Here is a 56,864-nt window from a genome sequence, read left to right as displayed (position 1 = left end):
CCTGCTGGTCCAGTTGACCAAGAAGGTCGCCGCCGCCCTTGATGAGGATTTTGATATCGAAGTGATTGAGGCGCATCACCATCACAAAGTCGACGCCCCCTCCGGCACCGCGCTGATGTTGGGAGAGGCCGCCGCCGAAGGGCGCGGCGTGGTGCTCTCAGATGTCAGCGACAGCGGGCGCGATGGCATCACCGGCGCGCGCAAGCGCGGTGATATCGGTTTCAGCGCCATTCGCGGTGGTGATATCGTCGGGGAACATGACGTGCTGTTTGCCGGCCAGGGAGAGCGTATCGTCCTGCGCCATCTGGCGACGGACCGTGCGATCTTTGCCCGCGGGGCCATTAAGGCCGCACTTTGGGGTCAGGATAAGCAACCCGGTCAATACGACATGCTGGATGTGCTGGGCCTCTGATCCTCAGAGCAGGGATGCGGCGCCGCTGAACGTCTCGAACCCTTCGGTGGTTTCCACCACCGAAGCTTCGAAATGGGCGATCAATGGCATCACTTGAGGCTCCAGTTCTTTCAGCCAGACAGGCCCGTCGTAGAAGTCATCCTTGATGCGTTCGCGGTCCGATAGCGTTGCAAAGGCGCGCATCCAGTGGACGACATCCGGATCCTCTAGATCGCGCATCGGACCAAAAACCAGCATGCCCGCGTCGCGCAATGCTGGTCTGTTCACCCGTTCAAAGACCTCAATAAAGGCTTCGCGTTTGCCGGGGTGCAGCCTGTAGCGGCGGATCTCGATGATCATGCAGGCCTCCTGCGGTGACACCGTCAGAAATCGATGGTGATGCCTTTTTTCTCCCAATCACCGTAACGCGCGGGATCTGGACCATCGCGACCGCCGAGCTCAACCGGGCGATTGGCCGCCTCGGCCTCAGCGGCCTTGCGCCGTTCCGCGGCTTCCGCCAGCGCCCGCTGTGCGGCGGGCGGCAGATCTGTTGCCGGATCGATTTTGGTTTTGTCAGCGTCACTCATGCCGGGTTCCCTTGTTGTCGTTCTATGATATACGCCCGCGTCCGGCGGCGACAACCCATCGCGCCGCTGCCCTATATCAGGAGACCCGCATGTCCAACGCAAGCCAAGCCCGCCGCCGCGCTATTCACCTGCTGGATCAGGTGCTCGGGGAGGGCAAGCTGCTGTCTGAATGTTATGCAGCTGGCGCCTTGGACAAGCTCCCGGTGGAGGAGCGGGCGCGCAGTCAGCGACTGGCAACAGATACGCTGCGCAATTTGGAACGCGCGGACCGGATCCTGCAGAAACATCTTAAGAAATCGACGCCGCTGACAGTTCACAATGCCCTGCGTATTGGCACCGTCGAACTGTGTCAGGGCGGGGCGGCACATGGGGTGGTAAACGAGATGGTGGACATTATCGCGCGTCACCGCCGCCACGGTAAACTGAAGGGGCTGGTCAACGCGGTTCTGCGCAAGGTGGCGGATCAGGGGCCTGCTGAATGGGCCAAGCTGCGGGTCCCGCGCCTGCCGAAATGGCTGCGCAGCCCGCTGTCTCAGGCCTGGGGCGCACCTGCGATGCTGTCGATTGAGGCGGCTCATCTGGCGGGCGCGCCGCTTGATCTGACGGCAAAACCTGGTGCGGATCTGTCGGCGTTGGAGGCAACCCGCCTGCCAACCGGGTCTTACCGTCTCCACGGATCGGTTCAGGTTTCTGGCCTGCCGGGATTTGAGGCCGGTGACTGGTGGGTACAGGATGCCGCCGCCGCGCTGCCTGCGCAGCTGCTGGCGGCACAGCCGGGCGAATCGGTGCTGGATCTCTGCGCGGCGCCGGGGGGCAAGACGATGCAGATCGCAGCCACTGGCGCGAATGTGACGGCCGTGGATCAATCCGCTGGTCGGATGGCGCGCCTGTCGGAGAACCTTGACCGGACCGGCCTCAGCGCCACGGTGGTTGTCGGTGATGCGCTGGAACAGACCGGCCAATATGATGCGGTCCTGCTGGATGCGCCGTGTTCCGCAACGGGCACGATTCGCCGGCACCCGGACCTGCCCCATGCCAAGGATGGCAGTGGCTTTGGCGCGCTGATTGAATTGCAGGCACAGATGCTTGCCCATGCCTGGAGCCTGGTGAAACCGGGTGGACGGTTGATTTACTGCACCTGTTCGCTCTTGCCGGATGAGGGCGAATGCCAGGTTGAAGATGCGCTTGAGATGTTTCCCGATATGTCGGTCGGCGATCGGATCCACGCGGTCGCGGGCATCGACCCCGACTGGATCACAGAAGAAGGCGGGCTGCGTCTGCGACCTGATTACTGGGCTGATCAGGGCGGTATGGACGGTTTCTACATGGCGGAATTGCGCAAGGGCGCGGCCTGACCTCAGGTCTCGGCGGTCCTTCGCCGCCCGGCCATCGAGTCGCCTGCCGCATTATCGGTGACTTGGCCTGTAAGCCTCGCTATGCTCAGCGCAAAACGCCCCGGAAAAAATCTCTGGCGTGAGGCAAGAGAGCATGTCCCGATACGATAGAATGGCGCGGCGCGGCACCCGCCTGTTGAACCGCTTTTACGCACGGCGCGCGCGACGGCAGCCCGGCGCCACGGCCTTTGTGTCGCAGCCTGAGCCGCGCACCATCGGCAGCTTTGCCCGCGGTCGGCAACTGGTGGCGGGCAATCTTCTGTTTGCGGGTTACCTCGTCGAATCGCCGACCACCGGGCTCTGGGATGTGGTGGCGCCCGATCTCGCCTTTGATGCAGAACGGCACGGGTTTGCCTGGCTTGATGATCTGGCCGCTGTTGGTGATTTTCGGGCCCGGGAAAAGGCACAGCTCTGGGTCTGGGGATGGATCGACACCCATGGCAACGGCAGCGGGCCGGGCTGGTCGCCGGATCTGACCGGTCGTCGGGTGATCCGCTGGATCAACCACGCGCTGTTCCTGCTGGCGGCCCGCACGGCGGAGCAATCGGAGGCCTTCTTCGGAGCCCTGTCCCGCCAGACCTGGTTCCTCTCCCGCCGCTGGCAAGGGGCCTCCCCCGGATTGCCCCGGTTTGAGGCACTCACCGGTTTGATCTACGCGGGCCTTGCTCTCAAGGGGCATGAGGATCAGGTCGACCCCGCTCTGAAGGCCCTGGCCGAGGAATGCTCCAGCCAGATTGATGATCAGGGTGGCCTGCCGACCCGCAACCCTGAGGAGCTGCTGGAGGTCTTTACCCTGCTGACCTGGGCTGCGGCTGCGCTACAGGATGCCGGACGCGGCGTTCCACCCGCGCAACTGGCCGCGATTGAGCGGATCGCACCGACCCTGCGCACATTGCGTCATGCGGATGGCGGCCTCGCGCGGTTCCACGGCGGTGGTCGCGGGCTGGAGGGGCGGCTGGATCATGCGCTTGCGGCAAGCCATGTCACCACGCGCCACGCCGATGGTTTGGCGATGGGCTATGCCCGCCTGTCCGGGCGGCGCACCTCGGTGATCATTGATGCGTCTGTTCCGCCGACAGGGCGCGCCTCTTGGAATGGTCATGCCTCCACCCTGGCGTTTGAGCTGACATCCGGTCGTCGCCCGCTGATCGTCAACTGCGGCTCGGGCGAAACCTTTGGTGTTGAGTGGCGCCGAGCGGGGCGGGCAACACCGTCCCATTCCACGCTCTGTATCGAAGGGCATTCCAGCGCCCGCCTGGCCCCGCCGGAACGCGGCAGCGGCCATGAGATCATGACTGAGGCGCCCGACAACGTGCCGCTGGATGTGTCTGATCTGGAAGACGGCTATCGCTTCCAAGGCGGGCACAATGGCTATGAGCGCCATTTCGGCCTGACCCATGCGCGCACGCTGGAACTGGCGGTGGATGGCCGTGGTCTGGCTGGTGAGGACATGTTGCTGGCGCTGGATACCCGCAACAAACGCCGTTTCGACAAGGCGATGGACGCCCATTCGCTGGGCGGTATTGGCTTTGAGATCCGGCTGCATCTGCACCCGGATGTGGACGCAGCCCTTGACTTGGGGGGCGCAGCAGTATCCATGGCGCTCAAGAGCGGGGAGATCTGGGTGTTCCGTCATGATGGAACCTGCGAGTTGAAGCTGGAACCCAGCGTATACCTGGAAAAAACCCGCTTGAAGCCGCGTGCGGCAAAACAGATCGTTCTCTCCGGGCGGGCAATGAACTATGCCACGCGCATCCGGTGGACGCTCAGTAAGGCGCAGGAGACTGCCGTTGCCGTGCGAGACCTGAACCGGGATGATCCCGCGTTAACCGACTGAGCCTGAAAAGGACCTGCCCTGCCATGACTGACCTTCACCCCGTACGCCGTGCGTTGCTTTCCGTATCCGACAAGACCGGGCTGATCGACCTGGGCAAGGCCTTGGCGGCACGCGGCGTTGAGCTGCTCTCAACTGGCGGCACGGCCAAGGCGCTGCGCGACGCAGGGCTGACCGTCAAGGACGTCTCCGAAATCACCGGCTTTCCGGAAATGATGGATGGTCGGGTCAAAACGCTGCATCCGATGGTGCATGGCGGGCTGCTGGCATTGCGCGACAACGACACGCATGTGGCCGCGATGGAAGAGCATGGGATCGGCGCCATCGACCTTCTGGTAGTGAACCTCTACCCGTTTGAGGACACCGTGGCCAAGGGCGGCGACTACAACACCTGCATTGAAAACATTGATATTGGCGGCCCGGCAATGATCCGTGCGGCGTCCAAGAACCACCTGTTCGTGAACGTTGTGGTCGATGTCGAGGATTACGAACCGCTGCTGGCAGAGCTGGATCGCAATGATGGCCAGACCTCTTATGGATTCCGTCAATGGTTGGCGCAGAACGCCTACGCCCGGACGGCCGCCTATGACGCGGCAGTATCAAACTGGATGGCGGGCGCACTGAATCTTGAGGCGCCGCGCCGCCGTGCCGTGGCAGGACAGCTGGCGCAGACCCTGCGCTATGGTGAGAACCCGCATCAGCAGGCGGCCTTCTACCTTGATGGCTCCGCCCGCGCAGGCGTCGCCACCGCGCAGCAGGTGCAGGGCAAGGAACTGTCCTACAACAACATCAACGACACCGATGCGGCTTTTGAACTGGTCAGCGAGTTTGCACCCGCTGATGGCCCGGCCGTGGCGATCATCAAACACGCCAACCCCTGCGGCGTGGCCCGTGGCACAACGCTGAAAGATGCGTACCAAAAGGCCTTTGACTGCGACCGCACCTCTGCCTTTGGCGGGATCGTGGCTCTGAACCAGCCGCTGGACGGCGAAACCGCGCAAGAGATCGTGCAGATCTTCACCGAAGTGGTCATCGCCCCCGGTGCCTCGGATGAGGCCAAGGCTATTTTTGCGGCCAAGAAAAACCTGCGTCTGTTGCTGACGGATGGTCTGCCCAACCCGCAGGACACGGGTCTGACCACCCGTCAGGTGTCTGGCGGAATGCTGGTGCAGGACAAGGACGTCGGTCACCGGGCCATGGACGACCTGAAGGTGGTCACCGAGAAGGCCCCGACCGATGAGCAGATGCAGGATCTGCTGTTTGCCTGGAAGGTTGCAAAACACGTGAAATCCAACGCCATCGTCTATGTAAAATCTGGCCAGACCGTTGGTGTCGGCGCCGGCCAGATGAGCCGCCTGGACAGTGCCACCATTGCAGGCGTGAAAGCGCAGCGGATGGCTGATGCGCTGGAATTGCCGGTGAGCTTGGCAAAAGGGTCTGCGGTTGCATCCGATGCATTCTTCCCCTTTGCGGACGGTCTTCTGGAAGCTGCGGCAAACGGTGCCACCTGCGTGATCCAGCCCGGTGGTTCCATGCGCGATGATGAGGTCATCAAGGCCGCCAATGACGCAGGCCTGGCAATGGTCTTCACCGGCATGCGTCACTTCCGACACTAAACGCGGCTAACGCAGATCGGGCCGGGTTTGGCCCGATCTCGCCTCAAATTCCGGGCAAAGGGGGCCGTACAATGCGAGCCAAAGTGATGATCTGGGCCGCGATACTGGCGCTGCTTGCCGATCAGATCAGCAAATATCTGGTGGTGCGGGTCATGGATGTGGCCAATCGCGGCGGCATTGATGTGCTGCCACCGCTGCTGCGGTTTCGCTATGGCGAGAATACCGGCATCAATTTTGGTCTGTTCGGCGGTGGGACCGATACTACGCGATGGGTTCTTATTGCTCTGTCACTTGTGATCTGCGTGGTGCTGGTGGTCTGGATCGCGCGGCTGCCTGCCAATGCGCGCATGATGCAGCTATCAGCCGGTTTGGTGATCGGCGGCGCGCTTGGCAATGTGGTGGACAGACTGCTTTACGGGTATGTGCTGGACTTTCTCAATATGTCCTGCTGCGGTATCAACAATCCCTTTGTCTTCAACGTGGCGGACATCTTCATCTTTGCGGGTGCGGCCGGCTTGATCCTATTTGATGGGCGGCAGAAAAACCCTGCGTGACCTCGCTGGGGAAATGCGATAAAAGCGGCTCAAACAGGCAGGAGTAACGGGTCATGCGGATCCCTTTTGGTGTGATTGTTCTGATGGGCGCGCTGGCCGTATCTGCTTGCGGGCAAAAAGGGTTGCGCGATCTGCGCCCGGCCGGAACCGGCCCGGATGAATTCATGGTCCTGCCCGCCAAGCCACTGGCCGAGCCGACCAGCTATCAGACGCTGCCGCAGCCCACACCCGGCGCGGCCAATCTCACCGACCGCAACCCCAAGGGTGAAGCCGTCGCCGTGCTTGGCGGCAACCCGGCTGCGCTGGTGCCCGGTGAGGGCATTCCCGCCAGCGACGGCGCATTGGTCACCGCCGTGAGCCGCTATGGCGTCGACCCCGACGTCCGCGCGGATCTCGCGGTGCGCGATGCGAAGAAACGCAAGCGTGAAAACCGCACCGCGCGGTTCAAACTGTTCCCGGTCGATCGCTATCAAGAGGCGTACAAGCGCGAGGCCATCGCGCCGGATCAGGTCAGCGAAGTTTTCCGCCGTGCGGGTTTTGAGACACCGTCAGCCCCACCGGCAGAGTAACGCCGAACAGGCCGTACCAGCGGCGCCGGGCGATCACAAAAACGCCATTTCCCTTGCACATGCCCCTCTAGAGCGTAGTTTGACGTTAGCGATGTTGGCTCGGTTTTCGGGCTGATTGCCATTGATATGTTGCTGGATCGGACTTGTTTCTGTTGCACCGCAGGCCACACGGACCGGGTCGCGCTGCATCGCCCGTCAGGGCAGGCTGCGGGATCTGACCGGCTGCATGAGTCTATTTTGACGCGACCGGTGCTTGTGGTGCCGGTGGCGCACCGCAAAAAGGAGATCACCGAATGATCCCCCCTATGAAGCCTGTGATCCGGCGGATCACCCGGGCCACCGCCTTTGTCGCGGCCCTTGCTGCTCTGGACAGCGCTGGTTTGACGGCGTCAGGCCTGGTTCAGGGCGCACAGGCGCAAGACACTGCCGCTCAATCCGAAGCGAGTGATATGGTCACCAGCTTTGTCCTTGATAACGGGATGCAGGTCGTGGTGATCGAAGACCACCGCGCGCCTGTCGTGCAGCATATGGTCTGGTACCGTGCAGGCTCCGCCGATGAACCTGTCGGCCAGTCCGGTGTTGCACATTTTCTGGAACATTTGCTGTTCAAGGCCACTGATAAGTTGGAGGCAGGGGAACTTTCGGCCACCGTTGCTGCAAACGGCGGCCGGGACAACGCCTTCACCAGCTATGACTACACGGCGTATTTCCAGCGTGTCGCGGCGGACCGCCTGGGGCTGATGATGCAGATGGAAAGCGACCGGATGGTCAACATCCGCCTCACCGAGCAGGATATCGAGACCGAGCGGGAGGTCATTCTGGAAGAGCGTAACCAGCGCACGGACAGCGAGCCGCGGGCGCTGTTTCGTGAGCAGTTGAACGCCGCGCAATATCTCAACCATCGGTATGGCCAGCCCATTATTGGCTGGCGTCATGAGATGGAAGAGCTGGACATGGCGGATGCGCTCTCGTTCTACGGAACCTATTACGCGCCGAACAATGCGATTTTGGTTGTCTCCGGTGACGTTGATCCGGAGGAGGTGCGTCGCCTTGCCGAGGAGACCTATGGGCAGATCCCGGCCAACCCGGATCTGCCGGAACGGGTTCGCAGCAAGGAGCCGCCGCAGACCGCCGCCCGTCGCATTGTCTTCAAAGACCCGCGCGTGGCGCAGCCGTTTGTTCAGCGCTCCTATCTGGCGCCGGAACGTGACAAAGGTGCGCAAGAACGCGCAGCGGCGCTCTATCTTCTGGCTGAACTCTTGGGCGGTGGCAGCACCTCTTACCTGACCAACGCGCTGCAGTTTGATCAGCAGGTGGCGGTCTACACCGGTGTGTTTTACTCCGACGTGTCTCTGGATGACACGACCTTTGATTTTCTGGTCGTGCCCGGGGCTGATGTGAGCCTTGAGGAGGCCGAGGCCGCGCTGGATGCCACCTTTACCCGGTTTCTGGAAGACGGCGTTGATGAGGCGCAGCTGGAGCGAATCAAACTGCAACTGCGGGCCGCAGAAATCTACGCCCGCGACAACGTCGACGGAATTGCCAACCGCTATGGACGGGCGCTTGCGTCGGGTCTGACAGTTGAGGATGTGCAGGCTTGGCCGCGTATCCTGCAATCCATCACCGCAGATGAAATCATCGCCGTCGCCCGCGAGGTGTTGCGGCCGGAGGTATCGGTCACCGGCTGGATGATGCGAGACGAAGAGGTAAGCCAATGAAGGCGCTAAAGCTTGTCACGGCCGCATTGGCCGCCTGTTTCTTCGCCCTGCCGGTCTGGGCAGAGGTGAAGATCAAAGAGGTGACCTCTCCCGGCGGCATAACCGCATGGCTGGTCGAAGATCACAGCATTCCCTTCACTGCGCTGGAGCTGCGCTTTCGCGGCGGCACGTCGCTCGACAAGCCGGGCAAACGTGGCGCGACTTATCTGATGGCGGGGCTGCTTGAGGAGGGGGCCGGGCCGCTGGCTGCGCAGGACTACGCCCGCACAGTCGAAAGCCTGGCTGCCGGGTTTTCCTATGATGCGGATAAGGACACGGTGTCGATCTCAGCGCAGTTTCTGAGCGAGAACCGCGATCAGGCCGTTGATCTGCTGCGCCAGACCATCCATGAGCCACGCTTTGATCAGGATGCGCTGGACCGGGTGCGCGCTCAGGTTCTGGCCGGTCTGCGCGCTGATGCCAAGGATCCCAACGATATCGCAGGGCGGGTGTTTTCGCAGATGGCCTTTGGCGATCACCCCTATGGCACCGAAGGCAACGGCACCATCGAAAGCGTTACCGCGCTCACCCGTCAGGATATGTTCGATGCCCATGATGCGGTGTTTGCCCGTGATCGGCTCTATGTTGGGGCGGTTGGGGATATCACTGAGGCTGAGTTGGGGGCGCTGCTGGATACTTTGCTGGGCGATTTGCCAGACGCAGGGGCGCCAATCCCGGGACCGGCGGAGGTCACCATTGAGGGTGGTGTGACTGTTGTTGACTATGACACACCGCAATCCGTGGCTCTGTTTGGGCATGCCGGGATCGAGCGCGACGACCCGCGGTATTTCGCAGCCTACCTGTTGAACCAGATCCTTGGCGGCGGGTCTTTTGACAGTCGCCTGATGTCGGAAGTGCGCGAAAAACGCGGCCTGACCTATGGCGTCTACAGCTATCTGGTGCCGCGTGATCTGGGGGCCGTCTACATGGGTTCGGTCGCGTCGGCCAACGGCAAGATTGCCGAAACGGTTGAGGTCATCCAGACGGAATGGGCAAAACTGGCAGCTGAAGGCGTGACAGAGAAAGAGCTGGAAGACGCCAAAACCTATCTGACTGGCGCGTATCCGTTGCGTTTCGACGGCAATAGCCGCATCGCGTCGATTCTGGCGGGGATGCAGATGGATGATCTGCCCATTGATTACGTAGCCACCCGCAATGACAAGGTGAACGCTGTCACACTGGAAGAAATCAACAAGGTGGCCAGCGAAATCCTATTGCCGGACCAGCTGCATTTCATCGTGGTTGGTCGACCGGAAGGTTTGCAATCCACCAATTGAGATCAGCGCAGAGCCGATCAAACGGAAAAGGGCGCGACCATCTCTGGTCGCGCCCTTTTTGCTGGATGTGATCGAAGCAGCCATAGCTGCCCCAATCGGTTTATTCGCCGTAGGGAATCCAGATGTTTTTCACTTCTGTTGCGGCCTCAAGGAACCGGCGGCTGTGATCGGCAGACCAGTCCAGCGCCCGACCGTTGTTGACCCAGGTGCGCTTCAGGTTGCCAGCCGAAGCCGCTTCGATCATGGAGGAGAGATCCGAAGAGGAGAAGCTCCAGACCGCATCGACGTTGAGATGGGCAGCCAGTGGCTCGGCCAGCTCGGAGTGACGACCGGTCAGAATGTTGACGACACCGCCGGGCAAATCGGATGTGTCCAGCACCTGATAGAAATCGGTGGCGGCCAGCGGATAGGCCTCGGAGGCGGCCAGAACCATGCGGTTGCCCATGGCAATCGCCGGTGCCATCACCGACACCAGACCCAGCAGGGGAGCTTCATCCGCGCAGAGCGCGCCGATTACGCCGACTGGTTCCTTCATTGCCAGTGCCACACCGCGGATCGGCACCCCATGCGCCTGACCGTCATATTTGTCGGCCCAGGCAGCAGCAGTGAACAGGCGCTGGATTGAGGCCTCGACCTCCTGCGCGCCCTGCGATTTGCCGGTCATCCGGTCGATACGATCCGCAAATTCGCTGGCCCGCGCCGACAGGTTCTCCCCGATATAGTAAAGGATCTGAGCCCGCAGGTGGCCGGTGGTTTTGGACCACGCTTTTGCGCCCGCTGCGGCCTCCACGGCGTTGCGCACATCCTTGCGGTTGCCAAGCCCGACGTGGCCGAGCAGCGCGCCCGATTTTGCGTGTACGGCCTTGGAATACCCGCCATCCGGACGGGCCTGCTTGCCGCCAACATACAGCTTTGCGGTGCGATCCACCGCGTCAACCGGCGCACCCTCGCCGCTGAAACCTGTGACCTTCTCCAGCGCTTTGGTCTTGGCCTTTGGTTTGGTGTAGGCACTGAGCCCTTCCCAGCCACCTTCGCGGCCAAAGCCGCTTTCGCGGGTGCCACCAAAACCGGCCGCCGCATCAAAGAGGTTGGTTGCATTAACCCAGACCACACCCGCAACCAGTTTTGGCGCTATATCCAGCGCCAGATTGACATTCTCAGTCCACAGGGTCGCAGCCAGCCCGTAGCGGGTGTTGTTGGCCAGCTCGACGGCTTCGGAAGGAGTGCGGAACGTGGTGGAGACCAGAACCGGGCCAAAAATCTCTTCCTGCATCAGCGCGTCAGAGGGGGCCAGCCCTTCAATCAGCGTCGGCGGGTAGAAACAGCCGCGTTCCGGCACAGCGACCTGTGCCTGATGCATGCGGCCCGCAGTATTGGCCGCGACCATCTCGCTGATGGTGGTCAGCTGAACCGGATCCACGATGGCTCCGACATCAATGCTCTTGTCCAGCGGGTTGCCGATGCGCAGCTTGTCCATGCGTGTGCGCAGCTTCCGGTGGAAACGCTCGGCGATGCCTTCCTGCACCAGCAGGCGTGAGCCGGCACAGCAGACCTGGCCCTGATTGAACCAGATCGCATCGACCAGACCTTCGATCGCGGAATCAATGTCTGCATCGTCAAACACGATGTAGGGCGATTTGCCGCCCAGCTCCAGGGTCAGCGCCTTGCCGCTGCCTGCGGTGGCTTCGCGGATACGGCGACCCACAGCGGTAGAGCCGGTAAAGGCGATTTTATCGACGTCTGCGCCAACGATCATTTCCCCCACGGCGCCGTCGCCGGTGACGATATTCACAACACCTTTGGGCAGACCCGCCTGACGACAGATATCTGCAAACAGCAACGCGGTGAGGGAGGTATATTCCGCAGGCTTCAGCACCACGGTGTTGCCCATGGCTATGGCGGGTGCCACTTTCCACGCCAGCATCAGCAGCGGGAAATTCCAGGGGATGATCTGACCGCAAACGCCCAATGCCTCACGGTCGGGCAGTTCGCTTTCCATCAGCTGGGCCATACCGGCGTGATAGTAGAAATGCCGCTGTGCCAGGGGGACGTCAATGTCTCGGCTCTCGCGGATCGGCTTGCCGTTATCAAGCGTTTCCAGAACCGCAAACAGGCGCGCGTGTTTCTGCATCAGACGTGCAATTGCATAGAGGTAGCGCGCGCGCCCGGCGCCACCAAGGGCGGCCCATTTGCCCTGCGCCTTGCGCGCAGCAGCAACGGCGCCATCCACATCGGATTGGCTGGCCTGGCTCAAAGTGGCCAGAACCTCACCCGTGGCGGGGTTCTTACTGTCGAACCCATCGCCGGGCGCTGTGAAGTCACCGTCGATGAAATGGCCGAACCGGGCGCCCTGATCCACCAGCCAGGCCAGCGCCTCGGCTGCACTCTCGGGGGCGGGGCCATAAGTCATGGTGTCGAAGATCTCTTTGATGGTCATGTGTCGAGCCTTGTGGTCTGTCGCCGCCTGCCTTGCGAGGGAAGCGGCCCGGAGGCCCTTGGGCGTCCGGGGGTGGCATCTGGATGTTAGGCCAGCGCGTGGCGGTAGCCGGCGGAATAGGCGCCGGTGACATGGTGTTCGAGCTGCCGTTCGATATCGCCCAACAGCGACGAGGCGCCAAAGCGGAACAGATCCGGCTGCAACCAGCGATCCCCCAGCTCTTCCTTGATCAGCGATAGGTAGACCAACGAGTCTTTGGCCTTGGAAATCCCACCAGCGGGTTTGTAGCCGACACGGTAGCCGGTGCGCTCGTGATAGTCACGGATGGTGCGGATCATCACCAGGCTGACTGGCAATGTGGCGTTAACGCTTTCCTTGCCGGTGGAGGTCTTGATGAAGTCAGCTCCAGCCATCATGCAGATCAGCGACGCACGCGCCACATTGCGCAATGTGCCCAACTCGCCAGTGGCAAGGATGGCCTTGACGTGGGCCTCGCCACAGGCCTCACGGAAGGCTTTCATCTCATCATAGAGCGCCTGCCAGTTGCCTGACAGCACGTGACGACGGGAGATCACAATGTCGATCTCTTTGGCACCTGCCTTCACGCTTTCCTCGATTTCGGCCAGCCGGAGGTGAAACGGTGACAACCCGCCGGGAAAGCCGGTGGATACCGCAGCAACCGGAATACCGCTGCCATCCAACGCGTCCACGGCTGTCTCGATCATGTCGTGATAAACACAGACAGCCCCGGTGGTGATCGGCTCCATATCAAGCGCCTGCATCAGATCGGCACGTACCGGTTGACGGGCCTTGGCGCATAGACGCTGCACCCGACCGACGGTATCATCACCGGAGAGCGTGGTCAGGTCGATCAGGGTGATCGCCTTCAGCAGCCAGGCCGCCTGATGGTCTTTCTTCACACTGCGCCGACCAGGCAGGGTGGCGCAACGGCGTTCGATGGCGGAGGTATTTGCCTCAACCCCTAATGCCCAGTCCAGATCCAGCTCCATGCCGGGGTTACGCGGTTCGCCCACCTGCGGCAGCTGCGCGGTGTGCTCTGCAATTTGGCTTTCCATGCCGGGAATCCTCGTTCGAGTTCGGTGCGAAAATCGCACGACCACCCTGTCTTGGCAAGCAAGCGGGGCCGTCTTGGGGGTAAATTTTTGACTGTTTGGACAAAAATTCACTCAGATTGAGAACGATTCGCATTTATTATTGAGAATAATTCGCATTAGCATTGACAGGGCGCCGCGCCGTGCTCTTATTGGGGCAGATGGTATCCAAAGGACCTGCCCAATGCGTTTGCAACTGAACTCACCAATGATGGCCCGCAGAATGATGCTGGCGGCTATGATGGCTCTTACCGGGCTTATCGCGCTACCTATTGGGGGGCTTGGTGCTGGCCCGGCGCGGGCAGAGGCACCCCTGAAAGTGGTGGCAACAACCGGCATGATTGCGGATGCCGCCCGTCAGGTTGGCGGTGATGCCGTTGAGGTCCGCGCGTTGATGGGGCCGGGGGTGGACCCGCATGCCTATCGCCAGACGCGGTCCGACATCGTTGCGATGACCCGCGCGGATCTGGTGCTCTGGCACGGTCTGTATCTTGAGGCGCAGATGGAGGAGTTCTTCCACGATCTGGCGCGCAAGCGGACGGTGGTGGCGGTTGCCGATGGGCTTGACAAGGGCAAACTGCGTGGTCACGATACCTATGCTGATAAATTCGATCCGCACGTCTGGATGACACCCGCCCTGTGGAAGGACATGGTGGCAGAGGTGCAGGCGGCGCTGACCGAGGCGCGCCCGGAACAGGCCGATCTGTTTGCGGCCAACGCTACGGCGCATCTGGCGGAACTGGATCAGCTGATCACCTATGGAACTGAGATTCTTGCCCAGGTCCCTGAGGAAAACCGCGTATTGGTCACGGCACATGATGCCTTTGGCTACTTCGGGCGTGACTTCGGGTTTGAGGTTCTGGGCATTCAGGGCATCTCCACCCAGTCAGAGGCGGGCCTCAACCGCATCGGCGAATTGGTCGATCTGCTGGTGGAGCGCGGTGTCTCCGCGGTCTTCGTCGAAAGCTCGGTCTCGGATCGTTCCGTGCGCGCCCTGATCGAAGGCGCTGCCGCACAGGGGCATGAGGTCCGGATCGGCGGAGAATTGTTCTCCGACGCCATGGGTGCGGATGGCAGCTATGAGGGCACTTATGTCGGGATGCTGGATCACAATATGACCACCATCGCCGCCGCGCTCGGCGCCGAGGTACCACCCAAGGGCATGTCAGGCCGTCTCTCCGGTGCCGGGCTTTGATAGGACCGAGTGAGATGACTGTGGAATTGGCCCGTGAAAATGGCGCACCTGCTGGCGCAGCTGAGAGCCGTGAACACATTGAACAATCGCCGCTGGCCATTCGCGGCCTGACTGTCACCTACGGTGAGAAACCCGCTGTCTTCTCAGTTGATATGACGGTGGAGCCGGGTCGGATGACCGCTATCATCGGTCCCAATGGCGCTGGCAAATCAACGCTACTGAAGGCGGCACTTGGCATTGTGCCGCCCGTCTCGGGGCGGGTGCAGGTCTTTGGCAAACCGCTGGACAGTCAGCGTGGCCGTATCGCTTATGTGCCACAACGCGCCAGCGTGGACTGGGATTTCCCGACGCGGGTGATTGATGTGGTCATGATGGGCCTCTACCGCGAGCTGGGTCTTCTGGGACGGATCACCGGCCGCCACCGGACGGCCGCACAGGCTTGTCTGGACCGGGTCGGGATGGGCGATTTTGCCACCCGCCAGATCGGCCAGCTCTCTGGCGGTCAGCAGCAGCGGGTCTTTCTGGCGAGGGCCTTGGCGCAGGGGGCGGATCTCTACCTGCTGGATGAACCGTTTGCAGGCGTGGATGCAGCGACCGAAAAGGCCATCATCGCCGTGCTGAAACAGCTGCGTGCAGATGGCAAGACCGTGGTTGTGGTCCATCACGACCTCGCCACAGTGGCGGAGTATTTTGACAATGTGTTCCTGATCAACACCCGCAAAGTGGCCGAAGGTCCGGTGGCGCAGGCCTTTACCCCACAAACACTGCAAAGCGCTTATGGCGGACGGCTTGCTACGGCGCAGGTCGATCAACTGGCCACAGCACCGGCGTCGCGGCGCCCGCAGACCGGTGGGGCGCTCTGATGCTGTGGGACGCTCTGCTGTTGCAGATGGGCTATAACGCCACGCTGGTGGCCATTGGCGCGACGCTGCTTGGAATTTCTTCCGGGATCACCGGCACCTTCCTGTTCCTGCGCAAACGGGCGCTTGTCAGCGACGCCATCAGCCATGCCACACTGCCCGGTGTTGGTCTGGCCTTTCTTGTCATGGTCGCGCTTGGCGGGGATGGGCGCAATCTGGCTGGTCTGCTGGCCGGATCGGCTCTTTCGGCGATGGCGGGGCTCTGGTGCCTCAACTGGCTCACGCGGCGCACCCGCCTGGCCGAGGATGCCGCGATTGGCGCGGTGCTGTCGGTGTTCTTCGGGTTCGGCATCGTGATCCTGACCGTGATTCAGACGCTTGGCGTGGGCCGTCAGGCCGGGTTGGAGGGGTTTCTGCTCGGTTCCACTGCGGGCATGCTGTGGAATGATGCGCTGGTGATCGCTGGCGGTGGTGCGGCCACATTGCTGCTGATCCTGCTGCTCAGGCGTCCGATGACGCTGGTTGCATTTGACCCTGAATACGCAGCGGCGCGGGGCATTTCCGTGTCGCGGATCGATATGATGATGATGGGACTGGTGATGGCCGTCACCGTTGTCGGGCTGAAGATCGTCGGTCTGATCCTGATCGTGGCATTGCTGATCATCCCGGCTGTCACCGCCCGGTTCTGGACCGAGCGATCCGATATGGTGGTGCTGCTGGCCGGAGTGGCCGGAGGGCTATCGGCCTATCTTGGGGCAGCGGTCTCGGCCTCGGCGCCCAATCTGCCCACCGGTCCGATCATTGTGTTGATGAGTTTTGGCCTCTTTGCGCTGTCGCTTCTGCTGGCCCCCAATCGTGGCGTGCTTGCCGCTGTGTTGCGCCATCTGCGGTTTCAGCGCCGGGTCCATCTGCGGCAGGGATTGCTGGCGCTGGCGCAGGATCAGGTGATCTATGAGCCACTGACCCTGCGGCTGCTGCGTCAGCGCGGGTTGCTGCGCGCGGATGGTGTGCCCACGGAAAAAGGCCGGGCCCGTGCCGCCAAGGCCTTGCGGGATGAACATCGCTGGGCACTGGTCCGCAGCGATCAGACCCATGAAGCGGCAGCCGCGCTCTATGATGGGCTGCGCGAGATTGAGACGGTCCTGACCGAGGATCAGATTTCTGAAATTGACCGCCGCATCGGCGGCCCCCGCGAGGTTCCGGCATGAATGGCGCTGAATTTGTCCCCCTGTCGCTGACGCCGCTGCTGATCGGAATTTTTGCAGCCGTGGCCTGCGCGCTGCCCGGCAACTTCCTGCTGCTGCGTCGCCAGGCGCTGATCGGCGATGCCATCAGCCATGTGGTCCTGCCGGGCATTGTGGTGGCCTTCCTGCTGACCGGGGTAATCGCCGCCGGGCCGATGATGCTGGGCGCGGCTGGGGCGGCCATCGCTGCGGTGATCCTGATTGAGCTGATCCGGCGCCTTGGCCGGATTGAGCCGGGGGCGGCGATGGGCGTTGTTTTCACCACCATGTTTGCAGGTGGTGTCCTGCTGCTGGAGCAGACCGACACATCGACGGTGCATCTGGATGTGGAGCATGCGCTTTATGGCAATCTCGAAAGCCTGATCTGGCTGGATGCCACCGGCTGGGCCTCGCTGCTGGATCCGGTGGCACTCAGCTATCTGCCGGCCGAGCTGCCGCGCATGGCACTGACCCTGATTGGTGTCATTCTTTTCATTGCTCTGTTTTGGCGGTCGCTCAAGATCTCGACCTTTGACGAGGGCTTTGCCCGGACCCTTGGCATTCGCACCAACCTTTTGGGATTGGGGCTGGTGATCACCGCCGCTATTGCCGCCGTCGCCGCCTTTGATGCGGTGGGATCGATCATCGTGATTGCGATGTTCATCTGTCCGCCTGCGGCGGCGCGGATGATGTCTAACCGCCTCGAAGGGCAACTGGGTTGGAGCGTTGCCTTTGCGGTTGTGTCCGCTGTGCTCGGCTATGTGCTGGCGGGATATGGTCCGCTGTGGCTTGGCGCGACCGATGCGGTCAGCGCAGCGGGGATGATCGCGACAGTTTCGGGTCTGTTACTGGCCATCGCAGCGCGGTTTGGGCCGTGCCGACACCGAGCCGGAGCACCCGCAGGCATCTGATTTTCGTACCACTGACAGTGTCCAGCCGCGAGGATTGCGGCTGGAAGAATCGCGCAATGCCATGCTAAATATTGCGGCATGGCACAAGCAGACCCCCAAATCAGCGGCATCTCTCAACCGGTTATCCGGCAGCTCGACGACAGCGCCATCAATCGCATCGCGGCAGGCGAGGTGGTGGAACGCCCCGCCTCGGCGGTGAAGGAATTGGTGGAGAACGCCATTGATGCGGGGGCGACGCGGATCACCATCGACATCGCGGATGGCGGCAAGACGCTGATCCGGGTGAGCGATGATGGTTGCGGTATGTCGCCTGCGGATCTGCCGCTGGCGTTGTCCCGTCACGCCACCTCCAAGATCGACGGCTCCGATCTGCTGAACATCCATACCTTTGGCTTTCGCGGTGAGGCGCTGCCTTCCCTTGGTGCGGTCGGACGGCTGAGTATCACCAGTCGTGCCAAGGATCAGGACGCCGCCCAGATCCGTGTCGCCGGCGGGCGGATGGAACCGGTCAAACCGGCGGCCTTGCGGGCCGGTACGGTGGTGGAGCTGCGGGATCTGTTCTACGCGACCCCAGCCCGGTTGAAGTTCATGCGCAGCGACCGGGCCGAAACGCAAGCCATCGGCGATGTGATCAAGCGTCTGGCCATGGCGGAACCCTCAGTGGGGTTCACCCTGCGCGATGTGTCCGGTGGCGGGGAGGGGCGCGTGACCTTCCGCGCCGATCCCCTGACTGGCGATCTTTTTGATGCGCTGCACGGGCGGTTGGCGACGGTGCTTGGCCGGGAATTTGCAGAGAACGCGCTGAAGATTGACGCCACCCGCGACGGTGTGCGGCTCTTTGGCTATGCGGCGTTGCCCACCTATTCGCGCGGGGCGGCGGTGGCGCAGTTCCTGTTTGTGAACACGCGACCGGTCAAGGACAAGATGCTGACCGGCGCTCTCAGGGCGGCCTATTTCGATTTCCTCAGCCGGGACCGCCATCCGGCGGCGGCGTTGTTTCTGGACTGTGATCCGACGCTGGTGGATGTGAACGTGCATCCCGCCAAATCCGAGGTCCGGTTTCGGGATCCAGGTGTGGCGCGCGGTTTGATTGTCTCCGCGCTGCGCCATGGGCTGGCTGAAGCCGGTCACCGCGCCTCCAGCACGGTGGCTGGCGCCACACTGGGTGCAATGCGCCCCGAACCCATGGCCAGCCAGCCGGGCGCGGATGGGGCACCACGGATCTACCAGATGGACCGCCCTTCATTGGGCGCGCGGAGCCTCTCTTATGCGGCGCAGGCGCCGGACCAGACGCGCCCCTTTGGCGGCGAGGTGCCGCCCTCATCAGGATTCGCCGAATTGGCACAGGCCTATAGTGGCCGGGTGACAGAAACGCCGGAGCGCCAGAGCCCGGACATGGCCCCGGGTCAGCCTTTGGAGAGATCCGAGACCTCCGCACCCGGGGCCGAGCAACTGCCGCTTGGCGCCGCGCGCGGGCAGGTGCATGAAAACTACATTATCGCCCAGACTGCCGACGGGATGGTCATCGTCGATCAGCACGCCGCCCATGAGCGGCTGGTCTATGAAAAACTGAAACGCCAGATGGCGGAAACAGGCGTGGCCGCGCAGGCCCTGCTGATCCCCGAGATTGTGGAGCTCAGCGAGGGCGATTGTGCCCGTATTCTGGCGGTTGCAGAGGACCTCGCCCGCTTTGGCCTCGGGATCGAGGCCTTTGGCGGTGGCGCCATTGCGGTGCGGGAAACACCGGCCATTCTGGGGACCGTGAATGCCGAAGCAATGGTGCGCGACATTCTGGATGAGTTGGATGATCAGGGCGAAAGCCAGCTGGTTCAGGCCAAGATCGAAGCCATCCTCAGCCGTGTCGCCTGCCATGGATCCATCCGCTCCGGGCGCTGGATGCGGGGCGAGGAGATGAATGCGCTGCTGCGCGAAATGGAGGCCACGCCGCATTCGGGCCAGTGCAACCATGGCCGCCCCACCTATGTTGAGCTGAAACTGGCCGACATCGAACGCCTGTTTGGACGCAGTTGATGGAGACCATCGCGCTGTTTCTGCAGACCGCAGACCCGCAGACTCTCGCGCTGCTGGGACTGGGTGGCCTCGTGCTGCTGGTTCTCCTCATGATGCTGCGCGCCAATGCCCGCGCCGCCCAGAGCATTGCGCCGATTGCACAGCAGATGGCCCATCTGGGGCAAAGTGTTCAGCAGCTGCGCGGCGGCGTGCAACATGTCTCGGACGCGCAGGCCAATGCGCAGGTGCAGATGATCCAGACGGTGGAGACCCGGCTCAGCGCGGTGCAGCAGCAGGTCAATGATCGCCTGTCAGATAACGCTTTGCGACAGGCGCGCGCCCTCGCGGATATGCAGGAACGCCTGCAGGAGAGCCTGCATGGATCCACCAAACGCACAGTAACCTCGCTGACCCAGTTGCAAGAGCGGCTGGCGGTGATCGACAAGGCGCAGGACAATATCACCAAACTGTCCGGGGATGTTCTGGGGCTTCAGGATATTCTGGCAAACAAGCAGACGCGTGGCGCGTTTGGTGAGATCCAGCTCAATGATATCGTCTCCAAGGCGCTGCCCGCTGACAGCTATGCGTTTCAACATACCCTGAGCAACGGCAAGCGCGCCGATTGTCTGATCCACCTGCCCAATCCACCCGGCCCGATTGTGATCGACAGCAAGTTCCCTCTGGAACCCTATGAGGCGCTGCGCAACGCGGAAACACAGGAGCAGCGCGCCAGTGCGGCGCGCCAGCTGAAGGCTGCGTTGCGTGCCCACATTCGGGCCATTTCGGAGAAGTACATTCTGGACGGCGAGACCGCAGATGGCGCGCTGATGTTCCTGCCGTCTGAGGCGGTCTATGCCGAGCTGCATGCCAATTTCTCTGATATTGTACGGGAGGGCTTCTCCGCAAAGGTCTGGATCGTCTCTCCGACGACCTGCATGGCAACGCTGAATACGATGCGTGCCATCCTGAAAGATGCCCGGATGCGGGAACAGGCCGGGGCAATCCGCAGCGAGCTGGCGCATTTGCACAAGGATGTGGAGCGCCTGGGCGACCGGGTCGGCAATCTGGACCGGCATTTTGGCATGGCGGCCAAGGATATTGCAGAGATCAAGATCAGCGCCGACAAGGCCGGACGGCGGGCGCAGCGGCTGGACAACTTCGACTTTGAGGAAATCGCAGCACCGTCGGCAGGGATCGGCCAGCCCGGTGATCCGGCCAATGTCGTTCCGCTGGGGCGGCCCGAGAGCTGATGCAGCAGACCACAATCGCGCCCCTGCTGACCAATGCCTCAATCGCAGCAGAGCGGTTGGTTTCGGTCCTCCGTATCGCTGTGACATTGGGGCTTTTGACGGTCTTCGTGCTCACCGTGGCCGGGTTGGATTTCAGCACATTGGCCCCGTTTCTGCATCGCCAGCTGTTGTTCGCCGTGCTGACGATGTTTGCCTATCTGATGCTGGGGGTGGTGACCTTTGCCGCGACCACGCTCGGATGGTTCCGGCCCTGGATGTCGTGGTTCAGCGTGACGGCTGATTGCGGTTTCCTTCTTTTCAATGTCTGGTTCAGCCTAGAAAACAGCAGTTATCCCGGCGGGGTGGCGTTGCTGTTGCCGCCGGCCTGGCTGGTGCCGCTGGTGCTGGCTTATGGTGTGATGCGGATGGACCCGCGCCTGCAGCTTTATACAACGGTGCTGCTCAGTGGCGGGTTGGGCGCGTTGATATTCTGGCCGGATGGCCGGTTTGATGGCGGGCAGCTTGGGATCTTGCACAGCGTGCTGGATACCCCGGCTAATGTGATGAAGTTGACGATGATCCTCCTTGCGGGTCTGGTCATGGTGCTGGCGGCGGCGCGCATGCGGCGGCTGTTCTACCGCGAGTTGGAGGCGGCTGATGCGCGCGCCAATCTGACCCGCTACCTGCCGGCGCAGGTGGCCGATCAGCTGGCGGATGGCGGGTTGTCGGCGCTGCAGCAAGGTCAGCGGCAGCCGATGGCGGTGATGTTTGTCGATATTCGTGGCTTTACCCGGTGGTCGGAAACCCGTGACCCGCAAGAAGTCGGAGATTTCATCACCGCTTTCCGCAATGAGGTCGAGGACAGCGCAGCGCGTCATGACGGCATGATTGACAAATACATGGGCGATGCCGCGATGCTGCTGTTTGATGATGCACCGGTCGCAATGGGTGGCCCCAATGGTGCCGCCCGGGCATTGGCTTGTGCGGCGACGCTCTGCGAGGCGATTCACCGCTGGTCGGACCGACGGGTAGCAGCCGGGGAGCCGGTGGTCGAGATCGGCATCGGCGTCCACGCAGGCGAGGTGTTTTCCGGCGTCGTGGGCAATGCGGCGCGGTTGGAATATTCGGTCTTTGGGGATGCGGTGAACACGGCGTCAAGGCTGGAGCAACACAGCAAGACAGTGCCACAGATCATCATTGCCTCTGCCGTTACACTGACGGTGGCAGGGGTCGAACCCGCCCGCCAACGCTGGGTGTCCCTGCCGCCGGTCACCCTGCGTGGGCGCAGCAAGGTGATTGAGATCTACGGCAGAGAGGGCTGATCGGGGCCTTTGCTGCGGTCTTTGCCTCAGATCAAGGACGGTGGCGACAAATGTGGCTTAGATCCCTGTTGCAAGCGCGGACAACGGAGGACAATCGCCATGCTTGAGATCAGTACCCGCAAGGTGGCGCAGGTGGCCCTGATGGCCCGAGAGCTGACCCGCGCCGAAGGTGAACTCAGGGCGTTCATTGACCGGATGGGCGAAGATGAACAGGCCGAGTTGGTGGCGATCATGTGGATCGGTCGCGGCAGTTTCGAGGCCGGTGATCTGGACGAGGCCATCGCCACCGCCCGGCAGGAGGCGACCACCCCAACTGCTGATTACCTGATCGGCACACCGCATCTGGCGGACAATCTGGAGGCCGGTTTGGATGCGCTGGGGATTGATGTGCAGGGCGTCGAAGAGGATGTCATCGGGCGCTAGCTGGATCGCTAGCAAAGACGCCTAACACAGTCGGCTGACCCGTTCAGCTTGCCTCTGATCTGTGGGGCCTGATGCAGAAGGGCGCCGGTAACCGGCGCCCGCATGATGTGTCTCTCTGCCGGGGCGCTGCCCCTAACAGCGGGATACCTCAGGCCTTGTTGTCGACAACCTCAAGGTGCTGAGCCAGTTCACCGATCTTGGTCATCCATTGATCCACCAATGCAGGATCGCTGGGGGCGGCGCTGACGCCGGGCGCGATTTTGCTGTTCATCGCCGCCTCAATGGCAAAGGACACGGGATAAGACACCAGACGCGCCATCGCGGTGCCGCGTTCATCCCCCCAGGCATCCATGACGTAGGTTTTGTGCCAGACCTCCGAGCCGTCTTTTTCAGCCTTGAGGCCAACGCAAAGCACGACGCGGTCTGCCTCACCTTCGGCATAGGCGTTTTCGGTCCAGAATTGATCCGACATGTCCTTGAGCCGGGCGTCCCCTTCGGCGCCTTCGAGGGTTTCGACTTCCTTGAAGACATCCGCCCAGGCCTCAGCCCAGCCATTGAGGCGCAGGGTGCCGCGGACGAAGTCCTTCACCTTCCAGTCGTCACCGAATTCATACTGCGCCATGAAGGGGAGGGAGTCGCGGTTTGGGTAGACCTCGAAACTCTCCGCTGTGGGCAGCGGTGCTGCATAAGATGAGATTGCATCCCAAGGGCGCGCGACATCCAGTTCTTTGAAATCGCGGATCGATTTCGATGGAGAGCGCAGCGCCTTCAGCACGCCGAGCGGCGACCAGCTGAACTTGTAGCGGAACGGGTTCGGTGTCTTGGGGATGCCGCCGCAGTAGGAGATGAAGCTGATTTCATTTGCCGCATCGAAGGCGTCCGAGGCCTTGTAGTCCGCCACCAGCGCATGGGCCATCAGGTGATCAATACCGGGATCGAGACCAACCTCATTGATCAGGCAGACGCCTGCATCTTTGGCCTTTTGGTCCAGGGCACGCATCTCCGGCGCAATGTAGGAGGAGGACACGAAATGCGCGCCATGCTCAATCGCCAGCTCCGCCAGAGGCACATGCCAGTCGCCGGGAAGCATCGACACGATCACGTCCTTGGGGCTCAGCATCTGGCCGAGGTTGGCCAGGCTGAAGCTGTGGATGTTGCTGGTCAGATCGCCAATCGCTTCGCGCGCCTTGTCGGGTGTGCGGTTCCAGACCGCGACATCATGACCGGCCTCAAGCAGGCGGCGCAGGCCGGGAATTGCGGACAGGCCGGTGCCGCACCAATGGATTGTCATTTTCTCAGTCTCCGTTGTTGGTTCCGTCGGCTGTCAGCCCGGAAGATGATCCTTGAAGGTGGTTTCTGCCCGCCCCCAGACGCCGCTTTGCAGATCGGTGAGGGTCAGCAGAGAGGACAGGAGCTGTGCGGCGTAGTCTTCCGAGCTTTCGACCGGCAGCATGGATGGCAGATTGTCGATGGCCATCACGTCGAGCACCGGGTGTTCGGCGACCCGCAGCGCGGGGGAGGCCCAGGTTGTCGCGCGATCATAGACCGGCACCGGATTGTAATCGCTGTCCGGGTCGCAGGCGACATCCCCGATGGCGGACAGCTGGCGATCCTGCTCTAATGCCTCACGCGGGACGAACACCGGGGTGCCGGGACGCGCAAAGATGCAGTTGAGAAACAGATCATGGGCCAGGATCTGGGGGAAGGGGCCACCGCGGGCGGTTTCGGCCATGTCCCATTTGGTGACCGTGACCCCCATCGCCTCGCAGAGATCCGCCGCACCGGTTCCGACACGTCCCAGCGCGCCGATGACCATGGCGCTGGGACGGGCTGTTGCGAGCGCGTCCAACTCGGCACCGAGTTCGGCCAAAAGCGCATCCTTGCCGGAGTAGACACCCACCGGTCCGCAGATCTCGCCCCGCTGTTGTGCGGCCCAGGTTTTAAGGGTGACGGCGGCACCTGCATACCCGGCCCAATAGCCAAAGGCCGCAACCCGGCGACCGGTGTCATCCACCAGATATTCCAGATCATAGAGCGTGCCGCCACCGGCCTTGAACCGCTCCAGCAGTGCCTTGCCGGAATGCTGGCCCTTGAAGGCATGGCCGAACATGATGTGGCGATGCGGCAGCGGGGTGCCGTCCTCCGGCAGTTCCTTCAGGCCAAATATGATGGCCTCCTTTGGGGCGTCCGGCCAGGCGTTCTCTGCTGCGATATCGCAGCCTGCATCGATATAGCCCTGCAAGGGGATCGCCCGGACTGAGCTTTCCTCAACCGTGACCTTGATGCCTGCGTCCAGGAGCGCCTTGGCGCCTTCGGGGGTCAGGCCGACCCGTTCTTCGTTGGGGCGCTGCTCTGCCCGTACCCATAGATGCGTCATGTCTTGTCCTTTACAGCATGCCTTTGGCGGTCACGGCGCGAATGGACTCGCGCTGATCCATCGTCGCCATGAATTCCTGAATTTTGGGGTAGTCCGCCACATCGACCCCGTCGCCTTCCAGCCAGCTGCACACAACATAGAGGTAGCAATCGGCGAGACTGAGCCTGTCACCCAGCACCAAGGGGCCGCGCAGGCCGGATTGGCAGATATAGTCGCAGGAAGCCGCCATGGTCTGCGGCACCATCTTCTGCATGTCTTTCCAGCTGCTGCGTTCGGTGGCCCAGCGGCTGCCGCGCAGTTTGTGCGCGTGGTTCACATGCATGGTTGATGCGAGGTAGAACATCACCTCGCGCATGCGCGCCAGCAGCACGGAATCCTTGGGGCGCAGGCCAGCGTCCGGGGCCAGATCGGCGACATATTCCAGCAGCGCGCCGGTCTCGGTCAGAATGCCACCATCGACGACCAATGCCGGCACGCGGCCCTTGGGGTTGATCTGGGCGTAGGCGTCGCCAAGTTGCTCCTTGGCAGCAAAGTCGATGCGGATGGGTTCATAGTCCAGTCCGGCCTCTTCCAGCGCAATCGCGACGGCCCCCGAAATCGTCTTGGGTGCGTAATATAGCTGCATCAGTCTGTCCTCCCTCAGATCATGCGTTCTCAGTGCTCCATGCTGAGCCTAGAGATGCGTTTGCGCGTAGTGGCGCTCCGGATGTTCGAGATGCGGGACAGCATTGAACAGAACCGGGCTCAGCTGACCGCCGATCGGGTGCAGCCGGTGCAGGGAACTGTTCATGATCGCCAGTGCGATCCGCGCGGTTCCGGTTGTATCAAGCCCCATCGCTTGCCCCATCGCCATCGCGATCAATCCGCCCGACGTGACCACCAAGGCCGGGCCGTCCCCTGCCGCGATCTCTGTCAGAGCAGATTTTGTGCGGGTTTCAAAGTCGCGCCAGCTTTCGGGGGGGGTTGCGATGTCATCTGCGGCCCAGGCGGCAAAGACTTTGGGCATGTGATCGACAAACCCCTCACGCTCGGTGGGAATATCCAGACCATGCTGGTCCTGCATCGCCTCAGCGAGGTTGAAATACTCCATCTCGTTCAGGCGGGGATCCTGCACCACATCTTCCAGCCCCATGCCGGCAGCCGTTTCGATGTGGCGGGTCAGAGTGCCGCAATAGACGCGGGGGTAATGCGCGCGGGTGTCGCGCAAATGCGCGCCCAGCCAGCGTGCCTGCTGATGGCCCAGATCGCTTAGCCGGTCATAACTCGCCTCGTCGCGGGCGCCGGTGTTGGCCTGTCCGTGGCGGATCAGCGTGATATGGGTCATGGCGTGTTCCTTTGCGTCCGGGCAAGTCTTATGCAAGCTTTGCAACGGTGAAAAGAGCCAGTTCGCGATTTCGGATCCAATCGTGTATGGCAGGCGCATGGATTGAATTTTAGGTCCGGATCGGACCAGATGTTTCGCGTGCGAAACAACCAAACAAAGGCTTAACGCCAGATCGTAAAAATACACTGGTTTTGCAGCTGTTGCGCAGTGGGCGTGCGGCAGGTTTCGGTGATGAGAACCTTAGACTGTGCCGCGTTTGGGACAGGCGGCGACCAGATCTTACCCCGGTTGGAGCGGTGGCAGCAGCGAAGATCAGGCGCGGTCGTAGCCGCGTTTCAGCATCCGTTTTCGGTGGTGGTCCGCGGCGATCGACGCCTCTCGCAGGTTGCCGTAAATGTTGATCGTGCTTTGCCCGCTGCCGCCAGCAACCCCCCATTCCCGCAGAACGGAGACCTCGGCGAACAGGTTCATCGCAAGTTCGATCCGATAAAAGCGCGGAACCCGCGCGGGGGCTTGGCGATAGAGCAGACAGGTAGCCATATACGAATCATATCGTCCCCGATTCGCTGCGTCCAGTCTGCGCTACAGCCGTCACGATATTCTGCGATGCAGCCTGCCGGTCAGAGCCAGGTCACATCGCCGAGAAAGATATAGCCGGCACCGTAAATCGTTTTGATCAACCGGGGGTTCTTCGGGTCCTCCCGCAGTTTCGTGCGCAGGCGGGAAATGCGAACATCCATTGCCCTGTCGAAACTCTCTCCTGCGCCACCGCCCAGGCTTTCCTGCATTTGCGCGCGGGAGATCAGGCGTTTCGGGCTTTCGAGGAACAGTCGCAGCACCTCGCCCTCTGCATGGGAGAATGGTGTCTCTGCGCCGCTGTCATCTTCCAGGATGTAGCGGTCAAAATGCGCGGTCCAGCCGGAAAACTCGGCGCTGTTTCCCGTGGTTGCGGCGCTGCGCGGGCCGCCACGCAGGCGGGCGCGAATGCGGGCCACGACCTCTGCCGGGTCAAAGGGTTTGGTGATGTAGTCATCCGCCCCAAGCTCCAGCCCGGTGACCCGATCCTGCACCTGCGCGCGGCCAGAAATGATGATCACAGCGGCCCCCTGTTCCAGTGCCAGCCGGTGGACCAGCGCCAGCCCGTCGGTATCTGGCAGTGACAGATCCACGAGACAGACATCGGGGGTCACCCGGTTGAGCGAGGCCTCGAACTCGCGGGCACGGGCAAAGCTCTGGGTGCGAAACCCGGCCTCCTCAAGCGTGTCGGTCAGAATGCGCCGGATTTCAGGTTCGTCATCCAGAATGGTAATAAGGGGTCTGCTCATGCGGCGGAGTCCGATTTGATCAGCGCTGAGAGCTGATGGGTGGTAAAGGGTTTCTGCAACACCGGGCAGCGTTTCAGGGCGGTGCGAAACAGAGGGTCGCTGGTTGGCAGGGATGTCATCAGAATGCAGGGCAGCCGGGCGCTCTGCAAGCGGTCGGCCAGATCAATGCCTGTGGCGCTGCCCTGAAGTTTGATATCTGACAGAACCAGCGAAATACCCTCAATGTCGGCGGTCAGCGCGCAGGCTTCATCCACGCTTGTGGCCTCGACCACGGCATAGCCAAGATCGATCAGCATGTCACGGAAGGTGGCGCGCAGCTCCTCGCTGTCCTCCACCAGAAGCGCCAGCCCGCCCGCAGCATCTGGCGCAAGACGATAGGGGATGCGCAGGGTCACGCTGGCGCCGGAGACAGTATTGCCGATACGCATGTCGCCGCCGGTGGATTTGGCCATGTCATAGACCATGGGCAGTCCCAGGCCGGAGCCTTCGCCGCCTTTGGTGGTGAAAAACGGATTGAGCGCCTTGTCCAATGCGGTTTTTGAAAATCCGGGTCCGGTGTCGGTCACGCTGACCTCCAGCCAGGTCTGGCCAACGACATGGGCGCTGACGGTGATCTGGCCTTGGGTGCCGCAAGCATCACGCGCATTCAGGATAAGGTTCAGCAGGGCATCCTGCAGTTTTCCGGGGTCGAGCAGCAGCCGCACATCTGGGGTATGGTCCACGATGCTGAGGCCCATACCCTGGGGCAGCGAGGGCGTTGCCAGCACCTTCAGCTCTTGCAACAGGGCATGCAGATCGGTGGCGCGCGGGCGCAGGCTGCGATGGCCTGTCATTTCCGCGATGCGGTTCAGCAGCCGTCCGCCGCGCCGTGCGGCTGACAACGTGGCTTGGACCAGATCGGCGGCCTCCGGGTTCAGGTCCGATTTCGCCAGCTTGCCCTGCATTCCGAGGATGATGGTCAACAAGTTAGAGAAATCATGCGCCAGCCCGCTGGTCATCTGAGCCGCCATCTCGCGGCGGCGCGCCTGTTGCAGGGCGACGCGTGTTTGGGTTTCCTCGGTCACATCCATGGACAGGATGAACACGCCGCCAGTGGCATCGGGGGTGAAGGCGACCCGAATCCGGCGGCTGTCGTGATTTTCGGTGAATTCGAACACCGGGCTGTCGCCCTGATAGGCGGCCATCAGATGTGGGGCGATCTTGTCATAGGCGGCAGCGCCAAGTGCCTCCGCAATATGCATGCCGAGAATTTCAGAAGGACGGCTGGGAAAGACAGAGCTGAGGCGCCGGTTGGTATAGGTATAGTAGCCCTCTGCATCCACATGGGCGATATGGGCGGGCATCATCTCGGTTGTGAGGCGGGTGCGGGCCTCCATCTCGGTGAGCTGGCGTTTGGCCTCCTCAAGCGCGGTGATCGTGGCGGCCAGTTTCCGGTTGGTGGCCGAGAGTTCCTCGGTATGGACGATCAGCTGATCGGACATTTCCTCAGAACGGGCGCGCAACAGTTGTTCGATCCGCTTGGTGCGGGTGATATCGGTGTAGACCGTGACCCAGCCGCCCTGCGGCAGCGGCGCCCCTTCGATCGAAATCACCTGCCCGTTGGCGCGTTCGCGTTCCAGATAATGGGGCACAAAGTCGAGCGCCTGATCAACCCGCTGCTGCACGAACCCCTCAATATCATCAACGGGCCCGTATTCGCCGCTGGTGGCGATATGGCGGATGGTTTCCTCAAACCGCGCGCCCGGAGTGATCAGCGCATCGGGCAGGTCAAACATCTCCTGAAAGCGCTGGTTGCAAACCACCAGACGCAAATCGCTGTCGTAGATCGACATCGCCTGGGCAATCAGGTTGAGCCCGGCGGTGGTCATCGTGGCGCGGTGTTTTTCGGATCGGTTCATGCTGTCTCCCACGGCGTATGGCTAGCATCCTGAAAGGCCTGCGCAAAGGGGCAAGCCTGTCATAGGGGGACCGCCCAAGAGGGCCTGCGTACGCCAGGTGAACGGCTGTTACAATTCGTAAGATTTGGGAAAACATCAGGAAAAAGTTGACGCCATAGCATGAGGCCGTCCCTAATCGGGATCAGAATCGCGGGTAGCGATCAGTCCGGCCGCATGGGTCGGAAAGGGGAGGAGAAAGAACGTGGCTCAGACGCAGTCGGGTGCCGCAGGGATGATGTCCCTGCCGGCGCTGCTTGAACGCAATGCGGCGCAGATTGGTGACCGCCAAGCCTATCGGGAAAAGGAATTCGGCATTTGGCAATGCTGGACCTGGTCCGAGACCCAGAAGGAAATCGAGGCGCTTGCGCTTGGGTTGATCAACCTCGGGGTTAACGAGGGGGATTTCATCGCCATCATCGGACGCAACCGTCCATCGCTGTACTGGGCGATGGTTGCGGCGCAATCGGTGGGCGCGGTTCCGGTACCTCTCTATCAGGACGCGGTCGCCGAAGAGATGTCCTATGTTCTGGATCACTGTGGCGCACGGTTCGTCATCGCCGGTGATCAGGAGCAGGTGGACAAGGTGCTCGAGGTTCAGGAGCAGCTGAGCAATCTGGAGCAGATCATCTATCTGGATCCGCGCGGCATGCGCAAATATGACCACCATACGCTGCATGAATATGCCCATGTGCAGGAGCAGGGCAGGGCTGCGCGCGATGAATGGATGCCTGATCTGGAAGCCCGCAAGGCCAAGCTGACCTACGACAGCACCTGCGTGATGCTTTACACTTCGGGCACCACAGGCAAGCCCAAGGGCGTTGTTCTGTCCAATCGTAATGTGATCGAAAGCGCCAAGAATTCTGCGGAATTTGACAAGCTGACGGCAGGCGAAAATATCCTGTCATATCTGCCGATGGCCTGGGTTGGCGATTTCATCTTCTCGGTCGGGCAGGCCTATTGGTGCGGCTTCTGTGTGAACTGCCCAGAGAGCGCCGACACCATGATGACGGACCTGCGCGAAATCGGGCCAACCTATTTCTTCGCGCCGCCGCGTGTTTTCGAAGGTCAACTGACCAGCGTCATGATCCGCATGGAAGACGCGAGCACGCTGAAGCGCAAGATGTTCCACCACTTCCTGGCGCATGCCAAGAAGGTTGGCGGTGACATTCTGGATGGTCGCCCGGTCGGGCTGATGGACCGGCTGAAGTACAAGCTGGGGGATCTTCTGGTCTATGGTCCGCTGAAGGATACGCTGGGCTATGGCCGCATTCGCGTTGGCTACACCGCCGGTGAGGCGATCGGGCCGGAGATTTTTGATTTTTATCGCAGCTTGGGCATCAACCTGAAACAGCTCTACGGCCAGACCGAAGCGACGGTGTTTATCACCGTGCAACCCGATGGCGAGGTGCGCGCTGATACTGTGGGGGTTCCGGCCCCTGATGTGGAAATCAAGATCGCGGACAATGGTGAGATTTTCTATCGCTCTCCCGGAACCTTTGTCGAATATTACAAAAACCCGGAATCCACGGCCTCGACCAAGGATCCCGAGGGCTGGGTCGCCACGGGGGATGCTGGCTTTTTCGAAGAGGGCAGCGGCCACCTTCGGATCATCGACCGCGCCAAGGACGTTGGCAAAATGGCGGACGGCGCGATGTTTGCACCCAAATACGTCGAGAACAAGCTGAAGTTCTATCCGGACATTCTGGAAGTTGTGCTGTTCGGCAATGACCGGGACCGCTGTGTCGCCTTTATCAACATCGACCTGACGGCAGTTGGCAACTGGGCGGAGCGGAACAACATCGCCTACGCCTCCTATCAGGAGCTGGCGGGGCATCCGAAGGTGCTGCAATCGATCAGGGAACATGTCGAAACGGTCAACGAGTCGGTGGCACAGGATGTCATGCTCTCGGGGTGTCAGGTGCACCGCTTTGTCGTGCTGCACAAAGAGCTGGACGCTGACGATGGCGAGATGACCCGGACCCGCAAGGTGCGCCGTGTGGTGGTCGAGGATAAGTATTCCGACATTATCACAGCGCTTTACGATGGCTCCTCGCAGATTTCGACACGTACGGAAGTGACCTATGAGGATGGCCGCAAGGGTGAGATCAGCGCCACGCTGGACATCATTGATGCCAAGGTCGTGCCGGTTACCACGCAGGCGGTGGCTGCGGAATGAGACAGTTGATGACAAGACCCGCAGCGATGCGGTCGGCAGCGGCGCGAAGCCATCTAAAACAAAACAACAATGCGAAAGGCGCGGTGTCGTGAAGGATATGGAAGACGGCTATATCACCGAGGACGGGCGCAAGATCGGCGGCGTGGTGATGGAGATGAAAAACATCACCCTGCGCTTTGGCGGCGTGGTTGCGATCAAGGATATCTCCTTTGACATTCGCGAGGGTGAGATCCGGGCCATTATCGGCCCCAACGGCGCGGGAAAATCCTCGATGTTGAATGTGATCTCGGGGTTTTATGTGCCGCAGGAAGGCGAGGTGCTGTTTCGCGGCAAACCCCGCCCGCAGATGCGCCCCTATGAAGTGGCCCGTCAGGGCATCGCACGTACGTTCCAGAATATCGCGTTGTTTGATGGCATGAGCGTGCTGGACAATGTGATGACCGGGCGCCTCAACTTCATGAAAACCAATATTTTTCAGCAGGCGATCTGGCGCGGCAAGGCGGAGGCGGAAGAGACCGAAAACCGCGAGGCGGTGGAACGGATCATCGATTTTCTCGAGATCCAGCATATCCGCAAGACACCAGTGGCACGTCTGCCTTATGGCCTGAAAAAACGGGTTGAGCTGGCGCGCGCGCTGGCCGCGGAACCCAAACTTTTGCTGCTGGACGAGCCGATGGCGGGCATGAACGTCGAGGAGAAAGAGGACATGTCCCGCTTCATACTTGATGTGAACGATGAATTCGGCACCACCATTGCGCTGATTGAACATGACATGGGTGTCGTCATGGACCTGTCTGATCGTGTTGTCGTGATGGACTATGGCAAGAAGATTGGTGACGGCACCCCCGACGAAGTGCGCAACAATCAGGATGTGATTGATGCCTATCTGGGGGTTAGCCATGACTGATCAGCAGCTCGGCGGGAAAAATTATGAAATTTTTTGGCAAGCGTCTCTGAAGACACTTGCGGGAGGAGAGCGGGATGCCTGAACAACTCGTCTTTGCGATGGAAGTCACGCTGAACGGCCTGATGGCGGGCGTGCTTTATGCGCTGGTCGCGCTGGGTTTTGTCCTGATTTACAAGGCTTCGGGCATCTTCAACTATGCACAGGGTGTGATGGCGCTGTTTGCGGCCATGACGCTGGTGGGAATTATGAACGGCCAGGTGCCGTTCTCCCATGTGATCAATGCGATCTTCGGGGGGCATATCACCCATTTCGGTTGGACCGTCCCGTCCTTTATCGCAATTCTCATGACAGTGGGCGTGATGGTGCTGCTGGCCTGGATGGTACAGCATTTCGTGATGCGCCATCTGGTCGGGCAGGAGCCGATCATTCTGTTCATGGCCACCATTGGACTTGCCTATTTCCTTGAAGGGGTGGCGGATCTGATGTGGGGGTCCGAGATCAAAGCGCTGGATGTCGGCCTGCCGCAGGGGATCAACCTGTGGATTGACGAGACCACCTATCAGATCTTCGACTACGGCTTCTTCATCGACAACCTCGATATCGTAGCGACGGTTATTGCCGCGCTGCTGGTCATGGGGTTGGTCGCCTTTGCGCAGTACACCAAACAGGGCCGCGCGATGCGGGCTGTTGCGGATGATCACCAGGCGGCCTTGTCGGTTGGCATCTCGCTGAATTTCATCTGGGTGCTGGTTTGGTCTGTTGCGGGGTTTGTCGCGCTGGTCGCCGGCATCATGTGGGGCACCAAATCCGGCGTACAGTTCTCCCTGTCGCTGATCGCACTGAAAGCTCTGCCGGTGCTGATGCTTGGCGGCTTCACCTCGATCCCTGGCGCGATTGTCGGCGGGCTGATCATCGGTGTTGGTGAAAAACTGTTCGAATTCCTGGTCGGCCCGATGGTTGGCGGCGCGACGGAGAACTGGTTTGCCTATGTGCTGGCCCTGCTGTTCCTGGTGTTCCGCCCGCAGGGTCTGTTCGGGGAGAAGATCATTGAACGGGTCTGAGGCCGTTATCATGTCTGCATGGCGCCACCGGAATACGGCCGCGCCATGCCGGTCTCTTCAGCCTTCCAGGCGACGGAAGGCGGCGACGACGATGGCGGCAAAGACGGTGACCACCAGTGTGAAGGCGATGGTGATGTCGCCGACCAATTGGCCGACAAGAACCGTCATGACAGCAGCGGCGCATAGCGCCAAAAGCAACATGCCCCAGGCCGTAGAGGCCGTGGTCCCCGATTGCCGCGCTGTGGCGCACGGGGGGGGGTGGCGATTGGCCTGCGGTAGCACTGTCGCGTCTTCGACTGTGCTCAACAGCCGGTTCTTCGCCTTGGTAAAGTCCTCGGGGGATATGTCTCCCCTGTCCCGGGCAGCCTCTAGCTGCCGGATTTCCTGCAAAATTGCACTCATCGTTCCCACTCACTTTTCCCACGCAGAAGATGGCACAGAGAATTGGGCGAAATGTGGCGAAAGCCGGAAATCCGAAGAAATGGTTAACGTCGGAGGGGTCAGATGACCAAGCTGATTGCCATCGTCAATGTGATTGCGTGGGCCGGGTTCTGGGCCTTTGGCTACCTAGCGCTGACCGCCGAAGGGTTTTCGGAGGCGCAGATGGTCACAGCATCGCTGCTGGCGGCGGCGGGGCTGATCACCGGTATCCTTGCCTATTTGCGACTGGCCCGTGTGGCCGAGCAAACGGGCTACGCAAGCAAGACAAATCAACTCGACGCGGGTCAGAGAAACCGCGCGCAGCAAGAAGGGAGCATCTGAGTCATGTTCTATCGTGAAGCCGGAGATTTCAAAACCTCCTACCAAGATGACAGTCAGACCTTCCCGATCAAGTTTGACCGGATCCGCTACTATGTGGTGCTGGCGCTAGCGTTCCTGGTGGTGCCTTTTGTGGTAAATGATTACTGGGCCAATGCGATCCTGCTGCCGTTTCTGATCTACTCAATCGCCGCAATTGGCCTGAATATTCTGGTCGGATACTGCGGTCAGGTGTCCCTCGGGACTGGTGGTTTCATGGCTGTGGGCGCCTATGCCTGCTACAAGCTGATGACGGCGTTTCCGGAAATGAGCATGTTCATTCACGTGTTGCTTGCCGGTGGTATCACAGCGCTGGTGTGCATCGGGTTTGGTCTGCCATCGCTGAGGATCAAGGGGTTCTACCTTGCCGTGGCAACGCTGGCGGCGCAGTTTTTTCTGGTCTGGCTCTTCAACCGGGTGCCGTGGTTCTACAACTACTCCGCCTCGGGTCAGATCAGCGCGCCTGAACGGGATGTGTTCGGCATCATCATCACTGGCCCCAATGCACCGGCCTGGGCCACCTATATGTTCAGCCTGATTTTTCTGGCCTTCTGCGCATTGGTTGCCCGCAACCTGACCCGCGGGACCGTAGGCCGCAGCTGGATGGCGATCCGTGACATGGACATTGCGGCTGAGATCATCGGGGTGAACCCGCTAAAGGCCAAGCTCTCGGCCTTTGGGGTGTCGGGCTTCTTCATCGGGGTTTCCGGCGCGCTGTTCTTTTCTGTCTATCTTGGCGCCGTCGAAGTTGGTGAAGCCTTTGGCATCAACAAATCATTCCTGGTGCTGTTCATGGTGATCATCGGCGGCTTGGGCTCGATCTTTGGCTCCTTTGCTGGGGCAGCGTTCCTGGTGCTGCTGCCGGTCGTTCTGAAGGTCGTGGGCGTGGATGTGCTCGGCTGGCCCACGGATATCGTGGCCCATATCCAATTGGTAATTGTTGGTGCGCTGATCGTGATCTTCCTGATCGCGGAGCCGCATGGCATCGCCCAGCTGTGGCGCGTGGCCAAGGAAAAACTGAGACTCTGGCCTTTCCCGCACTAAGCGGGACCGGCCAAGCAAGACCGCGGGGCAATAACAAGATCAACCCCCGCTGTGACCCACATCGGACAATTCAAGGGAGGATGAGACCCGATGAAAATGAAACTGACAACTCTGGCGCTGGGCGCCGTGATGGCCGCTGGCCCTGCCATGGCGGACCTGGTGTTTCCGTCGCTGAGTTATCGTACCGGCCCCTATGCGGCTGGCGGTATCCCCTTTGCGGATGGCTATGCGGATTACTTCACGCTGGTCAATGAGCGCGACGGCGGCATCAATGGCGTGAAGGCAAAGGTCATCGAATGCGAGACTGGCTACAACACTGAGAAAGGTGTGGAATGCTATGAGTCGACCAAGGGCGAAGGCGCGCTGGTCTATCAACCGCTGTCCACCGGCATCACCTATCAGCTGATCCCAAAAGTAACCGCAGATGGCATTCCGCTGCACACCATGGGCTATGGCCGGACATCGGCGGCAAATGGCGAAGTGTTCAGCAATGTCTTCAACTATCCTGCCAACTACTGGGATGGTGCCTCGGGGATCATCAACTATCTGCTGGAAGAAAACGGCGGTGATCTGAACGGTAAGAAAATCTCGCTGCTGTTCCACAACTCCGCCTATGGCAAGGAGCCGATCCGGACGCTGGAGGAGCTGTCGAAGAAACACGGCTTCACCCTGTCGACACTGCCCGTCGACCACCCCGGTCAGGAGCAGAAATCCCAGTGGTTGCAGATCCGTCGCGACCGTCCGGATTTCGTGATCATGTGGGGCTGGGGCGTGATGAACCAGGTTGCCATTCAGGAAGCCGCCAATATTCGCTATCCGATGGAGAATTTCATCGGCGTCTGGTGGTCCGGTGCTGAGCATGACGTGATGGCGGCAGGCGAAAAGGCCAATGGCTACAAGGCTGTGACCTTCCATGGTGTGGGTCGTGACTTCCCTGTGTTCGGGGATATCCAGACGCATGTTGTGGACAAGGGGCTTGCGGCTGGTGCCGGCGATCAGATTGGCAACGTGCTCTATAACCGCGGCATGTATGCGGCGATGCTGGCTGTAGAAGCGGCAAAGACGGCCCAGGAAATCCATGGCACCAACGACATCACCCCGGCGATGATGCGTGATGGTATGGAAGCCTTGGAGATGCCCGAGGCGCGCATGTCTGCGCTGGGAATGCCGTATTTCGGTCCCTCCTTCAACGTTTCCTGTGAAAACCACGGTGGCCCCGGTCTGGTTGGGATGACCCAGTGGGATGCCTCGGCCAAAACCTGGAATCTGATCAGCGATTTCGCACCCAGCGACCGCGATGTGATCCAGCCGCTGATCGAGGAAGATTCCATGGCCTATGCCAAGGAAAACAACATCGAGGCGGGCTGCAAGTAACGCAGTCTGGTCTGTCCCCGGCTTTCGGTCGGGGGCGGATCTGCCGAACCGCGTCGCAGCTGGCGCGCATATCATCCGGTGCGGCGCGCGAGGGCCGCACCCACTGACAGACCCGGAACAGGGCGATCGGGTCAGGACCGCGTGAGGACAACAAAAGATGCTGGATACAGCCAAAACCACCGATGTTCAGGCAGAGACCCTGCTTGAGGTCAACAACATCGAAGTGATCTACAACCACGTGATCCTCGTTTTGAAGGGCGTCAGCCTGAAGGTCCCGAAGGGCGGGATCACCGCGCTGCTGGGCGGCAATGGCGCGGGCAAGACGACAACACTCAAGGCGGTTTCAAACCTGCTGCACTCGGAGCGGGGCGAGGTCACCAAAGGGTCGATCAGCTATCGCGGGGAGCGCATTCAGGATCGGGATCCTGCCGAACTGGTCAAAAAAGGTGTTATTCAGGTGATGGAAGGCCGTCACTGTTTCGAACATCTGACCGTCGAGGAAAACCTGCTGACGGGCGCCTATACGCGCAGCGATGGTAATGCGAACATCCAGCGCGATCTGGAGATGGTCTATAGCTACTTTCCACGTCTGAAGGAGCGCCGCCGCAGCCAGGCGGGCTACACCTCGGGTGGTGAGCAGCAGATGGTTGCCATGGGCCGCGCTTTGATGAGCCGCCCGGAGACGATCCTGCTGGACGAGCCGTCGATGGGGCTGGCGCCGCAGCTGGTGGAACAGATCTTTGAGATCGTGAAGTCGATCAATGAAAATGAAGGGGTGACCTTCCTTCTGGCCGAACAGAACACTAATGTGGCGCTGCGCTACTCGCACTACGGCTACATTCTGGAATCCGGTCGTGTGGTGATGGATGGCCCTGCCGCTGAACTGCGCGAGAACCCGGATGTGAAGGAATTCTACCTCGGGATGTCCGACGACGGACGCAAGAGTTTCCGGGATGTGCGATCCTATCGCCGCCGGAAGCGGTGGTTGAGCTGAGGCGGGGTGCTGACATGACAAATTTTGACAGCCTTGAGACCCGCAGTGCAGAGGCCCGTGCCTCTGATTTGGCGGAACAATTGCCACAGCAGATTGCCCGTGCCATGGCCGCGCCCGGTTATGGCGACAGCCTGCGGAATGTTGACGCCGCATCCATTACTTCCGTTGCGGATCTGGCGGCTCTGCCGGTTCTGCGCAAATCCGACTTGGGCAAGGCACAGGCCGCGCATCCACCGTTTGGTGGGTTCACCGTGAAACCTGCCAGTGGATTTGCCCATATCTTCCAGTCGCCAGGCCCGATCTACGAACCGGGCGGGGTGGATCATGACTGGTGGCGGATGGGGCGGTTCCTGCATGCGGCGGGTATTGGTCCCGGTGATGTGGTACAGAACTGCTTTGGCTACCATCTGACGCCGGCAGGTATGATTTTTGAGAATGGGGCGCGTGCCGTTGGCGCCGCTGTGCTGCCCGCGGGCACTGGCCAGACCGAGCTTCAGGTGACTGCGGCGCGTGACGTCGGGGCCACGGCCTATGCCGGGACGCCAGACTATCTGAAGGTGATCTTGGACAAGGCCGACGCCATGGGTGTGCAGCTGGGCTTTACCAAGGCGGCGGTCGGAGGCGGGGCCTTGTTCCCATCCCTGCGTCAGGAATATGCAGATCGTGGAATCACCTGTTTGCAATCCTATGCGACGGCGGATCTGGGCAATATCGCCTATGAGAGCGCGGCAATGGAGGGCATGATCGTCGATGAACAGGTCATCGTCGAGATTGTCACCCCCGGCACTGGTACGCCAGTTGCGGTGGGTGAAGTGGGCGAGGTTGTGGTGACCACGCTGAACCCGGACTATCCGCTCATCCGGTTTGCTACCGGGGATCTCAGCGCTGTGTTGCCGGGTGAATCCCCCTGTGGCCGCACCAACATGCGGATCAAAGGCTGGATGGGCCGCGCCGATCAGACCACCAAGATCAAGGGCATGTTTGTCCGCCCCGAACAGGTTGCGGCACTGGTCGACAAGCATGATGAAATCGTGAAGGCGCGGGTCATTGCCAGCCGGGATGGTGAAATGGATGCGATGACCGTCCAGATCGAAGCACAGAACGGGGATGAAATCGCCTTTTCCCGCTCGGTTGTGGAAGTTCTTAAGCTGAAGGGGCGCGTGGAAGTGGTCGCCCCCGGAGCCCTGCCTAAAGACGGTTTGGTCATTGAGGACCAGCGCAGCTACGACTGATCCCCTGTCCTGTGGGGACCACCCGATCCGGGTATATCTGGCGCAACCGGGTTCCTCCCTCCGGTTGCGCCAGTTTTGGGTTCGCCAAGCACAGTGACGTATGCGGGCGCGGCGAATGGCTGCGCTTTGCCATTGTTGCTGGCATTTCCGACGAAAATGATCGAAATAGAGGGCTGCACTGAGGTAGTCCTGCATTCATGCCAAAGATCACACCTATTTCACCCGTAACAGCAGAGGCTGAGCGTGTCGCCGCCGCAGGCGCTGTGCCATCCGTTGCAGGCCCAAGCGGCCGTCGGGCGCGACGAAAGAAACCCGGTGGTGCGCTGTTCGCCACTGTCGGTTGGGTGGTGGCCCTGGCGTGCCTATTGCCAATGCTGGCGGTGAGCCTTGCGGCTCTGACAGGCGGGACAGAGACGATCCGGCACCTGATGGACACGGTGTTGCCGGGGTATGCCGGAACCACATTGGTACTGGTCCTGCTGGTGGCGCTAGGAACCGGAATGGTCGGTGTGGGTGCGGCCTGGCTGGTGACGATGACCCGCTTCCCAGGTGTGCGCGTAATGGAGGTCGTGCTGATCCTGCCGCTGGCCTTCCCGGCCTATGTGTTGGCCTATGCCTATACCTTTGTTCTGGATCACCCCGGCGTTGTGCAGACGACATTGCGACAGGTGACCGGCTGGGGGCCGCGCGACTATTGGTTCCCGGAAATCCGTTCTGTCGGAGGGGCGGCGGTGATGCTGGTGCTGGTGCTTTACCCCTATGTTTACCTGTTGGCGCGGGCTGCGTTTCTGCAGCAAAGCGCGGGGGCCTTTCTGGCGGCGCGTGCGCTTGGCAATACCTCTCTGCAGGCATTCTGGCGGGTCAGCCTGCCGATGGCGCGCCCCGCGATCGCGTCCGGTGTTCTGCTGGCTGTCATGGAGACCATCGCTGATTTCGGTACCGTGAGTTATTTCGGCGTGCAGACCTTTGCCACCGGGATTTATACCAGCTGGTTTTCTCTGGCTGACCGGGCTGGTGCGGCGCAGTTGGCGCTATGTCTGCTTGGGTTTGCCTTGACCTTGGCAGTTGCGGAACGGGCCACACGCGGACGGGCGCGCTATCATCATGCAGGCAAGCATCAGGCCAAGATGCCACCGGTGGATTTGCGTGGGTTTAAGGCGGTTCTGGCGTTTGGTCTCTGTGCCCTGCCGGTTCTCTTGGGGTTCTTGTTGCCAGTTGTGATTCTGGCACAGATGGGGATGGAGTCGGAGCAGACCCTGCTGAGCAAACGCTATCTCGGGTTCCTGCAGAACTCGATTACATTGGCGATGACGGCGGCCATCCTGACGGTGGTCGCAGCAGTTTGCCTTGGGTTTTATCAGCGTCTGCGGCCGGGTCGGCCCTCTGCGTTGGCGGGGCATGTCTCGCGGTTGGGGTATGCGGTGCCGGGCGGGGTGATTGCGGTCGGGCTGATGGTGCCGTTTGCAGCCTTTGACAACGTTCTTGATGCCTGGATGCGGGCGAATTTCGAGATCCGGACCGGCCTGCTGATCACCGGGTCGATCTGGCTGCTGGTGGCCGCTTATATGGTGCGCTTTCTGGCGGCGGCCTTGGGCGCCTATGAGGGCGGGCAATCCACGGTGCATGCCAATATGGACGCTGCTGCGCGTTCGCTGGGGCAAAGCCCGCTGGGTATGCTGCGCCGGGTGCATCTGCCGATCCTGACGCCCAGCCTGATGACCGCTTTGCTGATTGTCTTTGTCGATGTGATGAAGGAGCTGCCTGCGACGCTGATCATGCGTCCTTTCAACTATGATACGCTGGCGGTTCAGGCCTATCGCCTGGCATCGGACGAGCGGCTTGAAGGCGCGGCGGTACCCTCGCTGGTGATCATGCTGGTTGGCCTGTTGCCGGTGATCCTGATCTGTCGGCAGGTGGGGCGGCGCAGCTAAGTGCGGCCTCCTTTGGTGGCTCAGCTGTGCCACCAATCCTCAATATCTTCGCGGGAGATCCGGACCGCGGGGCCAAGGGCAACAAGCACGGTTTCTTCCGCCTCGCAGCGTTTGGCAGAGACCTGTCGGCCAACCACATGCAGCTCATACCCGCCGCCGTTGGTCAGCACAAAGCCCTTCATCCGGTAAAGGCCATCGGGCCGGTTCGCCAGTTTGTCACCCAAGCGGCAGCGGTCCATGGGGGCGGTGCTGCGATGGTGCCAGGTGGCATAGGCATGATGGGCGGATTTCTCACTGGTCCTGCCCACAGGCAAAGGCAACACGTCAAACAGGAGATCGGCAATAGGAGCGTCTGCCAAAAGTGTTGGCGTGCGGGCGCCAAGCGCGCTCAGCTGCTCCATAACCACGCTCGACGGGGCGTCACATTTGCTGATCAGCACCAGATCTGCGGCCCGGATCTGCTGGCTTGCCTGATCACGCAAGAGATCATCGCCAAGGAGATCTGAGAGGTTTTCACCGTCGGCAACGGTGATGATCCCGCCGTAGGACAGCTGAGCTTCGTTCACCACGGTGTTGGCGATGGCCACCGGATCGGAGAGGCCGCTGGCCTCGATCACGATGTGATCCGGGTGGCTCTCTTCTGCCAGAACGCGGTGCAACGCGGCGGTCAGATCTTCCCCTAGCGTGCAGCAGACGCAGCCATTGCTAAGCGCGATGGTCTGTGAATTGGCATCTTGAAGAAGGCTTTCATCAATGTTGATGCGGCCGAAATCATTGACCAATACCGTTAGGCGCAGCCCGTGATCCTCGCTCAGGAGACGGTTGATCAGGGTGGTTTTGCCTGCGCCAAGATAGCCGCTGATGATGGTGACGGGGATTCGGTTCATCGGGTGCGCCCCAATGGAATGATATGGTCACGCATGGCTCGTCCCCCGCTCTGCATCACTGAATTCGGGCTGCAGCTATAGGTGGTCTTATCCCGTCCGTCCACCCACGGCGCGACGTCTGTTCAAGTTGGTATCGGCAGCAAATACCGCGATTGAGTTATGGCGTATCCGCTTTGTTGGGGGGGCACCTCAGACAATGCGATTGGCGATAGGCAGCGGGGTCGCCCTAAAATCACGGGGACCCGAGAGGGGCTTTGTCCGCCGGGCAGCAAAACCATGAAAAAGGGATGGAAGCCGTGTTGAACCGCAATGAATTGATTATTCGCATTGTCCTGTTGGGGCTGGGGGCGACGGCCTTCATGGATCTCTGGGCGATTGCCGCCGATGGGTTGTTTGGTGTTCCGCAAAGCAATTTTGCGGTGGTCGGGCGCTGGCTTGGCCATATGCCTGAGGGGGTGTTCACCCACGACAGTATCCGCAAGGCGGCGCCGGTGGCGAATGAGGCCGCACTGGGCTGGACTGCACACTACAGTGTTGGCGTGATCTTCGCGGCGGTCTTCGTGGCGGTTGGTGGGCAGCGTCAACTGCTGCAGCCGGGGCCGGTTGCACCGATTCTCTTTGGTCTGGTGACGGTAGTGGCCCCGTTCTTCATCCTGCAGCCGGCACTGGGCGCGGGTATCATGGCGGCAAACAAACCCAATCCGGATGCCGCGCGGCTGAAGAGCCTGATGTCGCATTTCTCGTTCGGGCTGGGGCTGTATGTGGTGGCGTATGGCCTGTCCCGTCTGGCGCCCAAGGGTCAGTCCGGATCTGAGGATCAGGTTTCACCGGCAGAGTAGGTCGGTTGCAGTGCGTCCTTCAGAACAACAAAGGCGCAGGAAAATTTCCTGCGCCTTTATCTTTAGATCAATGACGCATATGCGCCGGTCGTCCCACTGGGGGGATTATTCCCAGCCCACCTGATTGAAGATTTTCTGGGCGGTGGGGATGTTCTTGGCCACGTCGGACAGCTGAACATCATCCGGTTTGAAGTGACCAAGTGCGGCGATGCTGGGGGCCAGAGCAACGCCGGGAACCGCAGGGTATTCGTCATTGCCAGCGGAGAAATACTGCTGTGCCTGATCGGAGGCGAGGTATTCCAGGAACTTTACCGCGTTGTCTTTGTTGGGGGCGTTTACCGCCACACCACCGCCGGACAGGTTCATATGCGCGCCTTCTGCATCCTGCGCAGGGAAGACCCAACCGATCATGTCGCGATCTGCTGAGAGGCCTTTCACGTCTTTGCGGATGGAGCGGGCGAAGTAGTAGCTGTTGCCGACTGCGATTTCGCATTCGCCAGAGACGATGCCGCGCAGCTGGTCGGTGTCACCACCCTGCGGTGCGCGGGCCATGTTGGCAACGACGCCTTTTGCCCAGTCGGTTGCGGCCTCTTCACCGTGATGGGTGACGATCGAGGCCAGCAGGGTCTGGTTGTAGGTGTTGGTCGACGACCGGATGCAGACCTGACCTTTGTAGGCGGGATCTGCGAGATCGAGATAGGTTTTTGGCGGGTTGGCGACGTCTGCTTTGTCAAAGAAGATGATGCGCGCGCGCTGCGAGAAACCGAACCACTGGTTGTCTGCATCCTGCAGATAACCGGGAACGCGGGCTTCCAGTGTGTCGCTGTCGATGGCCTGCAGCAGGCCTTCGTTCTTGGCGCGGGCAAGGCGAGAGGTGTCGACCGTCAGCAGAATGTCGGCGGGAGAGTTCGCACCCTCGGCGCTCATGCGGGCGATCAGCTCGTCGGCTTTGCCTTCGATGCGGTTGATGGTGATGCCGGTGGCCTCTTCAAAATCAGAGTAGAGACGTTCGTCGGTATCATAGTGGCGCGAGGAGTAGAGGTTCAGCTCACCCTCGGCAGCGGCAGATGTTGCGACGGCGGCGACCAAGGCGCCTGCAAGAATGGTGGTCGATTTCAGCATGGTACATCCCATCTATTCAAAACACTCAGGGGTCTTGGCCAGTGGCGTCGAACCCGACTGATTTGCTCAGATAAAGAGTTTCAGCACAATTGCAAAGCAAAACCGACAAAAAGAATCAGAAAAAGACGCAGGCCTCTGCGACCTGGTTATTTGTGGCGATGTGAGGGGGACAAAATAAAAAAACCGCATCCGAAGATGCGGTTTTCAAATCAGCTAAGCTGCGTCTGGCAATCAGCCCTGGCGTGCTTTAAAGCGGCGCTGGGTCTTGTTGATCACATAGACACGGCCCTTGCGACGCACAACGCGGCAATCACGGTGCCGGTTCTTGAGCGAGCGGAGCGAGTTCTTGACCTTCATGGCCTATCTCCTGTTCTGCGGCGCGAACCAGCGCCTGGGTTGCGGGGCTCCGATCGTTGGACCAGAGCAATGAATTCATGGTGGGCGATACAAGGTTCGAACTTGTGACCCCTTCGATGTCAACGAAGTGCTCTACCACTGAGCTAATCGCCCATGAATACCTACGCTTTCGGCCGGCCCCAAATTGAAAGGGGCGCGGATGACCGCGCCGGTGAGGGGTCTATAAAATGAGTCGGAGAGGGGTGCAAGAGCTTTTGACCGCAGAAATTTCCTGTCTATGCTGTTTCTTGTATCTGATCGGCCGGAGCCTGCATGTCTGACAAAGTATATTTGGTGGAAATGCCACAGGAATTGCGGTCTGGGGTTGTTTTTGCCTCGCCGCACAGCGGATCGGACTACAGCGCGGCGTTTCTGGCGCAGACGATTCTTGATCCTTTGCAGCTGCGCAGTTCGGAAGACGCCTTTGTTGATCAGCTGTTCGCAGCCGCGCCGCGATTCGGAATGCCCCTGCTGACGGCGCGGGCGCCCCGCGCCTATGTCGATCTCAACCGTTCCACAGAAGAGCTGGACCCGGCGCTGATTGAGGGGGTCATCAAACGCGGGCAGAACCCGCGGGTGGCTTCGGGGCTGGGCGTGGTACCACGTGTGGTGGCCCATGGGCGGGCGATCTATCGTGGCAAGCTGAGCCAGAGCGAGGCGAGTCAGCGGATCGCCTCCTATTGGCGGCCATATCACGCTGCATTGCAGCAGCTTCTGGATCAGGCGCGGATCGGGTTTGGACAGGCGGTGCTGATTGACTGCCATTCGATGCCGCATGAGGCGATATCTGCTGCCGGGCGCCGGGGGGCTGGGCTGCCTGATGTCGTGCTGGGGGACAGGTTCGGCGCTGCCGCCTCCTCCGAGGTTATGGACCGGGTCGAAGCGGCGTTTGTCGGCGCCGGGCTGCGCGTGGCGCGCAACACCCCCTTTGCGGGAGCCTATATTACGCAAACCTATGGTCGCCCATCGCGTGCGCAACATGCAGTGCAGGTCGAAATTGATCGGAGCCTCTACATGAATGAGGCGCGCGTGGAAAAAACCGCTGATTTTGCCGCGCTGCAGATGGTGCTGACCGATGTGATTGCGGAACTGTCGCGACTGAATTGTGATCCGGTGCCTCTCGCAGCGGAGTAAGTCTGGCCGCTGTTAGCGAAGGGCGCGACCTTTCTGGATGGCAGATTTGCCAAAACGTTCGCGAATGGCATCTGTCGCGCGCTCGGCTTTGGCGCGCTGACCCGCCTGAGGGTCGAGCAGATCACCGGTGATATCGGCCTGGGTTTCCGGGACCAGATCGGAAATGCCACAGCCAAGCAGCCGGTAGGGACCTTCGTTGCCAACCTGATCCAGCAGGGCACGGGCGGTGCGATAAATGGTGTCGGCGATCTGCGTGGCGTCGCGCAGGGAGTGCCTCCGGGTGAGGCTACTGTGATTTGCGCGTTTCAGCTTCAGCGTCACCACGCGTCCGGCCAGTTGCCGCGCCTTGGCACGGTCGGAAACCTTCTCTGCCAACCGCCACAAATGGCCGTCAAGCACCTCAAGACTGGCCGTATCTTCAAAGAAAGTGGTCTCATTTGAGATGGATTTGATGGGTGCATTGGAGGAGACGCGGCGCCGGTCCTGGCCACGCGCGAGATGCCAAAGCCGCTCTCCCATCGAACCGAAGCGGGCATTTAGGTCGGTCCGCTCCCACCTGAGAAGGTCGGAAAAGCTGCGAATCCCGGCCTTGTCGAGTGAGGCCTGCGCGGCGGGACCAATGCCCCAGATCAGGCGCACCGGTTTATCCTTCAGAAATTCCGAGGTTTCAGCCGCGCCAATCACCGAAAATCCGCGCGGTTTGTCCAGATCGGAGGCCACCTTGGCCAGGAATTTATTGTGCGACAGCCCAATGGATCCGGTCACACCCAGCTCATCCTTCATGCGTTTGACCAGCCGTGCGAGCATCACCGCAGGCGGCGCGCCATGCAGACGTTGGGTGCCCGACAGATCCATGAACGCCTCATCCAGCGACAAGGGTTCAACATCCGGGGTCAGCTCATCCATCATGGCACGGATCTGGCGGCTGACATCGACATAGACGTTCATACGAGGCTTGATCACCACCGCATCCGGGCAGAGCTTCAGCGCCTGAAACATGGGCATCGCGGAGCGGACACCCCGAATGCGCGCAACATAGCAGGCGGTGGAGACCACGCCCCGCCGCCCACCACCGATCACCACCGGTTTGTCGGCGAGATCTGGATTGTCGCGTTTTTCAACGCTGGCATAGAACGCATCACAGTCCATATGTGCAATCGAGAGCGAGAACAGCTCAGAATGTGCTTTAATACGCGGACTTTGGCAGCTTGGGCAGCGCTTCGGGTTTGGTGTTTTGCCATTTTTGGGTTTCAGCACGCCATGGGACAGGCACTCCCGGCAAAGCACCTGCAGGTTTTGGCCGCCGTCGGCCGGACCCTCGGATATGGTCAGATCAGACGTTATGGGGTGCTGGTCGGACATGGGGGCAAAAACCGGGAAAGGTTGGATGAGGGAATCTCATGGTGCGGCAGGGGGGCTTAGAGTAGCCTCTGCCACGGAAATTGTCTTTAGATGATCTGACATGGTGAGAGCAGGAATGACATTCAACGGAGCCAAGCTTGCGCTTTTCATCGGTGACAGGCTGTTGGTCATTGAGCGTGACGCCTATCCGCACATCCCCTATCCCGGCCACTGGGACTTTCCGGGGGGCGGTCGTGAAGGCGCGGAAACACCGGAAACCTGTGCCCTGCGCGAAACCAAGGAGGAGGTCGGGTTGCTCGTACAGGAGGCGGATCTGGTTTGGCGGCGCAGCTATGCGCGGCCCAACGGTGTGGTCTGGTTTTTCGCGGCACATCTCCCTGCCGTGAGAAGGCGAGACATCCAGTTAGGGGATGAAGGGCAGAGCTGGGCGTTGGTCCCGCCAGAATGGTACATCGCGCATGATCTGGCGGTGCCACATTTCGCCGGTTATCTGCAGGCCTATCTATCGCAGCGTGACAGTATCACCGCATGAGTTTGCGCGCGACTGCTGTTCGGTTGACGGGGGCAGGGCCTGAAAGAAAGAACCCCCGCTGCTGTAGCGGGGGAGGTGACGAACCTCAGGAAGAGCAAGGCCGTCAGGGGAGTGTCTCTCCCACAGGGTCGGTCATTTTGGCCTCTCGTCATAGCCTGTTGCGCAGGATTATGTAATTCCACCTCTGCCTGTGTGCTTTTGTGGGCACAGGACAAAAAGGCGCATTGGGGGACGCGATGGCACGAAAATCTGTTATAATCCCCGCACTTGACCTTAGGTAAATGTCGCGCGGAAGCGGGTTGCGGCCCGCCTATGTAAGGTGCAGTCAAATGTTTTATTTCTGCCTAATGTTTGGGCACTTCACGGCAGCGACCATGCTGGAGCGGTCAATCTGACCGTCGCGAAAGAAAAACCCGCCAAGGCGATCTGCGCTGGCGGGTTTGGGGTGTTGAATAAGTGCAACTGGATCGAGGTCGGCTGGCTGCCAGATTGAACGTCAGCGTGGCAGGCCGGTCAGAATATCTTCGGCTGCGCTGCGTGGTGCCTCTGCAGCCCAGATTGGACGGCCCACCACGATATGGTCGGCACCTGACTCCAGCGCGCTGGCGGGGGTGGCCACGCGTTTCTGGTCTCCCAACGCGGCTCCGGCGGGACGCACGCCTGGGGTGACGATGAGTTTGCCTGACGCCTCGGGCAGGGCGCGGATCAGGGCGGCCTCCTGCGGGCTGGCAATCACGCCATCGGCTCCGGCGGTGAGCGCAAGGCCCGCGCGCTCCTGTACCAGGTCAGAGATTTCACCGGATTTGATCAGCGCCTCGTCCAGATCAGCGCGGTCCAGAGAGGTGAGGATGGTCACGCCAAGGATCTTGAGGTTGGTGCCAGCGGCCCCTTCCTTGGCGGCGCGCACGACATGGGGGTCGCCGTGGACGGTCAGGAAATCGAGGTCAAACTGGGCCAGGCCGCGGACAGCCGCCTCAACCGTTGCGCTGATGTCGAAGAGTTTCATGTCGAGGAAGATGCGCTTGCCGCGTTCCTGCTTTAGTTCATTGGCGAGGGCCAGCCCGCCTCCGGTCAGCATACCCAGGCCGATCTTGTAGAACGACACCGCATCGCCAAGCGTGTCGGCCAGCTGCAGGCCGGCGATTGCGTTGGGAACGTCCATGGCAACGATCAGGCGGTCGTCGGCAGTGGATTTTGGGCTGGGGTTGGCGGTGGAAGATGCGGACATGGAGGTTCCTCGTCTTTGGGGGCGCTATTGCGGGCGGTGTGGACGTGCAGGCAGTCTAGGAATTGCGCTGCTTTTAGTGGCGGGGCTGCCGTTGGGAAAGGGGAAAACAGCCGGGTCGGTGGGGTGGCCATGATCCATATGTGTTCGGGCAGGAGTGCAGGCGGGCCAAACTCTTGATCTGGGTCAGGGATTTGGTGACATATTTGCCGCAGACTGACCTTGAAGAGACAGTAAGATCTCCCACATTGAACGTGAAGGCCCTGACCGGGACGTGCCGCAAAGCGGGCGTCACCATCAAAACGGGGCGCTTATATAAGGAGAGCAAGATGGACTTGAACAAGTTCACTGAACGGGCACGTGGTTTTGTACAGGCGGCCCAGACGATTGCGCGTCGGGAAGATCACCAACGGCTGATGCCTGAGCATCTGCTGAAGGCGCTGATGGATGACGACCAAGGATTGGCCAGCAATCTGATTACCCGCGCGGGTGGAACCCCGGAACAGGTGGTTCAGGCGCTGGAGCTGGCGGTGTCCAAACTGCCCAAGGTTCAGGGCAATTCTGCAGATATCTATCTGGATGGTCAGACCGCCAAGGTGCTGGACGAGGCAGCGAAGATTGCTGAGAAGGCCGGTGATAGTTTTGTGCCGGTAGAGCGGCTGCTGATGGCGCTATGTATGGTCAAATCCAAGGCCAAGGATGCGCTGGCGGCTGGGAATGTCACCGCGCAGGCGCTGAACGAGGCGGTGAACGATATCCGCAAAGGGCGCAAGGCGGACAGCGCCAGCGCCGAGGACGGTTATGACGCGTTGAAAAAATACGCCCGCGATCTGACGGAGGCGGTCCGGGACGGCAAGATCGATCCGATCATCGGCCGGGACGAGGAAATTCGTCGCGCGATGCAGGTGCTGAGCCGTAGGACCAAGAACAATCCGGTTCTTATTGGCGAGCCTGGGGTTGGTAAAACTGCAATTGCCGAGGGTATGGCACTGCGTATCGTCAATGGCGATGTGCCTGAATCCTTGCGTGACAAGCAGCTGCTCTCGCTCGATATGGGCGCGCTGATTGCCGGCGCCAAATATCGCGGAGAATTCGAGGAACGTCTGAAAGCGGTTCTGACCGAGGTGACAGAGGCTGCCGGCGAAATCATCCTGTTCATTGATGAGATGCACACGCTGGTTGGCGCAGGGAAATCGGATGGCGCGATGGATGCGGCGAACCTGATCAAGCCTGCGCTTGCACGGGGGGAGCTGCATTGTATTGGCGCCACGACGCTGGACGAATACCGCAAATATGTTGAGAAGGATGCCGCGTTGGCGCGGCGGTTCCAGCCTGTGATGGTGACCGAGCCGACGGTTGAGGACACCATTTCGATCCTGCGCGGCATCAAGGAGAAGTACGAATTGCACCACGGTGTCCGTATTGCGGATGCGGCACTGGTGTCTGCGGCGACGCTTTCCCATCGCTACATCACTGATCGGTTCCTGCCGGACAAGGCGATTGACCTCGTGGACGAGGCCGCCGCACGCCTGCGGATGCAGGTCGACAGCAAACCCGAAGAGCTGGATGCGCTCGACCGGCAGATCCTCCAGATGCAGATCGAGGAAGAGGCGCTGAAGCTTGAGGATGATGCGGCCTCCAAGGACCGATTGGAGACGCTGCAGAAAGAACTGGCGGAGCTGCAGGAAAAATCGGCGGAAATGACCGCGCAGTGGCAGTCCGAACGGGACAAGCTGGCCTCTGCCCGTGGGTTGAAGGAACAGCTGGACCGCGCCCGCGCCGATCTGGATGCGGCCAAGCGGGAGGGCAACCTTGCCCGTGCGGGGGAGCTGTCTTATGGCGTCATCCCCGGGTTGGAAAAACAACTGAGTGAGGCGGAAGCCTCTGAACGCAACGGGTTGATGGTCGAAGAGGCCGTACGTCCCGAGCAGATCGCGGGCGTGGTCGAACGCTGGACCGGTATTCCCACCTCCAAGATGCTGGAAGGGGAGCGCGAGAAACTGCTGCGGATGGAGGCCGATCTGCACGGTCGGGTGATTGGTCAGGACGCAGCTGTGACCGCTGTGTCCAACGCCGTGCGCCGGGCCCGCGCAGGCCTGAATGATGAGAACCGCCCCCTTGGGTCGTTCCTGTTCCTCGGCCCGACCGGTGTTGGTAAGACTGAGCTGACCAAAGCCGTCGCCGATTTCCTGTTTGACGATGACAGCGCCATGGTGCGTGTCGACATGTCGGAGTTCATGGAGAAACACGCGGTTGCTCGTCTGATCGGCGCGCCTCCGGGCTATGTCGGCTATGATGAGGGCGGCGTGCTGACCGAGGCGGTGCGGCGTAAACCTTATCAGGTGGTTCTCTTTGATGAGGTCGAGAAGGCGCATCCGGATGTCTTCAACGTGTTGTTGCAGGTCTTGGATGACGGGATGCTCACCGATGGGCAGGGTCGGACCGTGGATTTCAAGCAGACGCTGATTATCCTGACGTCGAACCTTGGCGCACAGGCGCTGAGCCAGCTGCCGGATGGGGCCGATGCCGCCGACGCCAAACGGGACGTGATGGACGCGGTGCGTGCCCATTTCCGCCCCGAGTTCCTGAACCGGCTGGATGAGACGATCATTTTTGATCGGCTCGGTCGCAAGGATATGGATGGGATTGTCACGCTACAGCTGGCCCGGCTTGAAAAGCGCCTCATCGGGCGCAAGATCAGGCTGGAACTGGACGACGGTGCAAAAACCTGGCTTGCCGATGAGGGCTATGACCCGGTGTTCGGTGCGCGCCCGCTGAAGCGGGTGATCCAGAGGGCGTTGCAGAACCCATTGGCGGAGATGCTGCTGGCCGGAGAAATCCGCGACGGGGACACGGTGCCTGTGAGCGCCGGTGCCGAGGGCCTTATCATCGGGGACCGGATCGGCACCACGGACCGTCCGCGTCCCGATGATGCCGTCGTCCATTAAACATTTGCAGACGCGATTGAATGAGAGAGGCCCGCCAGATCTGGCGGGCCTTTTCGTTTGCTGTTTGGCTAAGGCTTGGGTCTCAGTTGCTGGCCAGCACGCGCGTCGCGCCCCTGCGGCGTAAAACCGTCAAGCGCGGTTCCCAGTCATAGCGGGGGTCATCGGAAGTGGCCGACCAGTAGAGTTTGCCGCCATAGCGCCAGGGGTCCAAAACAATGCCGCCGTAGATATCTGCGCCTTTGGGCGCGATGACGGCGCTGCTGTGTTCGATGCGAAAGCTGTTTCGTGGTTCCGCGATGGCGCGCAGAATTGTCAGGCTCTGAAAACCCTCGCTTTGCAGTCGCGCCTGCATGTCCTCGGCGTAGTGATAACACAGGCCCCGCTGCCGGACGCCGCTGTTGACGAGGGTGTTGTGCAGGATGGGTGAGGTTGTGACCTGATACTCTTCTGCGAGGGCGGTTGCGTGGCTATAGGCGATGTGCGCCGCGCGCGCGGCCTCGGCAGGGTCTACATCGGGGCTGAGGGCTTCGATTGCGTGACGCAGCTGGCTGACCTCATCTGGCCCTTCACCGGTAGGGGGAGCGCAGCCTATAACCAGCGCCGTGGCAAGCAGCAGCAGGGAAACAACGATGGACTTCATACAGGGTCTGCTCGCTCAGCGTTTCGGTACCCTTAGCATATCAAAGGCGACGGCGTCAGACAGCGGGGAAAACCTGCCTCGGCGGCTCTATTCTTCAATCGCCTCAAGAACGATGTCATTCAGCAACGTCTGGATCAGTTGCATCTCCCCCTCGGGAAAGGCGCGAAAGCCGATCGTTGTGATGTCACTGCCCGGCTGTTGCGCGACGAAGATGTCATAGGGGCAGAAAGTGATGTTCATCGGATTGGCTTCCATCACATTGCGGGACAGGCTGGCCGAGCAGAAGGAATAGACCTCGGCTTGTTCAAACAGCACTATGTCAGAACCAACATCTGCGCGGGTGCGTTCCAGCATCTCTCCAACGTGGCTGACATGATCAACCACCAGACCACGGTCAGTGATGGCACTCTCCAGTCCAAAGGTCACATCGTCAAAGCTCAGGTTTGTCTGATAACTGACCATATGTGTGTCTTCTGATTGCTCTGCTATGGCGGACAGGCCGGTCACTGTGACGACGGCGGCTGCGCCTGACAGGGTGAAGATATGCCTGCCGATATGGCGACCTGTGGTGCGAATTGCGGGGGTTTTCGTCATGGTCCTCTCCCAATGTGATCAAAGGTGACTTGCCCGTCCCGTGGAATACGCCAAGTTGGTGTGGGGCGAGCCGATGGGCAGCGCGTTCCATTATCATATAGGAGTTTTTGCATGGGTTTCGCGGCAAATGCCATAGAATTCCTCGCCTATGTCTTTGTCTTTGCGCTGGGCGCGCTGGCACTGGTCGCGGCGGGGCTGTTCGTGGTGGATCGGATCCAGACAGAGGACGCGGTGCGGCGCAACTATCCGGTGATCGGCAGGTTTCGCGGATTGTTCAGTACATTGGGTGAGTTTTTTCGCCAGTACTTCTTTGCCATGGACCGTGAGGAGATGCCCTTCAACCGTGCGCAACGGGAATGGGTCGGACGTGCAGCGGAGGGGAAGGGCAACACGGTTGCCTTTGGCTCTACCCGCAATCTAAACGTGCCCGGCACGCCGATCTTTGTGAATGCGGCCTTTCCCGCGCTGGATGATGACAAGGCCTGCTGCGAGCCGCGCCTGATCGGGCCGACTGCCCGCCAGCCCTATATGGCGCCGTCCTTCTTCAACATCTCCGGGATGAGCTATGGGGCGCTATCGGCGCCTGCAGTGCGTGCCCTCAGCCATGGGGCCAAAGAGGCGGGCATCTGGATGAACACCGGTGAAGGCGGGCTGAGCCCCTATCACCTGGAAGGCGGCTGTGATGTCGTGTTTCAGATCGGCACCGCAAAATACGGCGTGCGCGATGATACTGGCGGGCTGAGCGATGATCACCTGCGCAAGGTTGCCTCATATGATGCCGTACGGATGTTTGAGCTGAAGCTGGCGCAGGGGGCAAAGCCGGGAAAGGGCGGTATTCTGCCGGGGGCTAAGGTCACCCAGCAGATCGCCGAGATCCGTGGGATCCCGGAAGGTCAGGACAGTATATCGCCGAACAGGCACCCTGAGATCGCCAACTATGACCAGCTGTTGGATATGATCGCCCACATCCGGGCGGTGACCGGCAAGCCGGTGGGGATCAAGCTGGTGGTCGGGGCCGAGTCCGCCCTGCGCGAGATGTTTCTGCATATTGCTGCGCGCAAGGATGACAGCGCGCCGGATTTCATCACAGTCGATGGCGGCGAGGGCGGGACCGGCGCCGCCCCGATGCCACTGATTGATCTGGTTGGGATGTCGGTGCGCGAGGCGTTGCCCCTTATCTGCAATCTGCGCGACGAATACGGGTTGAAGGATCGTATCCGCCTGATCGCCTCGGGCAAGCTGGTCAATCCGGGCGATATTGCCTGGGCGCTGGCGGCGGGGGCTGATTTCGTCACCTCGGCGCGGGGGTTCATGTTCTCGCTGGGTTGTATCCAGGCCCTGAAATGCAATCGCAACAGTTGCCCCACCGGGATCACCACCCACGACAAGCGCCTGCAAAAGGGGCTGGTGGTCGAGGAAAAATCCACCCGCGTTGCCCGTTACGCCAAGGAGATCATCCACGAGGTGGAAACCATTGCTCATTCTGTCGGGGTGAGCGAGCCACGCCAGCTTCGTCGTCGCCATGTTCGGATCATGCAGGAGGATGGGCGCAGTCGGCCGATGCATGAGTTGATGCCAGGTTACAGTGCCATCGCGGAGACGTGAGAGGATATGTTTTGGACTGTGCGGCCAGCTGCCTTAGGTCCTTATCAACGGATATAAAGGAGACCCCGCATGGCCCACCGCTGGACGAACGATCTGAACGACGCTGATGTCACGCCCTATTCGGCATTTCTGAACCGCCGTCAGATCATGGCAGGCCTTGGCGGTGTTGCGGGGCTGGGTCTGGCAGGGCTGGGTGGCACTGCGGCGCAGGCCGCTACGGAGGCGGCGCTGGAGCCCAACAGCTGGGAGGATGTCACCACCTATTGCAACTTCTACGAATTCGGCACGGGTAAGGGGGATCCCACCGCTTATGCGGGCCAGATGATGACGGAGCCCTGGAGTGTTGAGATTGACGGTCTGGTAGAGCGGCCGGGCAGTTATTCCATGGCGCAAATTCTGGAGGCGATGACGCTGGAGGAGCGGATCTATCGCTTCCGCTGTGTCGAGGCCTGGTCAATGGTCGTGCCCTGGCAGGGTTTTGAGTTGGCCGACCTCCTTAATCTGGCCGGCGTGCAGGACGGCGCCAAATACGTGGCGTTTGAAACCCTCTACCGCCCATCGGAAATGCCCGGCACCGCATATAAGGTGCTGGACTGGCCCTACCGAGAGGGTCTGCGTCTGGATGAAGCGCAACACCCGCTGACAATTATGGCCACCGGGATTTTCGGCAAACCGCTTCCCAATCAGAACGGCGCGCCCCTGCGCTTGGTGGTGCCATGGAAATACGGGTTCAAATCGATCAAGTCGATTGTCCGCATCACGCTCACGGATCAGCAACCGCAAACCAGCTGGAACATGGCGAACGCGCGCGAATATGGGTTCTACAGTAATGTGAACCCCAAGGTAGATCATCCCCGGTGGAGTCAGGCCAGCGAGCGGCGTATCGGCGGCGGTCTCTTTGCCCGCCGCGAACCGACTTTGATGTTCAACGGCTACGAGGCAGATGTGGCCGCGCTCTATCAGGGTATGGATCTGGCTGAGAACTTCTAAATGCAGCGGATCAACACCCTCTTGCGCGCAGTTCCGGTCTGGCTGGTCTATGTGGCCGGGGTGCTGCTCGCAGCTGTCCTATTCTATCAGGGTCTCACTGGTGCGCTTGGTGCGGAACCGATCAAGGCACTGGAACATGAATATGGCGAATTGGCTCTGCAGTTGCTGGTGGCAACCCTGGCGATTACGCCGCTGCGCCGCCTGCTTGGGGTGAACCTGATGCGATTTCGCCGGGCCATCGGTCTATTGTGCTTTTTCTATGTAAGCTGCCACCTGCTGGTGTGGCTGTTGCTTGATGTGCAGCTTCTGGGCCAGGTCCTGGCGGACATTCTGAAGCGGCCTTATATCACCATCGGTATGGCTGGTTTCGTGCTGATGCTCCCCTTGGCGCTGACCTCTAATGGGATCTCGGTGCGCCGGTTGGGCGCGCGCTGGCGTCTCCTGCATCGGCTGACCTATCCGGCTGCTGTTCTCGGAGCGCTGCACTATGTGATGCTGGCAAAGGGGTTTCAGTTGGAACCGCTGATCTACATGGGGCTGATCCTGCTTCTGTTGGCACTCCGCCTGCCATCGGCCGCGCGGCTGAAGCTGGCGTGAAACCTCGCCAGCAGCTGATGCAACGGCTCCTGTCGGCGTCAAAGCCCCTCCATTCGACTCGCCAGAGGGGCTTTGATGGATCCCGACTCGGATTAGGGTGAGCGCAAACACCGCTGACTCGGGTCTGAAACCGGTTGCAGCTTTGGTCTTGCCGGGAAATATCCGGTCATCCGGCGGGGTCAGACGCAGATGTATGGAAACAGTGCGGCGTAAGATGTTGAAAAATATAGTATAATAAGAAAATCACCAGAAACTTTGATTTTCTTTGATTTTGGTGTTGCGGCTTTGTGTAACTCGCCTTAGAACCCCCTTCACCGGCGGCGCTGAGGCGCTACTGAGACACACCGGACGGGACGGCGGCGACGCTGGGATGGACGGGAAACGCGGCGGAGAGACGCTGGGACGGGCTGGAGAGACGGTCGGACGCATCGGAAAGACGGTGGCATTTATGAGGGTTTGATCGGCGGGCGCGTCAGGAATTTGGCGCATCTGTTGGTTGTTGTCTCTGGATGTATGCTCTTTGACATTGATGATATCTGAAGAGATATGTGGGCGGTTTGGTTCATTCGATGGATCAACCTCTTCATATCAACGCTTTTAGCAACGCCCTGCGCTCAAGTAGCAAAGTGGTAGCGCGATGATAAAGTGTCAGCTTCACTGTTTGTCGGCTTTCTGTACCTTTGGTACTGAAGCACGAGAAACAGAGAATGTTGGATGTTCGTTTCGAGTTCCTAGCCGGGTTCGAAGCCGTGCTGTTTGAGGCCCGTCCTCAAGTAGCGTTATCGGTAGGACATTCAAAGATGTGCAGAGGT

General features: G+C 60.8%; 51 protein-coding genes and 1 tRNA gene (1 of these 52 cut by a window edge). 32 read left to right on the top strand and 20 right to left on the bottom strand.

The features are described from left to right. On the top strand, window positions 1–412 hold the 3' portion of the coding sequence (dapB, locus tag phaeop14_RS15330; protein ID WP_096790021.1) for a 4-hydroxy-tetrahydrodipicolinate reductase. Its footprint begins 410 nt before the window's first position; 412 of the gene's 822 nt are visible here — the last part of the coding sequence; the start codon falls outside the window, past its left edge; it ends in the stop codon at window positions 410–412. Window positions 413–415: 3 nt separating this feature from the next. Here dapB and phaeop14_RS15325 read toward each other — a convergent pair whose 3' ends face one another. Together phaeop14_RS15325 and phaeop14_RS15320 are read right to left on the bottom strand one after the other, a co-directional pair. Further along, entirely contained in the window at window positions 416–751 is a 336-nt protein-coding gene (locus phaeop14_RS15325; RefSeq protein ID WP_040179140.1) for a putative quinol monooxygenase, read from the bottom strand. Between the two features lie 23 nt (window positions 752–774). Beyond that, a complete protein-coding gene (locus phaeop14_RS15320; RefSeq protein WP_096790020.1) occupies window positions 775–978 on the bottom strand; it encodes a DUF1674 domain-containing protein in 204 nt (67 codons plus the stop codon). Window positions 979–1,067: 89 nt separating this feature from the next. On the opposite strand from phaeop14_RS15320, the gene phaeop14_RS15315 reads away from it, so the two are divergent. The 7 genes from phaeop14_RS15315 to phaeop14_RS15285 all read left to right on the top strand — a co-directional run bounded on the left by phaeop14_RS15315 (window position 1,068) and on the right by phaeop14_RS15285 (window position 9,979). Next, entirely contained in the window at window positions 1,068–2,333 is a 1,266-nt protein-coding gene (locus tag phaeop14_RS15315) for an RsmB/NOP family class I SAM-dependent RNA methyltransferase (protein WP_040178777.1), read from the top strand. Between the two features lie 133 nt (window positions 2,334–2,466). Further along, window positions 2,467–4,209, top strand: coding sequence for a heparinase II/III family protein (locus phaeop14_RS15310; RefSeq protein WP_040178776.1), 1,743 nt, complete (start codon window positions 2,467–2,469; stop codon window positions 4,207–4,209). A gap of 23 nt (window positions 4,210–4,232) precedes the next feature. Further along, window positions 4,233–5,822 carry a bifunctional phosphoribosylaminoimidazolecarboxamide formyltransferase/IMP cyclohydrolase gene (purH, locus tag phaeop14_RS15305; protein WP_096790019.1) on the top strand — a complete coding sequence of 530 codons (1,590 nt, stop codon included), beginning with the start codon at window positions 4,233–4,235 and terminating at the stop codon, window positions 5,820–5,822. A gap of 71 nt (window positions 5,823–5,893) precedes the next feature. After that, a complete protein-coding gene (gene lspA / locus phaeop14_RS15300) occupies window positions 5,894–6,376 on the top strand; it encodes a signal peptidase II (RefSeq protein ID WP_096790018.1) in 483 nt (160 codons plus the stop codon). Between the two features lie 53 nt (window positions 6,377–6,429). Then, a complete protein-coding gene (locus tag phaeop14_RS15295; RefSeq protein ID WP_096790017.1) occupies window positions 6,430–6,945 on the top strand; it encodes a DUF3035 domain-containing protein in 516 nt (171 codons plus the stop codon). A 293-nt stretch (window positions 6,946–7,238) separates the two neighbouring features. Continuing rightward, complete coding sequence (locus tag phaeop14_RS15290) at window positions 7,239–8,663, top strand: M16 family metallopeptidase (RefSeq protein WP_040170178.1); 1,425 nt, start codon at window positions 7,239–7,241, stop codon at window positions 8,661–8,663. Further along, entirely contained in the window at window positions 8,660–9,979 is a 1,320-nt protein-coding gene (locus phaeop14_RS15285) for a M16 family metallopeptidase (protein ID WP_096790016.1), read from the top strand. Before phaeop14_RS15290 ends, phaeop14_RS15285 begins: the two co-directional genes overlap by 4 nt. A 100-nt stretch (window positions 9,980–10,079) precedes the next feature. On the opposite strand, the gene phaeop14_RS15280 is transcribed toward phaeop14_RS15285, so the two are convergent. Together phaeop14_RS15280 and deoC are read right to left on the bottom strand one after the other, a co-directional pair. Continuing rightward, complete coding sequence (locus phaeop14_RS15280; protein WP_096790015.1) at window positions 10,080–12,416, bottom strand: aldehyde dehydrogenase family protein; 2,337 nt, start codon at window positions 12,414–12,416, stop codon at window positions 10,080–10,082. 86 nt (window positions 12,417–12,502) lie between these two features. Beyond that, window positions 12,503–13,492, bottom strand: a complete 990-nt coding sequence (gene deoC, locus phaeop14_RS15275; RefSeq protein ID WP_040170182.1) for a deoxyribose-phosphate aldolase — start codon at window positions 13,490–13,492, stop codon at window positions 12,503–12,505. A 220-nt stretch (window positions 13,493–13,712) separates the two neighbouring features. On the opposite strand from deoC, the gene phaeop14_RS15270 reads away from it, so the two are divergent. The 8 genes from phaeop14_RS15270 (at window position 13,713) to phaeop14_RS15235 (ending at window position 22,701) form a co-directional block, all read left to right on the top strand. Continuing rightward, a complete protein-coding gene (locus phaeop14_RS15270) occupies window positions 13,713–14,723 on the top strand; it encodes a metal ABC transporter solute-binding protein, Zn/Mn family (protein ID WP_096790014.1) in 1,011 nt (336 codons plus the stop codon). Between the two features lie 14 nt (window positions 14,724–14,737). Continuing rightward, window positions 14,738–15,586 (top strand): metal ABC transporter ATP-binding protein, encoded by an 849-nt coding sequence (locus phaeop14_RS15265; RefSeq protein ID WP_096790013.1) that lies wholly within the window; start codon window positions 14,738–14,740, stop codon window positions 15,584–15,586. After that, complete coding sequence (locus tag phaeop14_RS15260) at window positions 15,586–16,791, top strand: metal ABC transporter permease (protein WP_040170189.1); 1,206 nt, start codon at window positions 15,586–15,588, stop codon at window positions 16,789–16,791. The genes phaeop14_RS15265 and phaeop14_RS15260 overlap by 1 nt, the downstream gene beginning before the upstream one ends. Continuing rightward, window positions 16,788–17,717, top strand: a complete 930-nt coding sequence (locus phaeop14_RS15255; RefSeq protein ID WP_040170191.1) for a metal ABC transporter permease — start codon at window positions 16,788–16,790, stop codon at window positions 17,715–17,717. Before phaeop14_RS15260 ends, phaeop14_RS15255 begins: the two co-directional genes overlap by 4 nt. 78 nt (window positions 17,718–17,795) lie before the next feature. Further along, window positions 17,796–19,748, top strand: a complete 1,953-nt coding sequence (gene mutL, locus phaeop14_RS15250) for a DNA mismatch repair endonuclease MutL (protein ID WP_096790012.1) — start codon at window positions 17,796–17,798, stop codon at window positions 19,746–19,748. After that, on the top strand, window positions 19,748–20,977 hold the full coding sequence (locus phaeop14_RS15245) for a DNA recombination protein RmuC (protein WP_040178768.1): 1,230 nt from the start codon (window positions 19,748–19,750) through the stop codon (window positions 20,975–20,977). The genes mutL and phaeop14_RS15245 overlap by 1 nt, the downstream gene beginning before the upstream one ends. Next, window positions 20,977–22,278, top strand: a complete 1,302-nt coding sequence (locus tag phaeop14_RS15240; RefSeq protein WP_040170197.1) for an adenylate/guanylate cyclase domain-containing protein — start codon at window positions 20,977–20,979, stop codon at window positions 22,276–22,278. The genes phaeop14_RS15245 and phaeop14_RS15240 overlap by 1 nt, the downstream gene beginning before the upstream one ends. A gap of 99 nt (window positions 22,279–22,377) precedes the next feature. Beyond that, entirely contained in the window at window positions 22,378–22,701 is a 324-nt protein-coding gene (locus phaeop14_RS15235) for a DUF3775 domain-containing protein (RefSeq protein WP_096790011.1), read from the top strand. Between the two features lie 148 nt (window positions 22,702–22,849). Here phaeop14_RS15235 and phaeop14_RS15230 read toward each other — a convergent pair whose 3' ends face one another. The 7 genes from phaeop14_RS15230 to phaeop14_RS15200 all read right to left on the bottom strand — a co-directional run bounded on the left by phaeop14_RS15230 (window position 22,850) and on the right by phaeop14_RS15200 (window position 29,625). Beyond that, complete coding sequence (locus phaeop14_RS15230) at window positions 22,850–23,992, bottom strand: saccharopine dehydrogenase family protein (RefSeq protein ID WP_040178766.1); 1,143 nt, start codon at window positions 23,990–23,992, stop codon at window positions 22,850–22,852. A gap of 33 nt (window positions 23,993–24,025) precedes the next feature. Further along, window positions 24,026–25,078, bottom strand: coding sequence for a saccharopine dehydrogenase (locus tag phaeop14_RS15225; protein ID WP_096790010.1), 1,053 nt, complete (start codon window positions 25,076–25,078; stop codon window positions 24,026–24,028). A gap of 10 nt (window positions 25,079–25,088) precedes the next feature. Then, on the bottom strand, window positions 25,089–25,703 hold the full coding sequence (locus phaeop14_RS15220) for a glutathione S-transferase family protein (RefSeq protein WP_096790009.1): 615 nt from the start codon (window positions 25,701–25,703) through the stop codon (window positions 25,089–25,091). A gap of 48 nt (window positions 25,704–25,751) precedes the next feature. Next, the gene (locus phaeop14_RS15215; protein WP_096790008.1) at window positions 25,752–26,402 is read right to left on the bottom strand and encodes a histidine phosphatase family protein; all 651 of its coding nucleotides are present in this window, start codon (window positions 26,400–26,402) and stop codon (window positions 25,752–25,754) included. A gap of 312 nt (window positions 26,403–26,714) precedes the next feature. Continuing rightward, on the bottom strand, window positions 26,715–26,942 hold the full coding sequence (locus tag phaeop14_RS15210; RefSeq protein ID WP_040170210.1) for a WGR domain-containing protein: 228 nt from the start codon (window positions 26,940–26,942) through the stop codon (window positions 26,715–26,717). 80 nt (window positions 26,943–27,022) lie between these two features. Further along, window positions 27,023–27,727, bottom strand: coding sequence for a response regulator transcription factor (locus tag phaeop14_RS15205; RefSeq protein ID WP_014876158.1), 705 nt, complete (start codon window positions 27,725–27,727; stop codon window positions 27,023–27,025). Further along, window positions 27,724–29,625 carry a hybrid sensor histidine kinase/response regulator gene (locus phaeop14_RS15200; protein ID WP_040170214.1) on the bottom strand — a complete coding sequence of 634 codons (1,902 nt, stop codon included), beginning with the start codon at window positions 29,623–29,625 and terminating at the stop codon, window positions 27,724–27,726. The genes phaeop14_RS15205 and phaeop14_RS15200 overlap by 4 nt, the downstream gene beginning before the upstream one ends. A 271-nt stretch (window positions 29,626–29,896) precedes the next feature. Here phaeop14_RS15200 and phaeop14_RS15195 point away from each other — a divergent pair, with 271 nt between their 5' ends. From phaeop14_RS15195 to phaeop14_RS15185, 3 genes are all read left to right on the top strand, one after another. After that, complete coding sequence (locus tag phaeop14_RS15195; RefSeq protein WP_096790329.1) at window positions 29,897–31,840, top strand: AMP-binding protein; 1,944 nt, start codon at window positions 29,897–29,899, stop codon at window positions 31,838–31,840. 97 nt (window positions 31,841–31,937) lie between these two features. Next, window positions 31,938–32,747, top strand: coding sequence for an ABC transporter ATP-binding protein (locus phaeop14_RS15190; protein ID WP_096790007.1), 810 nt, complete (start codon window positions 31,938–31,940; stop codon window positions 32,745–32,747). 74 nt (window positions 32,748–32,821) lie between these two features. Then, entirely contained in the window at window positions 32,822–33,808 is a 987-nt protein-coding gene (locus phaeop14_RS15185) for a branched-chain amino acid ABC transporter permease (RefSeq protein WP_040170218.1), read from the top strand. Window positions 33,809–33,865: 57 nt separating this feature from the next. On the opposite strand, the gene phaeop14_RS15180 is transcribed toward phaeop14_RS15185, so the two are convergent. Beyond that, the gene (locus tag phaeop14_RS15180) at window positions 33,866–34,210 is read right to left on the bottom strand and encodes an SHOCT domain-containing protein (RefSeq protein WP_096790006.1); all 345 of its coding nucleotides are present in this window, start codon (window positions 34,208–34,210) and stop codon (window positions 33,866–33,868) included. Window positions 34,211–34,312: 102 nt separating this feature from the next. Between phaeop14_RS15180 and phaeop14_RS15175 the strand changes: the two genes are divergently transcribed. The 6 genes from phaeop14_RS15175 (at window position 34,313) to phaeop14_RS15150 (ending at window position 41,181) form a co-directional block, all read left to right on the top strand. Next, window positions 34,313–34,570 (top strand): hypothetical protein, encoded by a 258-nt coding sequence (locus phaeop14_RS15175; RefSeq protein WP_040170221.1) that lies wholly within the window; start codon window positions 34,313–34,315, stop codon window positions 34,568–34,570. Window positions 34,571–34,573: 3 nt separating this feature from the next. Then, window positions 34,574–35,650: a branched-chain amino acid ABC transporter permease gene (locus phaeop14_RS15170; RefSeq protein ID WP_014876151.1), complete on the top strand. Its 1,077-nt coding sequence runs from the start codon at window positions 34,574–34,576 to the stop codon at window positions 35,648–35,650. Window positions 35,651–35,740: 90 nt separating this feature from the next. Beyond that, a complete protein-coding gene (locus phaeop14_RS15165) occupies window positions 35,741–37,024 on the top strand; it encodes an ABC transporter substrate-binding protein (protein ID WP_040170225.1) in 1,284 nt (427 codons plus the stop codon). 157 nt (window positions 37,025–37,181) lie between these two features. Next, window positions 37,182–38,018: an ABC transporter ATP-binding protein gene (locus phaeop14_RS15160; RefSeq protein WP_014876149.1), complete on the top strand. Its 837-nt coding sequence runs from the start codon at window positions 37,182–37,184 to the stop codon at window positions 38,016–38,018. A 14-nt stretch (window positions 38,019–38,032) separates the two neighbouring features. After that, entirely contained in the window at window positions 38,033–39,250 is a 1,218-nt protein-coding gene (locus phaeop14_RS15155) for a phenylacetate--CoA ligase family protein (protein WP_096790005.1), read from the top strand. 197 nt (window positions 39,251–39,447) lie between these two features. Next, window positions 39,448–41,181 (top strand): ABC transporter permease, encoded by a 1,734-nt coding sequence (locus tag phaeop14_RS15150; protein ID WP_096790004.1) that lies wholly within the window; start codon window positions 39,448–39,450, stop codon window positions 41,179–41,181. Window positions 41,182–41,201: 20 nt separating this feature from the next. Here the strand turns inward: phaeop14_RS15150 and phaeop14_RS15145 are convergent, their stop codons facing one another. Further along, on the bottom strand, window positions 41,202–42,068 hold the full coding sequence (locus phaeop14_RS15145) for a CobW family GTP-binding protein (RefSeq protein WP_096790003.1): 867 nt from the start codon (window positions 42,066–42,068) through the stop codon (window positions 41,202–41,204). 296 nt (window positions 42,069–42,364) lie between these two features. Here phaeop14_RS15145 and phaeop14_RS15140 point away from each other — a divergent pair, with 296 nt between their 5' ends. After that, window positions 42,365–42,907 (top strand): DUF2938 domain-containing protein, encoded by a 543-nt coding sequence (locus phaeop14_RS15140; RefSeq protein WP_096790328.1) that lies wholly within the window; start codon window positions 42,365–42,367, stop codon window positions 42,905–42,907. A 105-nt stretch (window positions 42,908–43,012) separates the two neighbouring features. Here the strand turns inward: phaeop14_RS15140 and phaeop14_RS15135 are convergent, their stop codons facing one another. From phaeop14_RS15135 to phaeop14_RS15125, 3 genes are all read right to left on the bottom strand, one after another. After that, window positions 43,013–44,029: a Fe(3+) ABC transporter substrate-binding protein gene (locus phaeop14_RS15135; RefSeq protein WP_040170233.1), complete on the bottom strand. Its 1,017-nt coding sequence runs from the start codon at window positions 44,027–44,029 to the stop codon at window positions 43,013–43,015. Between the two features lie 231 nt (window positions 44,030–44,260). Continuing rightward, window positions 44,261–44,386: a type B 50S ribosomal protein L36 gene (ykgO, locus tag phaeop14_RS15130; RefSeq protein ID WP_008562923.1), complete on the bottom strand. Its 126-nt coding sequence runs from the start codon at window positions 44,384–44,386 to the stop codon at window positions 44,261–44,263. A gap of 78 nt (window positions 44,387–44,464) precedes the next feature. Then, window positions 44,465–44,539 (bottom strand) — tRNA-Val (locus phaeop14_RS15125). Window positions 44,540–44,698: 159 nt separating this feature from the next. Here phaeop14_RS15125 and phaeop14_RS15120 point away from each other — a divergent pair. Next, on the top strand, window positions 44,699–45,559 hold the full coding sequence (locus phaeop14_RS15120) for an N-formylglutamate amidohydrolase (RefSeq protein WP_096790002.1): 861 nt from the start codon (window positions 44,699–44,701) through the stop codon (window positions 45,557–45,559). A gap of 12 nt (window positions 45,560–45,571) precedes the next feature. Here the strand turns inward: phaeop14_RS15120 and phaeop14_RS15115 are convergent, their stop codons facing one another. Continuing rightward, a complete protein-coding gene (locus tag phaeop14_RS15115) occupies window positions 45,572–46,852 on the bottom strand; it encodes a DNA polymerase IV (RefSeq protein ID WP_416011247.1) in 1,281 nt (426 codons plus the stop codon). A 184-nt stretch (window positions 46,853–47,036) separates the two neighbouring features. Here phaeop14_RS15115 and phaeop14_RS15110 point away from each other — a divergent pair, with 184 nt between their 5' ends. Continuing rightward, window positions 47,037–47,453, top strand: coding sequence for an NUDIX hydrolase (locus tag phaeop14_RS15110; RefSeq protein WP_096790001.1), 417 nt, complete (start codon window positions 47,037–47,039; stop codon window positions 47,451–47,453). Between the two features lie 496 nt (window positions 47,454–47,949). Here the strand turns inward: phaeop14_RS15110 and pyrF are convergent, their stop codons facing one another. Continuing rightward, window positions 47,950–48,681 carry an orotidine-5'-phosphate decarboxylase gene (pyrF, locus tag phaeop14_RS15105; RefSeq protein ID WP_040170244.1) on the bottom strand — a complete coding sequence of 244 codons (732 nt, stop codon included), beginning with the start codon at window positions 48,679–48,681 and terminating at the stop codon, window positions 47,950–47,952. 326 nt (window positions 48,682–49,007) lie between these two features. Between pyrF and clpB the strand changes: the two genes are divergently transcribed. Continuing rightward, window positions 49,008–51,626 carry an ATP-dependent chaperone ClpB gene (clpB, locus tag phaeop14_RS15100; RefSeq protein WP_096790000.1) on the top strand — a complete coding sequence of 873 codons (2,619 nt, stop codon included), beginning with the start codon at window positions 49,008–49,010 and terminating at the stop codon, window positions 51,624–51,626. Window positions 51,627–51,708: 82 nt separating this feature from the next. Here the strand turns inward: clpB and phaeop14_RS15095 are convergent, their stop codons facing one another. Both phaeop14_RS15095 and phaeop14_RS15090 read right to left on the bottom strand, forming a co-directional pair. Further along, the gene (locus phaeop14_RS15095; RefSeq protein ID WP_096789999.1) at window positions 51,709–52,266 is read right to left on the bottom strand and encodes a hypothetical protein; all 558 of its coding nucleotides are present in this window, start codon (window positions 52,264–52,266) and stop codon (window positions 51,709–51,711) included. 87 nt (window positions 52,267–52,353) lie between these two features. Beyond that, window positions 52,354–52,860: a hypothetical protein gene (locus phaeop14_RS15090; RefSeq protein ID WP_040170249.1), complete on the bottom strand. Its 507-nt coding sequence runs from the start codon at window positions 52,858–52,860 to the stop codon at window positions 52,354–52,356. A 111-nt stretch (window positions 52,861–52,971) separates the two neighbouring features. On the opposite strand from phaeop14_RS15090, the gene phaeop14_RS15085 reads away from it, so the two are divergent. The 3 genes from phaeop14_RS15085 to msrQ all read left to right on the top strand — a co-directional run bounded on the left by phaeop14_RS15085 (window position 52,972) and on the right by msrQ (window position 56,052). Then, entirely contained in the window at window positions 52,972–54,465 is a 1,494-nt protein-coding gene (locus tag phaeop14_RS15085; protein WP_096789998.1) for an FMN-binding glutamate synthase family protein, read from the top strand. Between the two features lie 69 nt (window positions 54,466–54,534). Then, window positions 54,535–55,455 carry a protein-methionine-sulfoxide reductase catalytic subunit MsrP gene (gene msrP, locus phaeop14_RS15080; RefSeq protein ID WP_096789997.1) on the top strand — a complete coding sequence of 307 codons (921 nt, stop codon included), beginning with the start codon at window positions 54,535–54,537 and terminating at the stop codon, window positions 55,453–55,455. After that, complete coding sequence (msrQ, locus tag phaeop14_RS15075; protein ID WP_096789996.1) at window positions 55,456–56,052, top strand: protein-methionine-sulfoxide reductase heme-binding subunit MsrQ; 597 nt, start codon at window positions 55,456–55,458, stop codon at window positions 56,050–56,052. The last annotated feature ends 812 nt before the right edge of the window (window positions 56,053–56,864 follow it).

Origin of the sequence: Phaeobacter piscinae (assembly GCF_002407245.1) — a bacterium.
In the GTDB taxonomy this organism is placed as follows: domain Bacteria; phylum Pseudomonadota; class Alphaproteobacteria; order Rhodobacterales; family Rhodobacteraceae; genus Phaeobacter; species Phaeobacter piscinae.
This window is presented reverse-complemented; position numbering and strand designations above follow the sequence as displayed.

Bases quoted from the DNA above. Each gene is read 5' to 3' on its own strand.
- phaeop14_RS15090 (WP_040170249.1), bottom strand. From the start codon at position 52,860: ATGACGAAAACCCCCGCAATTCGCACCACAGGTCGCCATATCGGCAGG.
- phaeop14_RS15270 (WP_096790014.1), top strand. From the start codon at position 13,713: ATGCGTTTGCAACTGAACTCACCAATGATGGCCCGCAGAATGATGCTG.
- pyrF (WP_040170244.1), bottom strand. From the start codon at position 48,681: ATGTCCGCATCTTCCACCGCCAACCCCAGCCCAAAATCCACTGCCGAC.
- phaeop14_RS15260 (WP_040170189.1), top strand. From the start codon at position 15,586: ATGCTGTGGGACGCTCTGCTGTTGCAGATGGGCTATAACGCCACGCTG.
- phaeop14_RS15235 (WP_096790011.1), top strand. From the start codon at position 22,378: ATGCTTGAGATCAGTACCCGCAAGGTGGCGCAGGTGGCCCTGATGGCC.
- phaeop14_RS15195 (WP_096790329.1), top strand. From the start codon at position 29,897: ATGATGTCCCTGCCGGCGCTGCTTGAACGCAATGCGGCGCAGATTGGT.
- phaeop14_RS15135 (WP_040170233.1), bottom strand. From the start codon at position 44,029: ATGCTGAAATCGACCACCATTCTTGCAGGCGCCTTGGTCGCCGCCGTC.
- phaeop14_RS15155 (WP_096790005.1), top strand. From the start codon at position 38,033: ATGACAAATTTTGACAGCCTTGAGACCCGCAGTGCAGAGGCCCGTGCC.
- phaeop14_RS15120 (WP_096790002.1), top strand. From the start codon at position 44,699: ATGTCTGACAAAGTATATTTGGTGGAAATGCCACAGGAATTGCGGTCT.
- phaeop14_RS15190 (WP_096790007.1), top strand. From the start codon at position 31,938: ATGGAAGACGGCTATATCACCGAGGACGGGCGCAAGATCGGCGGCGTG.
- phaeop14_RS15165 (WP_040170225.1), top strand. From the start codon at position 35,741: ATGAAAATGAAACTGACAACTCTGGCGCTGGGCGCCGTGATGGCCGCT.
- phaeop14_RS15295 (WP_096790017.1), top strand. From the start codon at position 6,430: ATGCGGATCCCTTTTGGTGTGATTGTTCTGATGGGCGCGCTGGCCGTA.
- lspA (WP_096790018.1), top strand. From the start codon at position 5,894: ATGCGAGCCAAAGTGATGATCTGGGCCGCGATACTGGCGCTGCTTGCC.
- phaeop14_RS15215 (WP_096790008.1), bottom strand. From the start codon at position 26,402: ATGACCCATATCACGCTGATCCGCCACGGACAGGCCAACACCGGCGCC.
- phaeop14_RS15265 (WP_096790013.1), top strand. From the start codon at position 14,738: ATGACTGTGGAATTGGCCCGTGAAAATGGCGCACCTGCTGGCGCAGCT.
- msrP (WP_096789997.1), top strand. From the start codon at position 54,535: ATGGCCCACCGCTGGACGAACGATCTGAACGACGCTGATGTCACGCCC.
- mutL (WP_096790012.1), top strand. From the start codon at position 17,796: ATGGCACAAGCAGACCCCCAAATCAGCGGCATCTCTCAACCGGTTATC.
- phaeop14_RS15255 (WP_040170191.1), top strand. From the start codon at position 16,788: ATGAATGGCGCTGAATTTGTCCCCCTGTCGCTGACGCCGCTGCTGATC.
- msrQ (WP_096789996.1), top strand. From the start codon at position 55,456: ATGCAGCGGATCAACACCCTCTTGCGCGCAGTTCCGGTCTGGCTGGTC.
- phaeop14_RS15210 (WP_040170210.1), bottom strand. From the start codon at position 26,942: ATGGCTACCTGTCTGCTCTATCGCCAAGCCCCCGCGCGGGTTCCGCGC.
- phaeop14_RS15160 (WP_014876149.1), top strand. From the start codon at position 37,182: ATGCTGGATACAGCCAAAACCACCGATGTTCAGGCAGAGACCCTGCTT.
- phaeop14_RS15175 (WP_040170221.1), top strand. From the start codon at position 34,313: ATGACCAAGCTGATTGCCATCGTCAATGTGATTGCGTGGGCCGGGTTC.
- phaeop14_RS15230 (WP_040178766.1), bottom strand. From the start codon at position 23,992: ATGACAATCCATTGGTGCGGCACCGGCCTGTCCGCAATTCCCGGCCTG.
- phaeop14_RS15185 (WP_040170218.1), top strand. From the start codon at position 32,822: ATGCCTGAACAACTCGTCTTTGCGATGGAAGTCACGCTGAACGGCCTG.
- phaeop14_RS15205 (WP_014876158.1), bottom strand. From the start codon at position 27,727: ATGAGCAGACCCCTTATTACCATTCTGGATGACGAACCTGAAATCCGG.
- phaeop14_RS15310 (WP_040178776.1), top strand. From the start codon at position 2,467: ATGTCCCGATACGATAGAATGGCGCGGCGCGGCACCCGCCTGTTGAAC.
- phaeop14_RS15325 (WP_040179140.1), bottom strand. From the start codon at position 751: ATGATCATCGAGATCCGCCGCTACAGGCTGCACCCCGGCAAACGCGAA.
- deoC (WP_040170182.1), bottom strand. From the start codon at position 13,492: ATGGAAAGCCAAATTGCAGAGCACACCGCGCAGCTGCCGCAGGTGGGC.
- phaeop14_RS15245 (WP_040178768.1), top strand. From the start codon at position 19,748: ATGGAGACCATCGCGCTGTTTCTGCAGACCGCAGACCCGCAGACTCTC.
- phaeop14_RS15180 (WP_096790006.1), bottom strand. From the start codon at position 34,210: ATGAGTGCAATTTTGCAGGAAATCCGGCAGCTAGAGGCTGCCCGGGAC.
- phaeop14_RS15110 (WP_096790001.1), top strand. From the start codon at position 47,037: ATGACATTCAACGGAGCCAAGCTTGCGCTTTTCATCGGTGACAGGCTG.
- phaeop14_RS15095 (WP_096789999.1), bottom strand. From the start codon at position 52,266: ATGAAGTCCATCGTTGTTTCCCTGCTGCTGCTTGCCACGGCGCTGGTT.
- phaeop14_RS15225 (WP_096790010.1), bottom strand. From the start codon at position 25,078: ATGACGCATCTATGGGTACGGGCAGAGCAGCGCCCCAACGAAGAACGG.
- clpB (WP_096790000.1), top strand. From the start codon at position 49,008: ATGGACTTGAACAAGTTCACTGAACGGGCACGTGGTTTTGTACAGGCG.
- phaeop14_RS15290 (WP_040170178.1), top strand. From the start codon at position 7,239: ATGATCCCCCCTATGAAGCCTGTGATCCGGCGGATCACCCGGGCCACC.
- phaeop14_RS15085 (WP_096789998.1), top strand. From the start codon at position 52,972: ATGGGTTTCGCGGCAAATGCCATAGAATTCCTCGCCTATGTCTTTGTC.
- phaeop14_RS15285 (WP_096790016.1), top strand. From the start codon at position 8,660: ATGAAGGCGCTAAAGCTTGTCACGGCCGCATTGGCCGCCTGTTTCTTC.
- purH (WP_096790019.1), top strand. From the start codon at position 4,233: ATGACTGACCTTCACCCCGTACGCCGTGCGTTGCTTTCCGTATCCGAC.
- phaeop14_RS15240 (WP_040170197.1), top strand. From the start codon at position 20,977: ATGCAGCAGACCACAATCGCGCCCCTGCTGACCAATGCCTCAATCGCA.
- phaeop14_RS15320 (WP_096790020.1), bottom strand. From the start codon at position 978: ATGAGTGACGCTGACAAAACCAAAATCGATCCGGCAACAGATCTGCCG.
- phaeop14_RS15280 (WP_096790015.1), bottom strand. From the start codon at position 12,416: ATGACCATCAAAGAGATCTTCGACACCATGACTTATGGCCCCGCCCCC.
- phaeop14_RS15150 (WP_096790004.1), top strand. From the start codon at position 39,448: ATGCCAAAGATCACACCTATTTCACCCGTAACAGCAGAGGCTGAGCGT.
- phaeop14_RS15220 (WP_096790009.1), bottom strand. From the start codon at position 25,703: ATGCAGCTATATTACGCACCCAAGACGATTTCGGGGGCCGTCGCGATT.
- phaeop14_RS15170 (WP_014876151.1), top strand. From the start codon at position 34,574: ATGTTCTATCGTGAAGCCGGAGATTTCAAAACCTCCTACCAAGATGAC.
- phaeop14_RS15200 (WP_040170214.1), bottom strand. From the start codon at position 29,625: ATGAACCGATCCGAAAAACACCGCGCCACGATGACCACCGCCGGGCTC.
- ykgO (WP_008562923.1), bottom strand. From the start codon at position 44,386: ATGAAGGTCAAGAACTCGCTCCGCTCGCTCAAGAACCGGCACCGTGAT.
- phaeop14_RS15145 (WP_096790003.1), bottom strand. From the start codon at position 42,068: ATGAACCGAATCCCCGTCACCATCATCAGCGGCTATCTTGGCGCAGGC.
- phaeop14_RS15315 (WP_040178777.1), top strand. From the start codon at position 1,068: ATGTCCAACGCAAGCCAAGCCCGCCGCCGCGCTATTCACCTGCTGGAT.